This is a genomic window from uncultured Neglectibacter sp. (genome assembly GCA_937958185.1).
In the GTDB taxonomy this organism is placed as follows: domain Bacteria; phylum Bacillota; class Clostridia; order Oscillospirales; family Acutalibacteraceae; genus Acutalibacter.
The window spans coordinates 1-56,711 of record CALFFN010000028.1 but is presented as its reverse complement, the minus strand read 5'-3'; the positions used below and the strand labels follow the sequence as shown (position 1 = coordinate 56,711).

Below are 56,711 nucleotides of genomic sequence, written 5' to 3'. Positions count from 1 at the left end.
CAGCAGGGGACCCAGCAGGTACGTGCCGAAGAAATTGTGGCTGTGAATGCCCTCAAAGCTGCATTTGGGGTTCAGCCCCACGCCCTTTTTCACCGGGAACAGCCCGGGCAGGTCGCCCTCGGGGTACGCCAGCGTGAACTGGGACTTGAAGCCCATGACGGGCTTGTCCTGGAAGCTGCCCCAAAAGGTGCTGTTGTGCCGGTGCATCATGTCCCGCTTGGCGTAAAACGGGAAAAGCTTCAGGCAGTCGATGCGCCGCCCCTCGTCCGTTTCGATGTAGCTGCCCAGAATTTCCAGCGCGTTCCCGGTAAAGAAAAACACCGTGCCGTTTTCGATCAGCTCCCGGATCTTTTCTTTGTGGGGGAGAAATTTCGCAATGACCTTCTCCTGGGTGCGCTCGGTCATGGGTCCCAGATAGACAAGATCCATCGGCCGGGAGAGAAAAAGCGGCTCCGCGTCGAAGGGCGTTTCCACAAATTCCGCGTCGGGCAGGCACTTTTTCAGGTAGCGCATATTGCTCATGTCCCCAAACAGGTTGCAAAATTCGGGAAAAAGGATTTCAAGCTTCATGCTGTTTTTCCTCCTGTGACCGGGCGCCGGCGCCCAAAATTTCCTTGACCTGCTCCTTTACCCGGTTTGCCAGCCCGATGGTGTACACATCGTAGAGGATAAACACGGCGTCCATGTCGGTGACGTCCAGCAGGGAAGCCGCCTTTTCGTTGTCCCGGAGGTGGGCGATTTTTTCTTTCGGAATGTCCGCCAGCAGCAGCCGCAGCACCACGTCCCAGTGCCGCGCCCCGGCGGCGATGATCTGCACGATATTTTCGTCGTGTAAAAATTCAAAGTCTGTGTCGTAGAGCCACGCGGTGTTTTCCACGGAATGGGCGGCGTCGAAATAGTCATCCAAAAACAGAATGACCGCCTTTTTGCAGGCAGACCCCGTTTCCGTCCTGCCATAGTCCCGGATATTTTCAAAGGCGCGGGAGCAGGCGATGGGGTTCTGCCCCTTTGCCAGATGGAGAATGACCTTTTTGCCGTTTACCTCTTCCTCGCTGTACCGGGTGGCGCTGATGGAAAGCTTGTCCATGGAAGCGGATATCTGCTCCGGGCTCAGTCCAAATTCTGACAGCAGCGCAATGGCGGAAAGGGAATTGTACACGTTGATGGTGCTTTCGTTGGGCAGGGGGTAGGTGCGCTCCCCCGCGCCGGAAAGGACGGCCATCTTGTGGGCTTCCGTGTCCATGGAAGTCAGGCGGTACTGGGCTTCCGGCGAATGGAAGCCGCAGGCGGGGCAGTGAGCCCTGCCGATATGGTGGTAGCGGACAAAATCCCATTCCAGCTTCCTGCCGCACCGGGGACAGGTGGTGATGTCCCGCACGATGTTGTGGCACTCCGCATGGTCGGAGGGCAGGCGGTCGATACTGAAATAGACCCGGGGGTTTTCCGGCTTCAGCCCAGCGCACAGCAGGTCGTCGGCGTTCAGCACCAGCCGGGTGCTGTCGGGGATATACCCGTTCAAAATATCGGTAATGAATTCCATGTGGGCGTTCCGCTTGAAGGAATCCCGGAAAATGTTGGTGCAGAGCAAAAGGTCGGGCTTCAAGTAGGGCAGTATTTTCGGGGAACTGCGCTCGTCCAGCTCGAAGATGGCAAGGTCTTTTTTGGGCTTGCCGAAAAAGGTGGAGTTGGCAATGAGGGAGGACGCCACCCCGGTGTTCACGTTGGTGCCGGAGCGGTTGCACACAAAATCGTAGCCCTGATCCGCCAGCACGTCCTCCACCATGTTTGCCACAGTGGTTTTGCCGTTTGTCCCCGTGATGCCCACCACGGTTTTCGGGCGGGGCATTCGCCCCAGAAAATCGGGGCAGAGAATGATTGCCCAGGAGCCGGGCATGGACGTGCCCTTTCTGCCGATCAGCTTTAATACCAGCGCCGTTCCCTTGGCAAAGAACAGCGCGAAATAGAACCGCAGGTTTCGTTTCATGGGAGGATCCTTTCGGGAAATAGTTGTTAGTTTTGAGTAGGTAGTTGTTAGAGAAGGGCGTTTGAAGGACAATGAGGAATGAGCAATGAGCAATGAGAAATTAAGGAGAAGGGCAATAGGGCGTAAATTGGAATTTACCGTCTTTTCACTGCTCATTTCTCATTGCACCGAACGATAAGTCGGCGCTTTCCCAAAAATCCGGCGTCTGTCCCTTAGTATAACAATATATTGTCTGATTTTCAAGTCCGACCTCTTGACCTTTTAGCATTTTTGCACTACAATGAAGTTATCAATACATTTCAGTTTGGAGGAATTTTCTATGAAAACTTTGCCCGTTGCAGTACAGGTCTATTCCGTTCGTGACGACGCGGAGAAGGATTTCCGCGGCACGATGAAAAAAATCAAGGAGATCGGTTACGACGGCGTAGAGCTAGCCGGTCTGTACGGAAAAGAGCCCAGCGAGATCAAAGCTGCCATTGAGGAAGCCGGTCTTGTCGCCGTTTCCGCCCATGTCCCCTTCCAGGAGCTGGTAGCGGACATGGAGGGCACCATTCAGAAGTATGTGGAGATCGGCGTGAAGTTCATCGCGATCCCCTACCTGATGGAGGAAGACCGCCCCGGCACGCCCAAGTTCGAGGGCAATGTGAAGCTGTTCGAGGAGATCGCCAGGGCGTGCAAGGCGCACGGCATTCAGACCCTGTACCATAACCATGATTTTGAGTTTGCCAAAATGCCCGACGGCAGATACGCCCTGGATTACATCTATGACACCATTCCCGCCGACCTGCTCCAGACCGAGCTTGACACCTGCTGGGTCAACGTGGCGGGGGAGGACCCTGCCGCCTATGTCCGCAAGTATACGAACCGCGCCCCGGTGGTCCATTTGAAGGACTTCCACAAGGAGGGCAAGCCTGCCAATATGTACCAGCTCATCGGCACCGATGTGGAGGAGCAGGAGAGCCACGGCACCTTTGAGTTCCGTCCCGTGGGCTACGGCGATCAGAACTTCCCCAGCATTCTGGAGGCTTCCATTGACGCAAATGCCCAGTGGGTCGTGGTGGAGCAGGACCAGTCCATCGGGCGCACCCCCATGGAGGCGATCACCCTGAGCCGCCAGTACCTGAAGGAGCAGGGCTGGTAAGTTAGTCATTAGTTTTTAGTTGTTAGTTATTAGATAAGGTCATGAAAAGCAGGCTTTCTGAAAAGGAAGCCTGCTTTTTTAGGTTTACCCCCAAAAAGAGAAATTTAAGTGAAATAATCTTGACAATAAAATTGAAATATAGTAAAATAAATGTAGAAAAAGCGAGAACTGAAATTATTGCGATTATATATGACAAGTTTCAGAAAATCAATGGAAATCGAGGGGAGACCAATGCAGAGCGAAAACCTGAAAAGAAAATAGACGTGAATAATAATTACTATAGTTTTGAAAAGCTTAGGAGGTCTGAAATGAAACGAGTAATTTCTTTTTTCTGTGCAATTGTTCTGTTGCTGCAATGTACAGGTTTTTCCGTACTGGCAAAAGAAAGGGTCAAGCCATATATGCCGGAGGAGGACAATCTTTTAGGGACGGAAATGGAATCCCGTTCAGTAACAGAACCTGTCCTTTATTCCTATAATTTAACTTGGAACATCGAAAGCATCAACTATTATGTAGATAGCAGCGCCTCCGTTTTTACCACGCAAATTGCCAATGCAGCACACAATTGGGTTTATACAGGATATGGGTACAATCGGCTGTATCCCTTTACGGAAACGACCAATATAAAGCTGAGTGCTGCCGATTTTCATGGGTATAATAATTATCTTGACGGAAAAAATGGAGAAACAATTTTCTGGAACAGATATAGCTTTGGCGGTGCCCAATATGAAGTGAATCCAAACGAGTACGATTGGCTGTTTTGTGATGTGAACCTGAACAGATATTTTATGGACAATATGACAAGTGACAATAAAAAAGGCGTCATTGCTCATGAAATGGGTCATGTGTTTGGAATCGGGCACAACAACTTAAATTCCTACAGCATTATGTGTCAGGAAAATTGGGGCAGAGCGGTGAGCACGGTGCAGAAAGTGGATGCGGATGCTTTTATAAAAAAGCACCCCAATTGAATTTAAGAGAGGTGAATGAAGTATGAAAAAGAAAAATAAAGTTTTAATCGCGCTGGCATTGACGTTGACTCTTTGCATCACTGTGGCGGTATCGGCATGGTTTCTATTTCCGAAAGGAACCAACCACACCTTTACGATTGAAAATGATTATAACACGACTAAGCCGGAGGAACTTTATGAAAACGCTCCGATTGTGCTCATAGGCACTTATCTGGGAAATGAAAAAACGATTGCTTTGAAGGACAGGAGCGGACTTCCTTTGACGATCGGGAGAATGCAAATTGAAACGGTTCTGAAAGGAACCGTGGAGGAGGAAACGCTTCCCGTGGGTTTTTATGGCGGAACCATTTCTCTACAGGAACATGCGGCTGCCAGAGACCCGGAATCCTTAGAAAAGCAGGGGATTACGGACACTATTTTGAGAATGCGGGGGCGAAGGGACACGATCACACTGAAATTTGATACGGAGGTTGACGCTCGGGAGGGGCAAAGATATCTCCTGTTTACCGGGACAAGACCGGAAGATGAATATTACACCGTAATGGCGGACGCTTACGGAATGCGCCCGCTGGACGAGGAGAACCGCGCCCTGAACCCCGATTCCAAGCAGTACGAAAAGCTGGACTTCCTGCCGTAAAAAGCAAAAAAGCAGGCTTCCTTTTCAGGAAGCCTGCTTTTTTGTTTTTTCTAACAACTAATCTCTAACAACTAACGACTTATGCTCCTGTACCGCCTTGTACGCCGGGCGGATAATTTTGCCGCCGCCTACCAGCTCCTCAATGCGGTGGGCCGCCCAGCCGGAAATACGGGAAATGGCAAAAATGGGGGTGTACAGCTCCATGGGCAGGTCCAGCATGCTGTAGATGAAGCCGCTGTAAAAGTCCACGTTGGCGGAAACGCCCTTGTAGATTTTCCGCTCCTCAGTGATCAGCTTCACCGCCAGCCGCTCCACGTTGGAGTACAGCCGGAATTCATCGGTGCGCCCCTTTTCCTGGGACAGCCCCTCCACGAACCGCGCCATGATCTTTGCCCTGGGGTCGGAAATGGAATACACCGCGTGCCCCATGCCGTAAATGAGCCCCGCCCTGTCAAAGGCTTCCTTATGCAGCAGCTTTTTCAAATAGGCGGAAATTTCCTCGTCGTCGTTCCAGTCCCTGACCTGCGCCTTGATGTCCTCAAACATTTTCACCACCTTGATGTTGGCGCCGCCGTGCTTGGGACCCTTCAGCGAGCCCAGCGCCGCCGCGATGGCGGAGTAGGTGTCCGTGCCGGAGGAGGTGACCACATGGGTGGTAAAGGTGGAGTTGTTGCCGCCGCCGTGATCCGCGTGGAGAATGAGGGCGATGTCCAGCACCTTTGCCTCCAGCTCGGTGTATTTGCAGTCCGGGCGGAGAATGCGCAGAATGTTTTCCGCGGTGGACAGGGCGGGGTCGGGCTGGTGAATGAACAGGCTCTGCCCGTCGTGATAATGGCGGTACGCCTGATACCCGTAAACGGACAGGAGAGGGAACAGTGCAATGAGCTGAATGCACTGGCGCAGCACGTTGGGAATGGAAATATCTTCCGCGTCTTCGTCATAAGAATAAAGGGTGAGCACGCTGCGGGCAAGGGTGTTCATCATGTCCCCGCTGGGGGCCTTCATGATGATGTCCCGTACAAAGCTGGTGGGCAGCGTGCGGTAAAACGCCAGCAGTTCGCAAAATTCCCGAAGCTCCTCGGCGTTGGGCAGGTCGCCGAACAGCAGCAGGTACGCAATGCGCTCGTAGCCGAAATTGTCTCCCTTGGGCTGAATGCGCACCAGGTCCTCCACATTATAGCCCCGGTAGTACAGCTCGCCCTCGCAGGGAACGCTTTTGCCGTCCACCGTTTTGCTGGAAACGATCTCGGAAATATTGGTCAGCCCCGTCAGGACGCCCTTGCCGTTTAAGTCCCGCAGGCCGCGTTTGACGTCGTATTGGGTGTAAAGCTCGGGGGCGATCTGGCTGCTCTGTACGCACAGGTCGGCAAGCCTGCGCACCTCCGGCTTGATCTCGGAATAAATCGACATGAAAAAGCTCCTTTCTGCATGGAATCCTGTGTCTTTTAGGAAAGGTAAGAGATGAAAAAGAAAAAATATATTGTTACAGTATAAGAAATATTCAGGAGCACTGCAAGAGATAAATTGTGAATTTTTTGCGGCGGTCTCAAAATTTTGGAAAGGAACTCGGTTTGCATGAAAAAGCGTAGCTGGTATCGGGTAGTAAAAAACGGCGCGGCATGGCTCTGCCTGGCGGTATGCCTGTGCTGTGCGGGAGAGTCCCTGCGCAGCTGGGCGGCGGAGGACGGCACGGAAGCCCTGCTGTTCGCGGCGGGAATGAAAGCGGAAAGCGGCGGGGAAAAACAGCCGAAGCAGGAGGAAAAGCCGGGCATTTCCAGCTTGGAAAACAGCTTTTTGACTACGGGAGAGGAGCTTTCCCTTGCCGACGACGGCGTCGTCCCCTTTCTGGACGATGTGCTCCCCGGCGCCGCCGCCACGCCGGACCCGGAACGGGTCAGCGCCCCGGTGGAGGAGATCACGCTGGACGGCGGCACACAGATAGACAATTTTTTTGTCCGGGACAGCACGGAATCCGGCACAGACTTAAACGCAGAGCTGCAGGAGCGCCCTGCCGTACAGTTAAAGGGCGACGGCAGCGTGGAAATCCTCATTTACCACACCCACACCTCGGAAGCCTATTCCCGGCAGTACACGGGATTTTACTATACGGATATGGACACCCGCACCCAGAACCGGGACATGAGCGTGGTAGCGGCTGGGGAAGCGCTGAAGGCGGAGCTGGAAGCCCGGGGCTACGGCGTGGTGCACGACACCACCGTAAACGATACGCTGTTTAACGGCTCCTATTCCCGTTCCTGGGAGGTCATCCAAAACAATCTGGCGGAGTATCCCGGCATTCAGGTGACCATAGACCTGCACCGGGATTCCATGACCACCCAGGAGGGGCTGAAATATAAGCCCACCGCCGTGATAAACGGCAGGAAGGCGGCGCAGATCATGCTGCTTGCCGGGTGCAACGCAAACGGCGACTGGGACGATTTCCCCAACTGGCGGGATAACCTGCACCTGATCCTCCGGGTGCAGCAAAAGGCGGCGGAGCTGTACCCGGAGCTTGCCCGCCCGCTGGACTTTTCCACCAGCAAATACAACACCAACGCCACCACCGGCTCCATGCTGGTGGAGGTGGGTACGGAGGTGAACACCGTTTCCGAAGCCAAATATTCCGGCAAGCTGCTGGGGGAGGTCCTGGCGGAGACCTTTGACGGGTTGAAGGAATAAAAAAATTTTTTCTATGAAAATGAGAACGGCAGGAACGGCAAAACCGTCCCTGCCGTCAGTCTGTCGATAAAATCTCCAATTTACGAATACGGAGGGAAAGAGAGTTGTGAGAGAGAACCGTCAGGGTTCTCTTTCACTTTTTAATCATAACATATTGAAAAAATCAAAGATTTTTCCAATATGTTTGAGCGGGGCGAAATGTTTTTTCGGCACGCTCAAGGCAGGAACGGTAAAACCGTCCCTGCCTTTTTTTGCCGGAGTAAATTTCCGAAAAACCGGGCATTCTATCCATAGTATCTTACTTAGAAAAGGGGAATGCCGAATGGAACGGAAAAAAAGACAGCCGTTTTTACTTTCCTTGGGGCTTTCCCTGTTTTTGCTGTTGACCGCAGCGGGGATCGTGACGGTGGATTATCAGGGGCGAAGGCTGAGCTTCGGCGACAATGACATGCCATTTCAGAAAATAGAGGTCGGAAACGGCAAAACGGAGCTGCAGATCAAGCTCCTGGGGGTGGAAAAACGGGTCGATATCACAGAAATCGACAATTTTTTTGATTTTCTTCTGGATTTTAGTTGTATTCCCCATAGCTAGTTGTTATAATATACTCGGTATACCATATAAAGTGGGGAGGTGACTGCGTGAAGCTTCGGGACACACGCTTTTGGGCGGTGTTTATTGCCATAGCCTTTGTGCTGCTCTGGTGCATCAGCATCGGGGTGACCTATGCCGCGCCCACACAGGAGCCGCTGCCGGAGCCCATAGAGGCGGTTACCGCCCCGGGAGTGCACATGATCGGCGTGATGGGCTGGGGACTGGTGGGTCTTGGCTTTGCCGGCGTGGCGCTGGCGGTGCTGATAAACAGCAGCCGCCCTAAACGAAAAAGGCGCACCGTGCGGGCAGTCAGCTCTCCGCGCAGCCCCTACAAGGTCATGCACTCGGTCTACACCCCTGCCCCCACCCGCCGTTACCAGCGGAACATAGAGAGGCGCTACTGACAAAACAGGTTTGTGAAAAAAGCCGGAACCCAGCGTTCCGGCTGTTCTATTTTATGTTTTCTTTATTCCTTGGAAATTTTTTCTCTGCAGCCCTCTCTGAGCGACAGAAAAGGTTTCGACTTTTTCTTTCAAATAGCTGCTTTTTTGTCTTGCTTTGGGTGTTTTTCCTCTCATTTTTTCATTTTTTTAAGATTTTTTCAAAAAATTTTTTTGATTTTTTGCCGGATTTTCTGCGAAAATCCCCAGATATGGTAGAGCAGGCAGGCGCTGCCACTAATTTCAAATGAAATTTACATTTTAATTCTAAAAAGGAAAAATAACCTTTGTGAAATGGGGTAAAATCTACAAGGCAATAAAAGAATTATGTAAATTTCAAGGCGCGGTCCCGGTCGGGATCGACAGCTTTGCGTTCCGGGTCACAGTGCCCGTTGACGGAAGCGGGAGCTTCCCACATAGGGAGGAAAAACAAATGAAACGAAAATTTTGGCGGCGGCTCAGTTCTTTTTTCCTGGCGCTTTGTCTGCTGGTTGCCGTTCCCGGCAACGCCATCGCCCGTACTCTGGACGAGGTGGAGGCGGAGCAGACCAAGCTGGACGAAGAGGCAAAGGCGTTGGAGGATAAGCTGGAGGAGCTTCGCAATGACGAAGCCCAGAAGCGCGCTTATCAGGAAACGCTGCAGCAGAAGATCGACGTGGTGCAGGGGCAGGTGGATTCCGCCCGCAAGGACATTGACGAGCTGAACGCCCGTATCAGCGAGCTGACCCTGAAGCTGCAAAAATCCCAGCAGGAGATACAGGACACCATCGACCGTTTCAAGGAGCGGCTTGCGGCGCTGTACAAGGCGGGCAATGTCAGCACCCTGGAAATTTTATTGAATTCCAGCAGCTTCAGCGATTTTACCATGCGCAGCGAGCTGGTAAAGGTAATGTCCGCCCGCGACCAGAAGATGATGGATATTATCGAAGACTACATAGAGGAAACAGAGGGCGAACGCGAGGAATGTGAAGCGAGCAAGGCAAAGGTCGCCGAGCTGAAAAAGAAGCTGGACGCCCAGCAGAAAGAGCTGACCTCCCTGTATGAGGAAAACGCCGCGGCGCTTGCCGCGGTGCAGGACGCTGAAAACGCTGCGCAGGACCAGCTGGATAAGAACACGGCGGAGCGGGAAGCCAACGACAGGGAAATGGAAGAGCTGATCGCCAAGCAGAAGGAGCTGGAAGAACAGCGCCGCCAGGAGGCAGCTAACGGCGGCGGCGAATGGATGGGTTCCGATGTTTCTTATCCTACCGGCGGCGGTGGCGTAGAGGGCTTTAACCCCATTTGGCCCCTGCCGGGCGTTACCTATGTTTCCTGCTATTACGGCGGCTATGCCGGGCACCGGGGCATGGACATTGCCGGCGATTACGGCACGCCTGTGGTGGCGGCGGAATCCGGCACGGTCATTGCGGCGAACGATTACGATTCCTGGGGCGAATCCTGGGGGTATTACGTGCTGATCTACCACAACAGCACCTTTACCACCCGCTATGCCCATTTGAGCGGCTTGACCGTTTCCAAGGGGCAGTTTGTGGAGCAGGGCACTGTGGTGGGCTATGAGGGCGCTACCGGCAACGTGACTGGACCCCACCTGCATTTTGAGGTGTATGAAAACGGCTCCCGTGTAAACCCCATGAACTACCTGTGATTTGGTTTTTTAGAAAATAGGGAAGGCAGAGGAGATTCTCCTCTGCTTTTTTTCTGCCTGTTCCGTGTTACTTCTTCCTTTCCCCGCGTATCTAATGGATAGAGAAGGGGGTGGGAAGATGGATCACAGAGAGCAGCGGATCGGCAGAAGGAAACGGCTGCGCCGGAGACGGCGGATCATGGCGGCGCTGCTGGCGACGGCGATAGTGCTGCTGGCGCTGTCCGTCCTGGCTCTGCGGGCATTTGGAATGTTCCGAAAAGCTCCGCAGAGCGGAAAGGCAGGACGTCCTGCCTTTGTCTCTTCCTGTGGAAGAGACAAAAAACTCATTCTGGACGCGCCCTTCCTTGACCAGCGGGAAAAGTACCCTACCGGGTGCGAAAGCTGTACCGCCGTGATGGCGCTGCAATACTTTGACGTGGATATTACGGTGGAGGAATTTATCGACGGTTACCTTCCCATGGGCAACGCGCCCCATATTGGGGAAGACGGCGTTTTGGAGGGCTGCGACCCCCGAAAAGAATTTCCCGGCGACCCCCGCACGGAGGAGGGCTGGGGCTGCTATGCCCCGGTGATCCAGACAGCGCTGACTTCCTTTTTGAAGGACCGCCCCGAAACAGCCCTTGCGGTGGAAGCCCCGGGGCAGGACAGCCTGCGGGAGCTGTGCACGGAATATGTGAGCAAGGGGCTCCCGGTCCTGGTATGGGCGACTATCGACATGGCGCCGCCGGAGCAAAGCACCCTGTTTTTGATAGAGGGAACAGGAGAGGAGTTTCAGTGGGTCTACCCCATGCACTGCCTGCTTCTGGTGGGCTGGGATAGCGCGGGCTACTATTTTAACGACCCCTCTGCCGGGGAAAAGCAGTTCTATCCCAAAGAAGCGGCGGAATCTGCTTATGAAGCGCTGGGCAGGCAGGCGCTGGCGCTGGTGCCGCTGGACTAAACGATCATGCCATACGAAAAAAGCATCGGCTTCCGGCTCGTGCGACCGGGGACTGATGCTTTTTATTTCTATTTGGGGTTTTCCTGTACCCCGGAAGCTATTTCGGGGCGTTCCGATTCGGCAAAACCGAAAGAACATAGGAAATGGCATTATATTCACAGTGGGCGAGGATACAGCAGAACAGCGAGCCGGTGTACAGGTACAGAAGCCCCAGCGCCAGCCCGCAAAGAAACGCGGAAAGGGTCTGCACCATGTTGAAATGGAGCAGCGCGAACAGGGCGGCGGACAGCAGCAGCGCCCCTGCCGCGCCCATGGTGCTTTGCAGCCCGCACAGCACAAAGCCCCGCATCAGGGCTTCCTCCACAACGGGCGCCAGTACGCAAACATGGAGAAACGAGGGAATGGGAGACGACGCCAGCGTGTCCAGGGATTTCTGGTATCCGGCTTCGCTGCCGGGAAAACGCTTTTCAAAGAACGGGTCCAGCAGCCTGTCCAGCAGGGCATAAAAGAAGCCCCCGCAGCCCAGAGCAAGCAACAGGCTGCCGGCGGTGATGTTCCGAAAAACCTCCGCGGGCAGATGGGTCGCGCGGTACAGCAGAAAAAGATATCCGGCGGAAAGCGCCGCCATGACAAGGAGGTTCACCCACCTGGACAGCCTGCCTGGCAGCCTGCGCCACAACGCCACGTCCAGCCCGGTGTACAGCAGCATGACGCCGAAATAGGAAACCGTCCACAGCAATGCCGACAGGACGGAAATATGACCGGGCACAACGCTTCCCCCTTTCCGGCGGCTTCCATAAAGCAGAGGAGGGAAAATCAACGGTTCTCCGCGATTTGTGTTTTTTCCTCTTCCTGCCGCCGCAGCAGCTCCAGCTTGGCGTCCTGAAAATTTTTCGCGATCACCACGGCGGAAAGCAGCACCGCCCCCAGCCCAAAGGACCAGTGTGCGGTACGGAACGCGGAGAGAAGCGAAAAAGCGGAAAACAGCCCAAAGGTCACCACGGTCCGGCGCTCGTGGGGGCGAATGACCAGCGCCACGGAAAAGAAGATGTACAGCGCCGCCAGCAAAAATACAAGATAGCTTGTGGGCAGCAGCCCCAGCAGCGCCCCAAAGGTAGCGGCGATGGCTTTTCCCCCCTGCCCGTGGTACAGCGGGGCAAGGGCGTGTCCCAGCGCCGGGGCGCAGAGGACCAGCGCGAACCACAGCCGGGAGGGGTCAGTGAGCCGCATGGCAAAAAATACGGGCAAAAACCCCTTGCCCAAATCGCACAGCAGGCAGAGGATGCCCACGGGTACCCCGGCATATTTGAAAGCATTCACCGTGCCGGGATTGTGGTCGGCGCTTTTTTCCATCACGTTGACGCCCTTCAAAAGCTTCGGCAGGTGGTAGCTGAACAGGATACCGCCGCTGCAAAAGCCGATGAGGGCAAATAAAAAATACCGTGCTATTTCCTTGTAATAGATAAGATTTTCCATACAGAACCTTTCCTTTTTTCGACAGAACCGGCGCTATTCCCGCGCCTGCAGGAACGAGGCCAGCGCTCCTGCAGCGTCGCCGGGGATCGTTTCCCGCTGGCGGCGGCGCATTTCCTCCCGCAGCGTTTCGTCCGCCGCAAGCCGGACGGCGGCCTTTGCCGCGTCCTTTGGGTCTTCCGCAAACAGGGACAGCCGGCGGGCGGAGAAAAAGCGGGCGTTTTTCGTTTCACAGCCGGGAATGGGGCGGGTGTGCACCAGGGGGACGTTTTTCACGGCAGCCTCCGTGCTGGTCAGCCCGCCGGGCTTGGACAGCAGCACGTCGCAGGCGTCCATGTACAGGGGGACCTCCTTGGTAAAGGACACGGTGCGCACCCGGCGCTCCTGGGCGAAATCCGTGTCGATCTTTGCCTTCAGCGGCTCGTTGTTCCCGGTCAGGATCACGATGCGGGCGCCCACGGGGCACGCCAGAAGCAGGTCAAGCGTAAAGGAGGAAATGTCACCGAACCCCATGCTGCCCGTCATCACCAGAAACACGGGAACATCCTCCGGCAGGTCCAGCTTTTTCCGGGCTTCCCGCTGTTCCATGCGGGCAAGGTACCGCCCGGAGACCGGCAGCCCGGTGGGGATCAGCTTTTCCCTGGGAATGCCTTTCCCGGCAAATTCCGGGATCAGGTCTTCATGGGGAAGAAAGTATCCGTCCAGCTCAGTTTCCTCCCAAAAGGGGATACAGGTATAATCCGTGGCAATGCCGTAGCAGGGAACGCTCAGCTCCTCCCGCCGCTTGAGATAGGTCAGGGTCTCGGCGGGAAACAGGTGGGGCGTGACCAGGGCGGTAAAGCCGTGCTCCTCGATATAAGCCTTCAGGGGGGCGGCGTACCGGGTGTTTGCGTAGTAGACCGGGGACTTCCGTTTTGGGGAGCTGATCGCCCCGCCCAGCTTATAAAGCCCGCCGAACAGGGACGGCGCTTTTCTGGCGATCCCGATATATGCCCCGCTGATGGTGCGGGAGGCGTGCCCCCGGGCAAAGGAGAGGGCGTCCTTCATTTCGCAGGGGATCTCCCGGCGCTCCAACTCCTCCTTAACTGCCAGCCCGGCGGAATTGTGCCCCTGCCCGGTGTTGCAGGAGAGGATCAAAACCTTCATCTGTGGAATCCTTTCACCATGTTTTTTCTAAAGGGAACCTCCAAAAGGCCTGGGGCACGGAAACAAAAAAGCTTTGCCGCCGCGCGGAAAAGGTCTTTGGGGATTTTATGAAGTCCAGTTTAACACAAAAAGACCTGAAAAGGAAGCCTTTCCGGGGTTTTTTCGACAATTTGCCCCACTTATTCCAGATAGAAGCTGCAGCAGAGCTCGCCGTGGTTCAGGAACACTTCCCGGGTGCGGGCGTCGGCATAGATTTCCAGGGAAGAGACCTCCTGCTCCGGGCGCTCCAGAAGCACCCGGCGGCCGTTGGTGACAGTTACCTTGCCTGCCCGGCGCTCTACGCAGCCGTCCTGCGCAGTGAGAAAGGGCTTTGCCTCCGCCACGGGAGCCATGAAGAGCTTTCCGTCTTGGAGGGAAAGCTCTCTGGCGAGAGAAAGCGCCCCTGCCCGGACGGCGTTTTCCGGCACAGTGCGGTTCCAGTTGAACAGCCAGCCGATGACAAGACGGCGGTTCTTGTTGTCCAAAAAGGATTGGGCGGCGTAAAAATCCGTGCCCGTTTCCGGCTGCTGGAAGCTTTCCGGGGTAAAGCGCTCGCCGTCAAAATCGCCGACGACAAACTGCACGGAGCGGGTCTCGTCCATGCGGGAAAACAGCAGCACCCACTTGTCGCCCAGGGGGAACAGGTCAGGGCATTCCGGCACGGGACCGTACTCCCGGCTTTGGAAAATGGGGTTCATATACTGCCAGTGCAGCAAATCGTCGGAACGGAACAGCAGGACGCTGGCAAGCCCGTCCACTCCTGCCCCGCAGACCATGCGGTATTCTTTTCCGTAAGGGAAAATTTTTGGGTCCCGGAAGTCCCGGTTATTTAAGTCCAGCGGGCTGTGGGCGATCACCGGGTTTTCCGGCAGCTTCACAAAGCGGAGCCCGTCCTCGCTGACCGCCATGGACTGGGTCTGTCCCCACTCCTTGGAAACGGAGGTGTACATGAGATAGAGCGTTCCGTCCCGCTCCAGGGCAGAGCCGGAAAAGCACCCGCCGCCGTTTTCATAGGGCATATCGGGATACAGGGCGATGGGCAGCTCCTTCCAGTGGATCAGGTCATCGCTGACCGCGTGCCCCCAGTGCATGGGTCCCCATTTTGGGGCGTGGGGATAATGCTGGAAAAAGGCGTGGTACTGCCCTTTGAAAAAGCACAGCCCGTTGGGGTCGTTGATCCAGCCGGCTTCCGGCTCAAAATGTTTTGTCAGGCGGGGAATTTCTGCCATGTGCACCGCTCCTTTTTGGAAAAAATGGAATGACGAAAAAAATACTATTGCACAGTGCTTCTGTGCAATAGTATACGAAAATCCAGGTCGGAAGTCAATGAAAAGAGGAGATCACAGCCGCAGGGGAGCGCCGCCGAAAAACTCCGCTTCCCGTTCCTCATGGGTGACTATGATCACGGTTTTCCCCTTTGTGTGCGCCTGGAACAGCTCCATTACGCTGCGCTTTGTGTCGTCGTCCAGCCCTGTAAAGGGCTCGTCCGCCAGCAGCAGGTCATAGTCCGCGGTCAGCGCGCGGAGGATCGCCACCCGGCGCCGCATGCCGCCGGACAGCTCCCGCACCGGCTGGTGCAGGCTGTCCCCCAGGCCCGCGTCCCGCAGAAGCTGTTCCGCCTGGGAGCGGGACAGGGCAGGGGCGGTGAGCCGCAGGTTTGCCGGGGCGCTGATTGCGTCACACAGGCGGTTTTCCTGAAATACGGCGCTTTTCCTGGGCGGAACACCCAAAATTTCCCCGCTGTCCGGCGCTTCTAGCCCCAACAGGAGCCGAAGAAGGGTGGTTTTCCCGCAGCCGGACGCCCCCATGACGCAGGTGGTTTTTCCGGCGGGAAATGCGTAAGAAAAGTCCCGGAGCACCTGCTTTTCCCCATAGGCTTTCCAGATATTTTTCAGCTCGATCATAACAGCCTTCTCCCTATAGCCTTTCCAGCCGGGACATTCCCTTGCCCAGCAGGAACAAAAACAATCGCTCAAACAGCAGGCTGACAAGGACGATCACCAGCGTCCAGGCGAACAGATCCGGGGTTTCCAGATAGACCTTTGCCTCGTACAGCCGTTCCCCGATGGAGCCGTCCGGCAGCCCGATGACCTCCGCGGCAATGCCGGCTTTCCAGCACAGCCCCAGCCCGGCGGCGCAGGCGGAGCGGAAAAAGGGCAGGATCTGGGGCAGGTACAAATACCGCACCCTCCGGGAAAGAGGGACCTGGAACACATTTGCCATTTCGGTGAGTTTTTCGTCCATGCTTTCCGCGCCTGTCAGCACATTGGCGTAGACTACAGGCAGCACCATCAGAAAGGAGATCACCACGGAAAGGTTCCTTGACGGCACCCACAGCAGCACCAAAATGATAAAGGACGCCACCGGGATAGATTTTACCGCCCGCATGGGCGGGGCGGCAAGGGCGCGCACCAGAGAGAACCGGGCGGCAAGCGCCGCCAGCGCGGTGCCGAACACCGCCGCCAGCAGAAAGCCCAGCGTAATGCGGAGAAAGGAAAAGCCCACGGCGCTCCAGAAGCCCAGGGTGGGCAGCAGCTCAAAGAGCCGCAGGATCACCGTTACCGGGGACACCAGCAGGATACTCTGGTTCAGCCCCATGGCGGCAAGCTGCCAGAGGAGGAGCCAGAATGCCGCCGCCAGAATATGGGACAGCCTGCTGCGGTCAGGGGAGGTAGTAGAAGTCGTCACCGGGCATTGCGCCTCCGATCGCTTTGGGGTTCTGCTCAAACAGTATCTGGAGGTAAGCGGAAAGCTTTTCCCGCATTTCCTCCCCGGCAAGGAAAGTGATGTTGCACTGGGGCAGAGCCTGCTTTGCCACAGCCTCCGGCACGATGTCGTATTTCCCGACCAGCGCGGCGGCGCCGTCAATATCGGTGGTGACGTATTTCACGGAAGCTTCGTATTTTGAGAGGAAATCCGCCACCTGCTCCGGGTTCTCCTCGACATACTCCGCCCGCGCCACCACCACGCCGGTAATCAGGGTGGCGGCAGTGTTTGCGGTGGAGGAAAGGTTTTCCCATTCTTTGGTCAGGTCCAGCGCCACGCGGATATTTTCATTTTTCATCTGCGCCGTGGTGACAAAGGGCTGGGGCAGCATGGCAATGGCGTTTTCCTCCGCCGCCAGCGCCGCCACGCATTCGGAATGCTCCGATTTCCATTCGATGGTCACGTCGGTTTCCGGGTCAATGCCGTTTTGGGACAGCATATAGGTGAGGGCGTATTCCGGGGTGGAGCCTTTCCCGCTGGAATAGACGGTCTTTCCCCGCAGGTCCTCCACAGAATGCACCGTGTCCCCGCTTTCCACCAGATACAGCACGCCCAGGGTGTTCACCGCCAGCACCCTGATCTTTCCCTCCGTGTTGTTGTACAGCACGGAAGCAAGGTTGGCAGGCACGGCGGCAATGTCCAGCGTCCCCTGCACCAGCCGGGGGGTGAGCTCGTCGGCGGAAGCCGCGATCTCAAAGTGGAACTGCGGGGCGTCGCCGGCAGCTTCCTGTTCCATCAGCTGCACCATGCCCATGGCGGTGGGACCTTTCAAAGCGGCGACCTCGGCAGGCTCCGATGCGGCTTGGGACGCCTCGCTTTCCGGCATGGAAGACGCCGGGGCAGAGCTGGGAGCTTCAGAAGACGATGAAGCGGAGCCTGCGGGGGTGGAGCCGGGCGCGCTGTTCCCACAGGCGGACAGGGTCAGGCACAGCATCAGCACCAATGTAAGGGCGATCAGTTTTTTCATAAAAATCTCTCCTTTTAAGTTGTTCTTCGCCGTCATTGCAGCAGGCGGAAGAAATTTTTTCGATATTCCAGCAGCCCCTCCGCTTTCATGCGGGAAAGCTCCCGGGACAGGGCGGTGCGTTCCACATTCAGGTAGCCCGCCATGGCTTCCCTGTCCAGCGGAATGAAGAATTCCCGGCTGCCCCGCGCCTTTGCCATATGGCGCAGGTACACCAGGATCTTTTCCCGCACGCCCCGGCGGACAAGGCAGTCGATCCTGTCGTTCAGCGACAGGGATTTTTCCGCCATGCAGGCAAGCAGGTTTTCGGTCAGCCGCCGGTGCTCCGGGCAGTTTTTCCCGCAGGGGAAAATCAGCGCGTCGGCAGGGAAAAAGAGGACGGCAAGGGGCGTTTTCGCCTGCACGGACACCGGGCTTTTCCTCTCCCGGCTCCCGGCGACCAGAATGCCCACAAAGCTGCCGCTTTCCAGCGAGGTGAGCAGCAGCGGCGCACCCTGCCCGTCGGTTCTCAGGGATACCGCGTGCCCGGAAAGCACCAGCCCCACATCGTTTACGGTATCGCCCTCCCGCAGCAGGAATTCCCCCTGGGAAAATGCCGCCCGCCGGGCGGGAAGGCAATGGAGCATTTCTGTCAGCTTTTCCGGGGAAATGCCCGCAAATAAGCCGGAGCGTTCCACTATAAGCTTTTCCTCCGCCGTCAGGTCCACAGAGCCACCTCTTTTGCAAATTACGTTGCCGTGGCAACATTTCAGAGAGAGTATACCATATCCCTCAAAAAATTGCAAGAAGAAACTGACCCGGTAAAAACCGGGTCAGTTGAAACAGGGGAAGGTTTTTCCCTGAGCGGAACGATCGTTTTTCATGCTACGGGCGAGAGGGGCAGGCTTTCCTTTGGCAGTCACCGTTTTCAGGGCAAGCCCGCGCTTTCGGAAAAATTTTCCCACTCCGTTTTTACGGGGAACCCCGCCGCTGTGGAAAACTTTTCCAAAAAGTATTTTCGCTTTTCCCGATAGGCGGCAGTATCCTTGGGGTAATAAATGGTCAGCGGGTGTTTCCCGTCATTCGGGTCTACGATCATGGACTGGTCTGAGCGGATATCCACAAAAAAGAACGTGTCGTCCTGAAAATAGAAGGTGAGGTTCGCGTTCCACCCCAGGGAAGCTCCGGGGATAAAATAATCGTCGTAACGGAAGTCCTTGAGAAATGCCATAAATTCTTCTGTCAGCTTTTTGTCCACAAAAGCGCGGGTGACCGCAGCGTCTCCGTTAGGGCAATAATCGACCCGGACGGGAATGTCCTCGCGGATTTTCAGCCTGTCCCCGTTTATCAGCCGGTCGCCGAAGAAAATGCCGCAGAGGATCAGCGCCAGTGCCAGAGCCACAGAACAGCAAATCAACAGTTTCATTTTTCGTTTCATGTGTTCTCCTTTCAGGGTCAGTCGTTTTTCTCTCCGTAAACGATTTCGGCGAAACGTTCGATCCGTTCCCGGAATTTTTCGGAATTTTTTTCCATGTAGGTGGGCGAGTCGGTTGATTCTTTCAGGGAGTTGAAACACCGAACCCTGTCAGGAAAAATCCAGAAGTCTTCCTGATGGTGCCGGTAGGTAATTTTCATAGAGCATAATACGTCGTTGAATCGCGCCCCATCTTTTGCGGTGCCGATTTCCGCATATCGAAACTCCTTCAACAGTGAAAGAGCTTCCTTAATGATTTCCTGATCTTCTGGGTCGCTGTTGTCCAGAAAAAGACGTCTGTCCTCTAGCTCCATGTCCGAATAACCCGGCAGGTCAAGACTGATGTCAACCAAAACTTTCCGAACACTTTCCCGGGATAGCGGCAGCCGCTTGCCGTTGATGAGAATATCCAGCCCCCAGCCGCTGGCGGCAAGCACCGCAGCCAAAATAAGGGCAAGGAAAATGCGGGAGATATGGTTCTTCTTCATTTTATTGCCTTCCTTTCCGAAGTTAGCTGCCAAAGAGAGCTTCTTCAAGCCGTGCGGCTGCTTCCAGATACTTTTCAGTGTCCTGCGCAACATAGGCATGGTAGGTGATGATAGCTTCTGCGGTTGGTCGAATAAGGATGGCGTCAGGGTAGAAATAGAAAATTTCCTGATGATGTTGATAAGTAACAGTGATGTCAAACAGGGTATCGCCATAGGCCCGGTTCATCTCTTCCTCCAAAATACCGTACCGAAAGCTGTTCAAAAAAGAAAGTGTTTCCTCAATTTTGTTTTTATCTTCCGCAAGCTCCCAGCGAAATTTTTTGTGGGTAGGAGGAGGAAACCTGTATACCTCTATGGAGCGAACGCTTTCCCGGGACAGCGGCAGCCGCTTGCCGTTGATGAGGATATCGAGAGAAAAGCCACCGGCGGCAAGCACCGCAGCCAAAACGAGGGCAAGGAAAATGTGGAAGATACGGTTCTTTTTCATGGTTATTCCCTCTTATTTAAGCGAAACAGTAAAGCACTGACTGCCGGGTGAAACAGCGTCAATTTCAATATAACGACCTATTCTGTTTCTGCCATCGCCGACTTTTACAAACGCGCGATAGACCTTATCGTTACAAATTCGGGTATAGGCGTAGCCCACGAGAGCGTGGCTGCCATACGGGTGTTTGGAATCGTTTTTTAGAAGCCCGACCATTATCAATTTATCAGGAGAGCTAAATGCTTTTTTTACCTCTTGATAATTCAATTGATACATGTCCGTTGTCGTGGAAACAGTATTTATGTAATACTTGTAGAATGCATCTTGGAGAAATTTTGGAGCTTTTTCGGGGGGAACTCCACCAAAATTCTTAAAAAAATCACCTTCTGGGACATAATAGCCATAATTTGCGCTCATTACTTTACTATAAATGGAAGTATAACTATCTTGCAGAATGCTTTTGTCGTTATATTTTCTTCCATACATTCTTATCATATTTGTGATGGCAGTAGGGCAACAGTTCGGTTCGTTTTTGGCGAAATCTGACATAATCGCAAAGTTGAAATTGGCACTGTCGCTGTCAACAATATTGTACCAATGGTTTGCCCAGTTTACATTGTAGAATGTTCCGCCGTAAACTTTATTTGCATATATAAAAGGGTCAATGATATAACCACCGGGCCAATTTGGAGTATTGATACGCCGTTTGCCGTCATTTGAAGTGATTTCCGCAATGGCTTCGGCGGTTTCCGCATTGACGTATTTCTCGTCCCGGCGTTCTTCCAGAGTATTGACCAGCTCGTTCCGGGGCACCTCCTCGCCAATCGCGGATACAAGAGTATCGCTGCCGTTATCCGCCAGATAGTCCAGCGCGCCGAGATAGACGATTTTCCGGGTGCTTCTTTGCTTTTCCATTTCCGCGTAATAGGGTTCTTCCGTATCGGACCATTCCAAAATAGGGGAGGACACGTCGGCGTGGGCGGCAACCACCACATAGCCAATGGTAAATTCAATGCAGTATGCATTATAGGTTTCCCCGTCCTCCGCATACAGCGGAGTGGTAGATACCACTTCTGTGTCTTCATTCCAAGCGGTATATTCTTCCTTTTTCATGTCCTCCAAAAACAGGCGCCCTATTTCCGTGGCGACCTCTTCCGGCAGGAAATAAATGTCCTCCGCCATGGAATTTTTACCAACTTCACCGTGGTTTTCCTCTGCACTGACAGGCAAAGCAGTGGAAGAGAGCAACAGTACGGCGGACAGGACGAGCCCAACGATTCTTTTCAGCTTTCTTTTGAACATGATAGTTTCTCCTTTCCAGAAACTGGATTTGCCTATTATACAATCGAACAGGAAAAAACACTCACCGATTTTCAAAATTTTTTTGAAAAATTTTCCGGCGTCAGCTTCCCCAATGGGAAAAAACGGAGACGGGTCTGGTCAAAACCGAAAAAATATAGTATACTGAATGCCGGAGACGGGGTCCCGGAAGATTTGGTTCCGATAGCCCCTGTCTAACAACTAATAACTAACAACTAACATCTGGAAAGGGGCGCGCCATGAGCAGGGACGCATTTACCGGGGGAGTAGAGCCCGGTGGGCTTTGGACGCAGAACGATATCCGCATTTTGCTGTGCTATATCCTCGCCAGCGTGGACGCACCGCTGTCCGGGGAGAGCATTTCCCAGATCATACAGGGCAAGGCGCTGGCAAATTATTTCGAGGTTGGCGACGCGCTGGCGGCGCTGCTGCGGCAGGGGAACATCGCGCAGGACGAAAACGGGCTGTACACCGTGACCGCTTCCGGCAGGGAAATTGCCGGGAGCCTTGACGCGACGCTGCCCCTTTCCGTGCGGGACAAGGCGCTGGAAGCCGCCATGCGGCTGATGGCGGAGGCAAAGGCTCGCCGGGAGAACCGGGTGGAGATCGCGGAGACGGAGAAAGGGTACCAGATCACCTGCCACATTTCCGGCGGCGAGATGGAACTGATGAGCGTTTCCCTCTATGCGCCGGACTGGAACGGGGCAAAGCTCATCGAGCGGAATTTTTATCAAAACCCGGAGGCGGTCTACCGGCTGCTGCTTTCCTCCCTCACCGGGGACGAGACTTATGCCCGCGCCTATTTTGCAGAACGGGAATAAGCTTAAGACCTCTGCTTGCGCAGGGGGAAATCTTTTGAAGAAACAAGCGCCGCGCAAGCGGCGTTTTTATGTGCTGGAAAGCATATCAGGAAATGAAAAACTTTTCTTTCCGAAAAGGCTTGTTCTCCTCTCACCGCTGTGCTAGAATGTTGCCGTACTCATTTTGGATTCGGAGGTCGCTTTATGCCTGTCTTTTTTGACGAAACGAAAAAAATCTTCAAGCTGGACACCAAAAGCTCCACCTATGCCTTTCTGGTGTATGACGAGGGCTTTTTGGTCCACCTGTACTATGGGGCAAAGCTGCCCGACAACAATTTGAAACACCTGATGTACCGCGGCTGGTTCGATTCCCTCAGCCCCTATGCGGACAAGGTGGACGACCCCCTGTTTTCCGCGGATATCAACCCCATGGAGTACCCGGGGAACGGCGCGGGGGACTTCCGCATTTCCGCCTGTACCGTTCGGGGCGGGGACGGCAACACCGTGACCGACCTGCGGTACGTTTCCCACAAGATCACGAAAGGAAAGCCCCCGTTGCCCGGTCTGCCCGCAACCTTCGCGAAAGAGGACGAAGCGGAAACGCTGGAAGTGGAAACGGTGGACGCGGTGACGGGCGTCAAGGTGTTCCTGCTGTACACCGTGTTTGAGGATTACGGCGTCATGACCCGCAGCGTCCGGGTGGAAAACAGTGGCGACAAGGCTGTGGAGCTGGAGCAGGTCTACAGCGCCTGCCTGGAGCTGCCTACCATGGATATGGACATGATCCATGTGTACGGCAAATGGGCAAAGGAAAACACGACCGAGCGCCAGCCCCTGCACCACGGGATACAGTCCATTCACTCCAAGCGCGGCATGACGGGACCCAACCACAATCCCTTTGCGGCTCTGGTGGACAGGACCGCCACCGAGGAAACGGGAGACGCTTACGGCTTGAATCTCATCTACAGCGGCAATTTTGCCATAGACATCGAGGTGGACACCCGGGGCTGCCCCCGCGTGCTGGCGGGCATCAACCCCGAGGACTTCCGCTGGCGGCTGGAGCCGGGAGAGACCTTCACCACGCCGGAAGCGGTGCTGGTCTATTCCGAAAACGGCGTCGGCGGCATGAGCCGCACCTTCCACCACTTCTATCTGGACCATTTGATGCGCAGCGAGTGGACAAAAAAGAAGCGCCCCCTGCTTATCAACAGCTGGGAAGCGGCGTATTTCGATTTTGACGGCGACAAGCTGGTGGAGTTTGCCAGGGAAGCCAAAGAGCTGGGCATTGATATGCTGGTGATGGACGACGGCTGGTTCGGCAACCGCTTTGACGACCACCGGGCGCTGGGCGACTGGCAGGTCAACGAAGAAAAGCTGGGCGGCACGCTGGGGCAGCTGGTGGACAGGGTAAACGCTCTGGGTGTGAAGTTCGGCATTTGGTACGAGCCGGAGATGATAAACCCGGATAGCGACCTGTACCGTGCCCACCCGGATTGGGCGGTCTGTGCCCCCGGCAGGGGAAAATCCATTTCCCGGCACCAGTGTGTGCTGGACATGACCCGTGCGGACGTGAGGGACTACATCTTCCAGCAGATGGCAGACGTGATCTCCAAGGCAAACATCGCCTATATCAAGTGGGACTGCAACCGCAATATCACTGAAGCCGCCAGCCTGCAGCTCCCGCCGGAGCGGCAGGGGGAATTCTTCCACCGCTATGTGCTGGGCGTGTACGACCTGATGGACCGGGTCACCACCGCCTTCCCCCACATTCTGCTGGAAAACTGTTCCTCCGGCGGCGGCAGGTTTGACGCCGGCATGATGTACTATTCCCCTCAGATCTGGGCAAGCGACAACACCGACGCCATCGAGCGGCTGACTATTCAGTTCGGCGCGTCCCTGTGCTATCCCATCGCCGCCATTGGCGCCCACGTGTCCGCCAATCCGAGGACGGATATCGTCACCCGGGGCAACGTCGCCATGTGCGGCACCTTTGGCTATGAGCTGGACCCCCGGAAGCTGACGGCGGAGGAAAAGGAGATCGTCAAGCGGCAGGTGCAGGACTATCACAAGTATTACGAGCTCATCCGTTTTGGCGATTTTTACAGGATCACCGCCCCCACGGAAAACGCCTTTGTCTGCGACTGGGAGTTTGTCAGCCAGGATAAGAACGAGGTGCTGTTCACCCGGGTGGTCATGCGCCAGCCGGAGAACCTGTACCAGCGCCAGTGCCTGCGGGGGCTGGACCCCGACAAGCTCTATACCGATGAGGAGACCGGCGAAACCTATTCCGGCGCGCTGCTCATGCACGGCGGCTTGAATCTCAGCGCTGTTTCCGGGCGCTGGCTCCGGGACGGCGAAAGCCTGACGAAGCATTTTGTAGTGAAGTGAGAGAAAAAACAGCCGCTTCCGCGGGAATTTGAGGTTGACAGCCCGAAATTTCCCTGTTATAATAGATAAGCTGTTCTCCCAGGCGTGAGAACAGCCCCATGACTCATTAGCTCAGTTGGCAGAGCACTTGACTTTTAATCAAGGTGTCCGGGGTTCGAATCCCCGATGGGTCACCACGTCGCGGCGAATCCTTGTGGTTCGCCGCATTTTTTGCGCAAAATTCGGCTTCACCGTTCGGATTGCCGCTCCTTTCCGAAAAAAGTCTCGCTTGCTACGCCTGTTCGCTTGTAAACGCGCTCACGACGGCTCCACTGCGCTACCAACTTTTTTCGGGTAAGGGCATTTTTTGTCCAAGGGGATTCGGACCCGTGAGGGGCGCTGATCTCCGGTGGAGATCGTTTAGCGCCGACCGAGCCGACAGGCGAGAAGAGCGTGCGCCAGTGGCGCACAAGCTGCGAACCGACCGAGCCGACAGGCGAGAAGAGCGCGTCCCGGTGGAACGCAAGCTTAATTATTGGCTGAATTTTTGCCCGGTTTCTATCCTTTCACTCCGCAAAAAGCCCCTGCTTCTGGAAAAGAAACAGGGGGCTTTTTTCTGGTTAAAGCGCTTCAAGCCAGCGGGGTTTCAAAAAATTCTTCTAAAAATACAGCGGCAGCCTATCAACGAAAAGTCACTCGGCATAGACCTTTGCCAGCCCGCCTTCGCTGGTTTCCCGGTATTTGCTGAACAAATCCCTGCCGGTTTCATACATGGTTTTTATCACCATATCAAAGCTGATCTTCCGGGTGTAGGTCAGGAAATTTGCCAGGCTCAGGGCATTGATCGCCCGCATGGCGGCGACGGCGTTGCGCTCAATGCAGGGGATCTGCACCAGACCGCCGATGGGGTCGCAGGTCAAGCCCAGATGGTGCTCCATCGCCACCTCCGCGGCGTATTCGATTTGATCCAGCTCCATGCCGAACAGCTCCGCCAGCCCGGCGGACGCCATGGAGCAGGCGCTGCCGATCTCCGCCTGGCAGCCGCATTCCGCGCCGGAAATGGAAGCGTTCGTCTTGATGATATTGCCGACGATCCCGGCGGCAGCCAGCGCGTGGATCATTTCCGTGTCGGAAAAGCCGTGGCGCTCCTGCTCGTAGAGGAGCACCGCAGGAAGCACCCCGCAGGCGCCGCAGGTGGGGGCGGTGACGATGGTGCCGCCGCCGGCGTTTTCCTCGCTGACCGCAAAGGCATAGGCGCAGACCACCCGGTTCTCCCGGGTTTCGGCGCTTTCGTCGATATGGCGCTGGCGGAACAGATATTTTGCTTTCCGCTGGACGTTCAGCCCGCCCCGGAGAACGCCCTCGGTGTCAAGCCCGCGGGAAACGGCGCTTTTCATATGCTCCCATACATCGGCAAGATAGTCCCACAGCTCCGCGCCCTCGTTTTCCTCGGCAAATTCCCAAAGCCGCTTTCCCGTCCGCTGGCAGTAGTCCTTGATTTCCGCAAATGTGCTCAGCTGATATACGTCTTGCGCCGCCACGGCGGTCTGCCCTTCGATCTCTATTTTGCCGCCGCCCACGCTGTATACCCGCCACTTGCCAATGCCTGTGCCGTTCTGGAAGGCTTCCAGCTCCATGGTGTTGGGGTGCTTCAGGTCGGTGGCGTCCGTGTTGAAGATCACCCCGGCGTACAGGGGGGCAAAGGCGTCCTTGATGGCAACGTCTGTCAAATGCCCCCGCCCGGTCTTCGCCAGGGAGCCGAACAGCGTTGCCTGAAAGCTGTCCGCCTGGGGGAACGCTTTCTGAAACAGCGCCGCCGCGTGGGACGGTCCCATGGTGTGGGAGCTGGACGGTCCCCTGCCGATTCGATAAAGCTCTTTTAAGGATTCCATAAACCCCGTTCCTCTCTTTGAACGGCTTTCGGGAGACCCGGAAGCCCGTTTTTCCTTCTGCATGTATTGTGGCACATTTCGGGGAAAAAAACAACCTTTTCCTGAGGTTTGCGTGCGGGCAGCGAACCGCGGGAGAATTAGCGGGCAGTTCTCAAAAAATTGACATTCGCTGCCGAATTAGATATACTGCCATTGTGAAACCCAGCCACCACGATCGTAAGATACGGTGGAGGTTAAAAAGACGGTTGCCTGACCCCCGCGAGAGCGGAAAGGAAGGCGTGTATAGAGCCCTCGCGGGAGAAATTCCAAGGAGGTGATATACATAACACTTCAAGAAGTTTTCTGGATCGTGTCTATCGGTTGGATCCTTATTCAGGTGCTGGACAAGTTCCGTAACAAAAAGAAGTGAGCCGTCTGCCGCAAACAGATGGCTCACCGATGGTTTGAGGGGTAAACCCTCAACTTAGTGTGATATATGTACTGTGGCAACCGTTTGGGTTTCCGCCACGGGGAGGTGCTTGTTACCAGCAGGCATCTCCTTGTGTTTTTATTATAGCCCCTTTTAGGGGCGTTGTCAAATGATTTTATTAGGATAAAGCTCCCCCTTTTCCTTGTCAAGGGGGAGTTTTATCGTTTCCTGTCGGATTTCAGGGAGGTTTAGAAGTCTTCCAAAAATCTAATCTGCCGTTTTTCTGTTAGAAAGCTTTCCGTTTCTGGTTGCATGTATTGTGGCACATTTCGGGAAAAACAACCTTTGCGTTGGGAATGGGGGTTGCAAAAGAAAGGAGACTTTTCTTATCCGTTCTGTTCCAGATGCTCCCGCACCCGCGGTCTGTCGGGACACAGCCCGGCAACCGGCGCGAAAAAGGTCTCCATGGGAACATCGTAAAGCTGGCAGAGCGAATACAGGATGAACACGCTGGGCACCGAGCACCCCGTTTCGTAGCAGGAAATAGGTGGAGCGCGAGATGTGCAGGAAGTCCGCCACCGTCTCCTGCTTCATACCCACATTGAGCCGCAGCGTCCGCAGGGAATCGAGAAGCAGCGCTTGGAGCTCTTTTTGGCTGAGAGTTTGCTGGAAAAATTGCTTTTGCATAGCGAACACTCCAAATATTTCAATACGAGTGTATATCTCATATTGTGTTTGATGAATGGAAAAATAACCTGTACGATACCAATAGGATAAAGCCTGATAGGGTACAGGAAGGGTGAAATGGCTGATGATGAATTTGCGGACCTTGCGAAACGAGAAAGGTTTTACGATAGAGAAAATGGCAGAGTTCCTCGGCTTGAACCCCTCCACCTACGGTCAGTATGAAAACGGCGTTCGAGAGCCGAATTTTTCTACCTTGAAAGACCTTTCCGACAAGCTGAACGTGACGGTGGATTACCTGATCGGTCATACCAATCTGCGGGAGCCGCTTCCGGCAATAGATGACGAGCTGTATTTTGAAATCAAGCGGATCAAAAACACCAAAGTGAAGAAAGCTGTTTTGACTTTGCTGAAAGAAATGGAAGAAACCGATGCGCCCGCTTCTGTGGTGAAGCCCTATTAAGCTTCCAAGCTAAACGGTGTCTGCCGCTTTTCCGGGCTTTGGCGTCGTTTCACCACGTTGACGATAAACCTCACATAAAATATAAAGCTCCCCTTTTTGCTTGTCAAGGGGGAGTTTTTGTCGTTTCCTGTCGGATTTGGGGGAAATTTGTAAGTTTTCAGAAAATCTGCCGCTTTTTTGTGAGGAAGCTTTCCGCTTCTGAAAGAAGCGCGCCCGGAAGCCGTCCACTATAGGAGCACTAATTCCGTGACAAAGACGGTTGCGCAGCAGAGCACCGCCACGGGAAGCAGCCCGGCTCCTTTCCACGCGGCAAACAGACCCACCGCCAGGCTCAAAATGCCCGCGACAGGGCTTTGGGTGGCGTTGATAATGGCGGGAACGGTCATCACCGCCAGGGTCACATAGGGCACATAATAGAGAAAGGATTGCAAAAACACGCTGCGAATGGGCTTGCGGATCAGGGTCATGGGCAGGGCGCGAATGACATAGCTCACCCCTGCCATCACCAGAATGTAGGCGTAAATTTTCATTTTTATGGTCACTTTCCTTTTTTGTCCTGTGGAATATCCCGTGTGTTATGGCTTGGAGGGCGAAGCGTCCTCCATGGTGTTCTCCTGCGGGTGGGGGAACAGCAGCGCCGCCCCGGAAGCGATGACGACGGTCAGCAGAATGGTGCGGGTCCCCTCGGAAAGCAGGGAGACCCACGGCAGCACGCTGCACCCGTAGCTTGCGGCAAAGCAAATGAGGATCAGCCCGGCAATGACCCGGCTTTTGCGGGCAGGGGGAACGATCACCGCCAGGAACATTCCGAACAGCGCCACGCTCAGCGCGCTGACGACCCGCTGGGGCATGACGTCCCCGGCAAAGCACCCCAGCGCCGTGCCCGCCGCCCAGCTGGGGGAAGCGACCGTGATCGCCCCGTACATGTACCACGGGCTCAAATATCCCGGGCGGGCAATGGTGATGGCGAACAGCTCGTCCGTAATGAAGAAGGACATGAAAAAGCGGTGAATGGGGTTCCCCTGGGGGTCCATGCGCTGGCTCATGGCGGTGGACATCAGCAGATAGCGGGCATTGGCAATGCAGATCATCAGCGCCATTTCCACTAGCGCGGCATGGGCGGCGATCACCGTGAACCCGGCATATTCCCCGGCGGAGGCATTGCACAAAAGGCTGGTCAAAAAGCTTTGAAAGGGGGAAAGCCCCGCATTTTTTGCCGCAATGCCCAGTGCAAAGGAAACGGCGAAATACCCCGCCCCGATGGGGATACCGCTTTTCAGCCCCTGCCGGAAAGCGGCGGCATTTTTCTCTTTTTCGTTCATAGGCGCACACCTCAAAATAACATCGTGTGACATTATACACCTAAATTTTTCAAACGTAAAGGCACAGAAAAGGGACGTTTGACAGAAAAGGCCAAACGTCCCTTTGAGCTTTGAAACAGCAGGCGCGAATCTATCCCAGCAGCGGCAGATTGTCCCAATCGCCCACCAGCGGGCTGTTCAGCACCCGGAGCCTGCGGCTTGTTTCCCACAGGTTTTTCAGCGCGGCAAAGTTTTTGTCAGGCTCCAGCAGCAGCTTCGCCAGCCCGTCCAGTTCTTGAAAGTCCGCTTCTGTCAGCGCATCGAATTTCCCGTCCGCATAGCAGGGCTGGAACTCGTAGGAAATCTCGTCGTTCATCAGGGCGTGGAAATCATAGAACAGGTAGCGGATCACAGCCTTTAAGGAGCAGGTGCCCAGCCCGTCGGCGTAAAGATAGCGGCTGCCGTCTTCTTTTCCGTTGCGGATACTGAGCCACGCGGCGGCTGCCCAGTCAAAGGCGCTTTCCGCCATGTCGTACTGGTCGATCCCCATGGCGGCTTCGTCATAGAACCCGTCGGCGTCAATGGTGACCCAGCGGTCCTCTTTGTCGCTCCAAAGCTGGTTGATCCAGTGGTCCATGCTGGCGCCGGGACGGAAATAGGGGGCAAAGCCCGCCCGGCTGCGGCAGGGAACGCCCTTTGCCTTGTAAATGGCGCTGACCAGAACGGAAACATACCGGCAGGTGAGGATCAGCTTGTGCTCCACCGCCCTGTCCGGCACAAAGCCCCGGCTGTCCAGCCGGAACAGCTCCGCCGTCATGGCAGGGGCGGTGAGGAAGATATCGTCCTCGCAGCGGTGGCGGTACCACGGGTAACGGTTCATGTCGCCGTATCGCAGGTCGGCGTTTGCGCCCCCATTGCCCTCCCGCAGGGTGACCCGGTGGACGATCTGGTGGGAGATCAGGTTCCCCAGCGCCCGCGGGTCGTCGGGCAGGCTTTGAAAGTATTCCCCATAAGCTCCGGCACAGGTGTAGGAACCTGTGCTCAAATAGTGGTCTCGCAGGGCTTGTTCCAACATAGTTTCTCCGTCCTTTCCTTGTGATGGGAACAGTTTATCATACCCGCAAAAATTTTTCCTGTCAATTTCCCCTCTGTTTTGTCCGCAGCCGGCGAAAGGACCGGGCTTTCTCCACGTTGCGCCATGGCAAAAAACGCTTGCTACTTCCAGGGGTTCATAGTACAATGGGGGCAGGACCGCATTATGAGAGGAGCTTTCCTATGAACCCGTTGACCCCGCGCTTTCCCCATCTGCTGCATGGAGGGGACTATAACCCCGACCAGTGGCTTGACCGCCCGGATATTCTGGAAAAAGATATCGAGCTGATGAAAAAAGCCCATATCAATTGCGTTTCCGTGGGTATTTTCGCTTGGGCAAAACTGGAGCCCAAAGAGGGAGAATACCACTTCGACTGGCTGGAAAAAATCATTGACAATTTGTACCAAAACGGAATTTATACCGTGCTGGCGACCCCCTCCGGGGCGAAGCCCGTTTGGATGAGCGAAAAGTACCCGGAGATCCGCCGGGTGTCCCGGGAGCTCAAGCGGGACGAGACAGGCGGGCGGCACAACCACTGCTACACCTCGCCGGTCTACCGGGAAAAGGTAAAGGCGCTGGACACGGCGCTGGCAAAGCGCTTTGCCCCCCACCCCGGCGTGATCCTGTGGCACCTGTCCAATGAATACGGCGGCAGCTGCTACTGCCCGCTGTGCCAGGCGGCGTTCCGGGAATGGCTGAAGAAAAAGTACGGCACGCTGGACAACCTGAACCACCAGTGGTGGACGGATTTCTGGAGCCACACCTACACCGACTGGGAGCAGATACACGCCCCCGTCCCCAATGGGGAAACGGGCACCCACGGGCTGAACCTGGACTGGAAACGGTTCACCACCGATCAGGTTATCGAATTTATGAAGCTGGAGCGGGACGCGGTAAAGGCGGCGGACGCCAGCCTGCCCGTCACCACCAATTTCATGTATTATTTTGACGATTATAATTATGGGAAATTCCGGGACGAGCTGGACGTGATCTCCTGGGACAGCTACCCCTGGTGGAAAGCCGGGGACAACAGCGAGGTGGCAGCGCAGGTGGCGCTGTGGCACGATTTCATGCGCTCCCTGAAGTGCCAGCCCTTCCTGCTGATGGAGTCCACCCCCAGCATGACCAACTGGACGCCGGTCTCCCGGCTGAAGCGCCCGGGAATGCACCTTGCCGCCAGTATGCAGGCGGTGGCGCACGGCTCCAATTCCGTGCAGTATTTCCAGTTCCGCAAAAGCCGGGGCTCTACGGAAAAATTCCACGGCGCGGTGGTGGACCACTACGGCGGGTCCGACACCAGAGTGTTCCGCGATGTGACGGAAGTGGGCGAGCGGCTGGAACAGCTCGACAGCGTTTCCCGCAGCACGGTAAAGGCGCAGGTGGCGCTGGTGTACGACACGGAAAACGGCTGGGCGCTCAAAGGCGCGGCAGGTCCCAGAAACTGCGGCATTCACTATGTGGAAACCGTGCAGCAGCAGTATAAGGCGCTGTGGGAACAGGGCATTGCCGTGGACGTCGTTGACGAGGAAGCCGACCTTTCCGGCTACAGGCTGGTCATCGCCCCCATGCTCTACCTGCTGCGGGAGGGCTTTGAAGAAAAGCTGAAGACCTTCACCGAAAACGGCGGCACGCTGGTGGGGACGTACCTGACCGGGCTTGTCAATGAAAACGACCTCTGCTATCTGGGCGGCTGGCCCGGCGGCGGGCTGATGGACGTGTTCGGCGTGTGGAACGAATCCACCGACGGCTTGTGGGACGGGGAGAAAAACACCCTGCTTTCCGGCGGGAAGGCGTATGGCGTTTCCGAGCTTTGCGCCCTGATCCATGCAAAGGGCGCCGAGGTACTGGGCGTTTACGGGGAGGATTTCTACAGGGGCGAGCCTGCCCTGACAGTAAATTCCTTTGGAAAAGGCAGGGCGTATTATATCGCCGCCCGGACGGACGAAGCATTCTGCCACGATTTTTACCACCGGCTGGCGGAAGAGCTGCAGCTGAAAAAAGCGCTGGACGCAGACCCGCCCCAGGGCGTGGAAGCCTGCCTGAGAGAGGACGGGGAGCTTTCCTATCTGTTCCTGCAAAATTTCTCCGGCGGGGAAAGGACCGTTTCCCTGCCTGCGGGATTTTCCACTGTTCCCGATGGAGAGGAAAAAGCCCGGATGACCCTGCCCGGCTACGGCTCTGTGGTATTGCGGGGACACACAAAATAAGGTGTGTTCTGCCCAAAAAAATTGTAGGGGCTGTGCAAAATAAAAATTCTCGGGAATTTTTCGCCGTTTCTTGTAGAATTGTTCGCCGGATTGTGTTAAAATCCTGAATAGAAGCGGTTCGTGACAATCAAATATCTGTGGATGGAGAAAGGACGGTCAAAAAACATGGAACAAGCGGCGCAGTTTTCTTTCAGCCCTGCCAATCGCATCGCCCCTCTGGGGATCGTTTCCCTGGAGGGCGCGGAAGAGCTTTCTACCAAGATCGAAGCCCATTTGCTCAGATGGGCAAAGGAAGCCGGGCTGGAAATCGACACCTTCCGCATCAAATCCAGCTGCCCCAGATTTTCTTCCGGCGACGGCAAGGGGATCATCACCGACACCGTGCGGGGCTATGACCTGTTTTTCATTGTAGACGTTGGCAACTACAGCTGCGTGTACAACTATTTCGGCAAAGAGAACCACATGTCCCCCGACGACCATTTTCAGGACCTGAAGCGCCTGATCCAGGCCGCCAGCGGCAAAGCGCACCGCATCAACGTGATCATGCCCCTGCTGTACGGCGGCAGGCAGCACCGCAGAAGCTACCGGGAATCTCTGGACTGTGCCGTGGCAATGCAGGAGCTGCGCGCCATGGGCGTAGAAAACGTTGTGACCTTTGACGCCCACGACCCCCGGGTGCAGAACGCCGTGCCCCTGATGGGCTTTGACAATCTGATGCCCAGCTACCAGGTGCTGAAAACCATGTTCCGCAATTTCCCCGATCTGTCCACAGACAGAAATGATTTTATGATTGTCAGCCCCGACGAGGGTGCTTTGAGCCGGAACATGTATTACGCCTCCGTGCTGGGCGTGGAAATGGGAATGTTCTACAAGCGCCGGGATTATTCCCGGGTGGTGGACGGGCGCAACCCCATCGTTGCCCATGAATATCTGGGCTCCGACGTGGAGGGCAAGGACGTGTTCATCGCCGACGATATCATTTCCTCCGGCGAATCCATGCTGGACATTGCCTACAACCTGAAGGAGCGGAAGGCAAAGCGCATTTTTGCCTATGCTACTTACGCGATTTTTACCAACGGGCTTGCCACCTTTGACAAGGCGTACCGGGAGGGCGTGGTCGACGGCGTGTTCGGCTCCAACCTGACCTACCGTACGGAAGAATTGAAGAACCGTCCCTGGTTCTACGAGGTGGACGTGTCCAAGTATATTGCGTATTTTATTTCCGCCTTGAACCATGATATTTCTGTCAGCTCCCTGATCGACCCCCACCAGAAGATCGACGCCCTGCTGGAGCGCCGCAGGGAGGAGCGCAGCAAGTATAAAGGACAGCAGCTCAGCTTTGAGAAATAATCACATTGTCGGGGCTGCAGCATAAAATATAGCAGAGAAGCAAATGCATTGAAGGAAAGAAGTACCCCCAGGCACCGGGCAGCAGAGAGAAAAGGGCGAGCAGTGAGCAGCGCTGCCGGCTGGAACCCTTTTCGGCAGCGGCGGGGGAGAAATGCATTCCGGAGCAGGCAGGGGGAAATCCCTGCCCGGCGGGAGCCGTTACCGTCCTGTTGAGAACCAAGCGAAGTGGAACCGCGGCCAAAATCGCCTTCGCAGACGGAGCGTTTCGTCTGCGGGGGCTTTTTATTTACTCTTTAGAGATAAATTGGAGTTTAGCACACATGAAATGAGCAATGAGAAATGAGCAACGAGCAATTATTCACTCCTGATAGGAAAACCGCAGGCTATCTGCCTTTTATCAGGGGCAGGCGGGGGGGCGCTGGTCTCCGGTGGAGACCGTTCAGCGCTGACCGAGCCAAAGGCGAGACCGAAGCCCCCCCGCTGAAGAAAGAAAAAATCGCACACGGCAGCATGATCGAAAAGGCAGGGACCTAAATGTGCGAAAGCAGAGGCTTTGGAAAACGGTTTTCCGATAACCGCTAAACTATTATCGCCCTTGTTCTTATCCAGCATCCAGCATCCAGTATCCAGAATCTAAAAAATCTAATATCTCACGGCTCGAATTCGGAAGGAGTGATCCTATTGTTTCAGAAATTGCGGGAAGACCTGGACGCCGTCATGGAGCGCGATCCTGCCGCCCGATCCCGGTTAGAGGTGTACTTCCTTTATTCCGGCTTTAAGGCTGTGCGGGCGCACCGCCGGGCAAACTGGTTCTACCGGCACAATATGAAATTTCTTGCCCGGTTCATTTCCCAGCGTTCCCGGAAGAAAACGGGCATTGAAATACACCCTGCCGCGAAGATCGGCAAGGGGCTGTTTATCGACCACGGCATGGGGGTGGTCATCGGCGAGACCACGGAGATCGGCGACAACTGCACCCTGTACCAGAACGTGACCCTGGGCGGCACAGGCAAGGACCATGGAAAGCGGCACCCCACCCTGGGCAATAACGTGCTCATCGGCGCTGGGGCAAAGGTGCTGGGACCTTTCACTGTGGGCGACAACGCCCGGGTGGCAGCCGGCGCCGTGGTGCTGGACGCCGTGCCGCCGGACGCCACCGCCGTGGGCGTGCCTGCCAGAGTGGTGAAGATCGGCGGGAAAAAGGTGGAATGCGCCAGCACCCAGCTGGATCAGATCCACGTGGCGGACCCTGTTTCCATGGAGCTTTGCAATCTGCGGGGTCAGCTGGAACGAATGCAGGAGCAGTTAAATCAGCTGGAAACCAGACAGGACAATTCAGAAGCCGAAACAAAATAACGGAGGGAAAATTATGGAACTTACCAATACGCTGACCATGAAAAAGGAAGCCTTTACGCCCCACGAGCCGGGCAGGGTGAAAATGTACACCTGCGGACCCACGGTCTATTCCTTTGCCCATATCGGCAACCTGCGCTCCTACCTGATGGAGGACGTGCTGGAAAAAGCCCTGCGGTACGAGGGGTATCAGGTGGACCGGGTCATGAATATTACCGACGTGGGGCACCTGTCCAGCGACGGGGACACCGGCGAGGACAAAATGCTCAGCGGAGCCCGGCGGGAGCACAAAACCGTGCTGGAGATCGCCAAATTCTATACGGACGCGTTCAAGGCGGACTGCGAAAAACTGAATATCCGCTGGCCGGATACCGTGGTGCCTGCCACCAGCCGGGTGGACGATTTTATCGAGATGGTCTCCGTCCTGCTGGAAAAGGGCTACGCCTATCAGGCGGGAGGAAATGTGTACTTTGACACCTCCAGGCTTCAGAATTACTATGTGTTCGGCAACCAGAACGGCGAGGATCTGGCGGTAGGCGTGCGGGACAGCGTGGACGCCGACGAGAACAAGCGGAACAAAACCGATTTTGTGCTGTGGTTCACCAAGTCCAAATTCGAGGATCAGGAGCTGAAATGGGAAAGCCCCTGGGGATACGGCTATCCCGGCTGGCACATCGAATGCTCCGCCATCAGCGTAAAGGAGCTGGGGGAGTATCTGGACATTCACTGCGGCGGCATTGACAACGCCTTTCCCCACCATACCAACGAGATCGCCCAAAGCGAAGCCTATCTGGGGCACCCCTGGTGCAAATACTGGTTCCATGTGCTGCACCTGAACGATACCAGCGGGAAGATCAGCAAATCCAAGGGAGCCAAGCTGACGGTCTCCCTGCTGGAAGAAAAAGGGTACGACCCCCTTGCCTACCGCTTTTTCTGCCTGCAGTCCCATTATCGCAAGCCCCTGACCTTCTCCTTTGAAAGCCTGGATAACGCCGCTCAGGCGTACCAGAAGCTCATCAGCCGGATCGCGGCGCTTTCCCCGGAGGGAGAGCCGGACCGGGAAGCGGCAAAGCCCTTCCAGGAGAAATTTTCCCAGGCGCTGGGCAACGATCTGAACACCTCTCTGGGGATCACCGTGCTGTACGATATGCTGAAAGCGAATATTTCCGACGCCACCAAACGCTATCTGGCAGAGGATTTCGACAGGGTGCTGTCCCTAAATCTGCTGGAAGCGGCAAAGAGGCAGGGAAAGCCCGCCGACGACGGGCTTTCCAAGACCCAGCGGGAAGAGATCGAAGACCTGATCCAGAAGCGTGCGGAAGCCCGGAAGAACAAGGACTGGGCAGCCGCCGACGCAATCCGCGACGAGCTTGCCGCCCGCCATGTGGTGATGAAGGATACGCCGGACGGCGTGGAGTGGCATATCAGTTGTTAGTCATTAGGAGTTAGTTGTTAGTTATTGGGAATGAGTGATTGGAAAAGCGCCGTCAAAAGACGGCGCTTTTTATGTTGGGGTGTTTTTTGATTTTGCTTCAAAGTCCAGCAAGGTCTGTATGGTTTTCTTCCCCCGTTCGTCCAAAGCGATGTACTGCTTCAAAAAACGGTAGTCGGCGGGGGTAAATTCTGCGGGCAGTTTTCGTACCTTGGAGCGCCCAAACAGATAATCCAGGCTCACGTCGAAATAATCTGCTAAAATCAACAGGCTTTCATAGTTCAGCTGGCGTTTCCCGGTTTCATACAGGCTGTAGGCGGAGCTGGTGATATTCAGCAGGTCAGCCATTTCCTGCTGGGTCTTTCCCATCTGAAGGCGCAGTTCCCGAAGCCTTTCCCGCATTTTTTCACCCCCTGGGTTTTCTAAGGGTAGTATACCGTGCAAAGGCAAAAAATTCATGAAATCAAACTAAATGTCGATATAATTTTACATTTTTTCGAAAAATCGCTTGACTTATCAACAAAACGTTACTATACTTAGCTATAGATTGACATTTTGTCAGAAGATGGGATTATGGAAAAAAAGAAATTATACTGTGTCAAATTTGTTGTGGATACTGTCCACACAGAAACAGAAATACAGGCATACAGCCGCACAGATGTAAAAAATCTACTGGGAAAGTTGTACTGCAATTGCCGAATTTCACAACTGGAAATTAAAGAAATTAAGAAAGGAAGGTAACAGTGATGCGCAAGACAAACGGTGGTCTTATGGAACGCATAAAGGATTTAAGGGGTTTAATATTGGTGGGAATCGGGATAGTAGTATTTCTTATTGGAATGAATTGCGGTATTGCACCGCTTACGGTTGTTGGCGTTGTATCGTTTTTCATCGGTATGACAATTTTGGAGCAGGAGAAAGCTGCCAGGTATGCAGCAGCAAGCTCGGAAGAGCGAGCGGAAATGGATAGACAGGAATCAGAAAGAAGAAAAGAAGAAGCGGAGCGTCAGAGAGTGTATGAAGAAGAACAGATTAGACAGCAAGCACGAGAAGATTGGCATAATACCCACTACTTTTGAGAGCTTTTTAAATCTCCGTTGACAACCCCCAAAAAAGGGAATAGAATAAAGAAAATTGACAGAAAAGGGGAGTTTTCATGAATATCAGTGGAGAAAGAGAATATGAGCTGCTGAAGAAAATCGGCTTTACCCGGGTCGCCGGGTCTGCGGAGGAGCTGAAAGCGGCGGAAATTCTGAAGGCGGAATGCGAAGCCATCGGCGTGCCCGCTGTGATCGAGCCGTTCCAGATCGAAGACGCGGACATCGAGACCGCGACCTTTGAAATTCTGGAGCCGTTCCATCAGGAATATCAGGTGACGGGCTACAAATGCGCCCAGAACACCCCGGAGGGCGGGCTGACCGCCGATTTCCTGTACATTGAAAACGGGCTGGACGCAAACCTCCTGGACGCCGCCGGGAAGATCGTTCTGGTCAACGGCTACCTGCGGGTGCCGCTGTTCCGCAAGCTGATGAAAGCCGGCGTGGCGGGCATCGTCACCATGGAGGGCGAGCTGCGGGACAAGGTGGAGGAGACCGACCTTTCCACCCGCGCCCTGCGGAAGACCCTGCGCTCCTTCGGCAATGTGCCCATGGTGAACCTGCGGGTCACGGACGCCATGGACATGGTGCGCAGAGGGGCAACAAAAGCTAGGCTCACCTTGAAAAACACCGTGGTGGAGCGCACCTCCCACAATGTGATCGCCACCCTGACAGGCACGGAGCACCCGGAGGAAATTATTTCCTTTGGCTCCCACTACGATTCCGTACCCTTCTCCACCGGCGTGTACGACAACGGCGCCGGGTCGGTCATCAACATGGAAATGCTGCGGTACTTCAAGGAGAATCCCCCTAGCCGCACGGTGAAGTTCATGTGGTACGGCTCGGAGGAGATCGGTCTGGAGGGCAGCAAGGCGTTTGTCCGCGACCACAAGGACGAGCTGGACAAGCACATTCTGATGATCAACATCGACGTGGGCGGCCCCGTGCTGGGCGTGGAAGAACTGGGCGTTACCGCGGAAGAAAGCCTGATGCACTATGCCGACTACCTGATGAAGATCGCCGGGCTTCCCGTGCAGGTGAAGCAGACCATTTATTCCAGCGACTCCATTCCCTTTGCGGACAACGGCATTCCGGCGGTGAATTTCGGGCGGGCAGGCGCCCACGGCGCCGCCTATATCCACAACCGCTTTGACACTCTGGATTTCCTCCGCCCCGAAGCGCTGGCGCAGACCTCTGCCGGCGTGCTGGAATTCAGCAGGGCGGTCATCAACGCCAAGGCGTTCCCCGTGGAGAAAAAGCTGCCCCAGAACATCATCGACGATGTGGACAAGTACCTCTACAAAAAGGAACTGGCAGAGGCGGAAGAAGAAGCCAAAAAAGCCTGACCCAAGGGGGATGCCTTTTCTGGAAAATCCCTGCATATTCCCTCCGTCTGCGGCGGGAGGAATATGTGCTGTTAGCTTAGAAGAAAGAATGGACACGCTTTGACCTGAGAAAAAGCTTGACTTTTTCCGTTTCGGCGCATATAATGACCGTAGTTTGTAAGAAAGCCTGGTGAAAAGATGAAACTGTAAGCTGTGAAAAACAGAATGGGAGCCTTTCAGGCAAAACCGCCTGAGGTCTTTTCTGCTGTCGATTTCCGGCTTACCGCGCTTTTCTCCTCTCCCTGTTGCAGAGGGTCTTTCTGTGCGTATAAGGTCCGTTTTCGGCAGCGCTGCCGGAAACGGACTTTTTGTTTGCAGAGGAGGTATGCGTATGCTGCAACTGGAGCATTTGAACTTATCCATGAAAAAAGACCTGCGGGACCTGCTGCGGGATCTCACCTTTACCCTGAACCCCGGGGACAAGGCTGCCGTTATCGGCGAGGAGGGCAACGGGAAATCCACCCTCCTAAAGCTTATTTACGACGAAACGCTGGTGGAGGGATATGCGGAATGGAGCGGGACTATCCGAAAAAGCGGACTGATCCTTGCCTACCTGCCCCAGGAACTGACCCCGGAGGAAAAGGAAAAAACCGCCTATGAATTTTGCTGTCAGGAGTCCGCTTTTCTGGACAGCTCTCCCAAGGAGCTGGCGGACGCCGCGGCGGCGCTGGGCTTTCCCCAGGAATTATTCTATTCCGACCGCAGGCTCGCCACTTTCTCCGGCGGCGAAAAGGTAAAGCTGCAAATGGCGCTGCTCACCCTGCGCCGCCCGGACTGCTACCTGCTGGACGAACCCTCCAACGATCTGGACATCGACACGCTGGAATGGCTGGAAAGCTTTATCCGGGACTGCCCCCAGCCAATTTTGTATATTTCCCATGACGAAACGCTACTGGAAAACACCGCCAACGTCATCGTCCACATGGAGCAGCTGCGCCGGAAGACCCTGCCCCGGTGGACGGTGGCAAAAATGGGCTACCGCAGATATGTGGACGAACGGCTGCAAAAATTTGCCCATCAGGAGCAGGTCGCCCGGAAAGAGCGGGAGGAGGACAGAAAGCAGACGGAACGCTGGCGGCAGATCTACCAGCGGGTGGACCATGAGCTGAATACCATCTCCCGGGGCAATCCCAGCGGCGGGCGGCTGCTGAAAAAGAAGATGAAGTCCGTCAAGTCCATGGAGCACCGCTTAGAGCGGGAACGGCAGGACATGACGGAGCTTCCCGACACGGAGGACGCCATTCTGGTGGGCTTTTCCGAGGACATTTCCTTTCCGGCAGGGAAACCTGTGCTGGACCTTTCGCTGGAACGGCTCTGTGCGCCGGGCGGGGAAGGAAGGGCGCTGTCCCAAAACCTGCGGCTGTCCGTCCGCGGGGCGGAACACCTGTGCATTATCGGGAAAAACGGCGCGGGCAAAACCACCCTGCTGCGGAAAATAGCCCAGGAGCTGCTGCCCCGAAAGGACCTGCGCGCCGCCTATATGCCCCAGGATTATGCCGAGACCATCGACCAGACCCGGACCCCGGTGGAGTTTCTGGCGAAATCGGCGGAAAAAGCGGAGCTGACCAAGGTAAAGACTTATCTTGGCAGCATGAAATATACGGCGGAGGAATGCGGTCACAGTATCGCGGAGCTTTCCGGCGGGCAAAAGGCAAAGCTGTTTTTCCTGAAAATGATCTTGGACGGCAGCAATGTGCTGATATTGGACGAACCCACCCGGAACTTCAGCCCCCTGTCAGGTCCGGTGATCCGACAGATCCTGCGGGAATTTGGCGGCTGTATTCTCAGCGTGTCCCACGACAGGAAATATATCGAGGAAGTCTGCGATGTGCTGTACGAGCTGGATTCCTCCGGCTTGCAGCGCCGGGAGAAGGCTTGAGGAGCCGGGCGGGAGAAAATTAAAACATTTGTTCGCAAAATTTGCCAAAACCCATTGCTTTTCCCGAAAACTTCCGATATAATAGGGAAAGAAGACGGGGCATGCGATCGACCCTTTCGGAAAACAGGAGGATACTGGAATGGCAGAAAAGAATAAAGCGCCGGTCAGCACCAAGGCGGACGGCGGCAAGCCTGAAGATAAGGCAAAAGCGCTGGAAACGGCGCTGGCACAAATCAAAAAGCAGTTCGGCGAGGGCGCGGTCATGCGGCTGGGGCAGGATTCTGCCCTGAATGTGGAAAGCATTCCCACAGGGTCGCTGTCCCTGGACATGGCGCTGGGCATCGGCGGGCTCCCCAGAGGGCGCATCATCGAAGTGTACGGGCCGGAATCCTCCGGCAAAACCACCCTGGCGCTGCACTGCATTGCCGAGGGTCAGAAAATGGGCGGCAACGCCGCATTTATCGACGTGGAGCACGCCCTTGACCCGGTGTATGCCGGAAACCTGGGCGTGGACGTGGAAAGCCTGCTGGTGTCCCAGCCGGATACCGGCGAACAGGCGTTGGAGATCACGGAAGCGCTGGTGCGCTCCAATGCCATCGACGTGATCGTGGTGGACTCCGTGGCGGCGCTGGTGCCCCGGGCGGAGATCGAGGGCGACATGGGCGACACCCATGTAGGCTTGCAGGCAAGATTGATGAGCCAGGCGCTGAGAAAGCTGGCGGGCGCCATCTCCAAGTCCAACTGCGTGGCGATCTTCATCAACCAGCTCCGGGAAAAGGTGGGCGTTGTCTACGGTAACCCGGAAGTCACCCCCGGCGGGCGGGCGCTGAAGTTCTATTCCTCCGTCCGTTTGGAAGTGCGCAAGGGCGAGGTGCTGAAAAACGGCACGGATATGATTGGCGCGCGCACCAAGGTAAAAGTGGTCAAAAACAAAATTGCCCCGCCGTTCCGCACGGCGGAGTTTGATGTGATGTACGGCACCGGCATTTCCCGGACAGGCGAGCTGCTGGATATCGCCGCCAGCCTGGATATCATTCAGAAGAGCGGCTCCTGGTTCTCCTACAATGGAGAGCGCATCGGGCAGGGACGGGACAACTCCAAGGAGTTCCTGGCGACCCACCCGGACGTTGCCGCCGAAGTGGAAAAGCTGGTGCGGGAGAATGTGGATAAGCTGTATGAAAAGCCCGGGAAGTCCGGCGGCGCCAAGGCGGCAGCCACCCCGGTAGAGCTGCCGGAAGCAGCCCCCGCCGAAAAGGAAGCCCCCGCGCCGGTGAGCAAGGCGGCAGCCAAGCAGAGCATTGACATCACGGTGGACGACGACTGATGGAGCTGACAGCGGCAGAGCCCCGGCGGAAAAGCCTGACCCAGCTCTATCTGGACGGGGAAGCCGCCGTAAAAATAGACACGGAAATTTTTGTCCGTTCCGGCTTGAAGCCTGGGGACCAGTTGACCGATGAGGAGCTGCACCAGCTTCTGCAGGCGTCCGACGCCCGCCGGGCAAAGGAAAAGGCGCTGTACCTGCTGGAGCACCGCAGCCACTCCAAAAAAGAGCTGACGGACAAGATCGCCCGGACAGCAGCCTCCCGGGAAGCCGCCCAGGCCGCCGCCGACCGCATGGAGGAGCTGGGGCTGTTAAACGATGAAGCCTACGCCAGAGATTTGGCGAAAGAGCTGTTTACCCGGCGGCGGTTCGGCAAGGGGCGGGTCCGGCAGGAGCTGCGGCTCAAGGGAATCAGTAGCGAACTGATCGACGAGCTGCTCCTGGAATATGACGATGAAGACATGGCTCTGGAAAATATCCAGGCTGTGCTGGACAGGAAGTACGCCGGCTGGGAGGAGGACGAAAAGGTCCGCCGCCGCGCCTTTGCTGCCCTCCAGCGCCTTGGCTATTCTTACGAGCTGATCCGCCGGGTATTCTCGGACGGGAAAAACGGCTCCCGGTTTGAAGAGCCGTAGCTTTGCTTTGCAAAGCCGTATTTTTTCCAGTCTCTCAGGTATGCCGCTAAAGCGCTGGAATTTTTACAAAATTTGCTGAAATAGAGAAAGCCGCCTGTTTGGGTATCCCCCGGAACAGGCGGCTTTTTTGTTTTTCAATCACGCGGAGTTTTCCCCGGGGAAATCGCCGCGATTTTTTATACAGATTGCAGGGAAAGTACGCCATCGACGATCACGCAGTAATCCCCGGCTTTCAGGGCGCTGACCAGTTCTTTCCCGGTAGCTGCCCGGTGCTTCAGGGCGACGCCCGCTTTGCCGATGGAGCCGCCGCCCGCCCGGTGTTCGTCGCCGCCGGAGGTGGTCAGCAAGCCGTGCCGCCTGGCGTAAACAGCGGCTTCGTCATTTTCCGCCGGCTTGTTGTAGAAATTGTAGATTTCTACCGCGTCCAGATATTCCGGCTGGGGCTGCACGGTCATGTCGATGTAGCTCCTGTCCCGAAATGGGTGCGCCATGGACAGGAAGCCGCCCGCCTCATGCACCAGCCGGGCGTATTCGGAAAGGGGAAGCTTGTCAATGTCCGGGTGGGCGAGCAAAAAAGGCAGGTCGATCCCATAGGTGAGCACCTCCTTGCCGGAGCCGTAATAGTGCTCCAGCCCGAACAGCACGTCGAAATCCTTGCCCGCCGCCCATGCTTTGGCGGCTTCATAAGCGCCGTAATATTCCCGCATTTTTTCTTCCCAGGGAAGGGAACGGTCCACCGCCGTGTTGCCCCGGAGAAAGTGGTCGGTGACCACTATGCCGGCGTAGCCCGCGTTGTAGTATGCCCTTGCCATTTCTTCCGGCCCGCTGACGGCGCAGGCGCTGCACCGGGAATTGTGGCAGTGCATTTCATAGCGATAAGGATACGCTTCCTCCAGCCCGTTTGAATGCTTCATGCTATGCTTACCCCTTTTTTCGGTTTCTAAAAATTGTGCCGCGAAAGCCCCTGAATCAACTTTCCTGACCGCTCTGCTTTTCCGCCACAATATTATTTGCCCAAATGCCCGAATGTATCATTGCCGCGCCGATGATGACCTTGATAAAGTCCGCGCACTGGACGCAGAAGAACACGCCCACCACGGAAAGGCTGGTGAAGGTGCAGGTCAGGTAGGCGATGGGCAGGCACACCACCCAGGTGAACACACAGTCGAACAGGAAGGTGATGAAGGTCCTGCCGCCGGAGCGAATGGTGAAATAACACCCGTTGATATAGGACATCAGCGGCATGAAGCAGCCAATGACCATCAAAAGCCTGGTGGCGGTTTCCCGCACGACAGGCTCGGTGTTGTAGATCTGGGGGATCACAGGGGCTGTGGCAATGACGATAATGCCCACCGCCAAATTGACGGCGACCGTCAGGAAAAGCATTTTCCGAACGGAATCCTTTGCGCCCTCAATGTCGTTTGCCCCCAGCATCTGCCCGGACATGATGCCGATGGCGTTGCCGGAAGCCATGACCAGAATGGAAAACAGGTTGTAGATGGTGGCTTCAATGTTGCAGGCGGCCACGGCGGTAAGCCCTCTGGTGGCGTAGCAGACCTGGATCGCAGCCATGCCCATGGACCACAGCAGCTCGTTTAAGAGCAGGGGCGTGCCGGTAACGGCAATACGCTTCACAAGGGGCAGGGGCACCCGGAAGCTGCGGAAAGCCCCCTCCAGAAAGGGGTATTTTTTCTTGTGCCGATAAGTCCTGGCAATGAGGTAGACCGCTTCCAGGTACCGGGCGATCACCGTTGCCAGGGCGGCGCCCACCACGCCCAATTTGGGGAAGCCGAAGCTGCCGAAGATCAGCAGATAGTTGAGCACCAGGTTCACCAGAATGGCAATGACGCTGGCGATCATGGGGGAAACGGTCTCGCCGGAATCCCGCAGGACGCTGGAAAAGCACTGCACCGCCACAAAGGGCAGCAGCCCCCACAGCATGACGTTCATGTATTCCTTGGCATAGTTCAGCGTGGCGGCGATATCCGCGGCGCTGGAAGCCCCCTCGTTCAGATACAGCCCAAACAGCTGCTCGCCGAACAGCAGGAACACGCCGATCCCCAGCACCAGCACTCCGAAAGCAAAGAGGATACGGAAGCGGAAGGAATCCCGCAGACCCTTGTGGTCTCCCTTTCCGAAAAACTGCGCGCCGAAAATGGAAGCGCCGGAAAGCCCGCCGAAAATGGTCAGGTTAAAGATGAATACGATCTGGTTGACAATGGCAACGCCGGACATGGGCGCTGTGCCCAGCCGCCCCACCATCACGTTGTCCAGCAGGTTCACGAACTGGGTAATGCCCTGCTGGGCGATCATGGGCAGGATCAACTGCATGACCCGGGCGTAAAAGGCTTTGTCTCCTATGTATTTTTTACGAGGCTGTGACATGAAAAACAGGTTCCTCCTCCAGGCTTCGGGCGCTGTAAAAGCCCGAAACAGTAAATATGCGCAATAGGCTTTTCAGGAATTTTTGAAAAAATCGCCGGACAGCGGCTCTTCCAGGGGCGTAAGATCCCGGATAAGCTCTTCAAAATCGGAAATGCAGCGGTCCGCTAAGGCGGCGATCCCCGCAGGGGTCTCCTCCTCCACGCCGCCGTCCATGGAAATGCCGTCCGCTACGGCAACAGTGGTGAACCCGGCGTCCCTTGCCGTGCGCAGGGCGTACGCGGAATCCTCAAAAACAACGCATTCCTCCGGCAGCGCGCCAAATTCCGACCCGCAGCGGAGAAAAATATCGGGAAATTTTTTGCCTTTCCCCACCTTGGTGCAGGTGGTGAAAAAATCAATATAGGGTGAAATGCCCGCCCGGTCAAACGCCGCCCAGATGCCTTTCTCCTCTGAAGCGGTGGCAATGGCAATTTTGATCCCGTTTTCCCGCAGCAGCCGGACAAACTCCACCGCGTGGGGCTTGGGCGGCACCCGGTCGCGATAGCCCCGGTAAGCCCAGTCCGCCAGCTCCGCCACTACCTGTTCCGTGCTGCCGGGCACCCCCAGGGAGCGGTACAGGTCGGCGCACTGTTCGATGCTCAGCCGGTTCAGTTCCCGGTGCAGCCCCGCCGGGGCGATCACCCCTTTGGACGCCGCATATTCATAGGTGATCTCCTGCCACATGGGCATGGAGTCCAGCAGCGTACCGTCTACATCAAAAATGGCGCAAAGAATGCGAGACAAGCTTTTCCCCCCTCTGTCCGTAGACCGTGCAAACAAAACTAAGTATATCATGGAAAACGGGGGATTTCAACGGCAACGGCAGGTGTTTCACAAAAGCGGCGCATAGAGCATAATAAAGACCCCGCCGCATATTCTGCGGCGGGGAAAGCTCCTGTTTCAAAAATTCACTCAGGAAAGGTTGGAGGAATTGCTGCTGTTCGACGCGGAGGGATCCAGATTGGAGGGGTCGCTGTCTACCCGGCTGGCGTCGTCGTCTCTGGAAAACAGGTCGCTGTTTTCCCCGGAAACGGTATCGTCCCGGCTGGAGGTATGGGAGCCGGTGGAATTGTTGCCCGAAGAATCGTTTCGGTCAGACTCCATCCTGCTTCCGGCACTGCTCAGGTTTTCCCCGGCGTTGGAAATGGCGCTTCCTACCTTGGAGGCAGCGTTGCTTACGGTACTGCCTGCCCCGTTGCCGCTGCAGCCTGTCAGCAGGAGAGCCAGCGCGGCGCACAGCAGAAGCGGGAGAATTTTACTTTTATACATTTGAAAAAAGCTCCTTTCTTTGTGGGACATTTTTGGCTTTCGCTGTCCTTTAGCCTGTCCTGCTTTGCGGGGAAAATACCAGAAAATCATGATTTGAAAAAATTTTTTCAAAATGATAAAATATTCGTAAGAAAGCTGTAAGGTTGTGAGAGTATGCTGATAGCTACCGTGACATTGAACCCCGCGCTGGACTGTTACCTGACCCCGGAGCAGCTGGAGCTGGGCGCCATCAACCATTATGGGGACTGCCTGTTTTACCCCGGCGGCAAGGGCGTGAATATTTCTCTGCTGCTGTCCTCCCTGGGGCTGGAAACGGTCGCCATGGGGATCGGGGCGGGCTTTTCCGGCAAGGAGCTTGTCCGATTGGCAGAACAGGCGGGCTGCAAAACGGATTTCCTTCTCCTGCCTGAGGGCAATACCCGCTTCAATGTAAAAATACGCACCCCGGACGGAGTGGAAACAGACCTGAACGGTGCGGGCACGGCGGTGCCGCCGGAAGCGGTGGAGCGGCTGATGGAAAAGCTGGATATCCTGCAGCCCGGCGACGCCTTGGTGCTGGCGGGCAGCCTGCCGGCTTCCCTGCCGAAAAACACCTACGGAAGGCTGCTGCAAAAAGCGGCGGGAAAAGAACTGCTCACCGTGGTGGACACCACCGGGGAAGCGCTTCGGGCGGTCCTGCCATATAAGCCCTTCCTGATAAAGCCAAATCTGGAAGAGCTGGGCGGGCTGTTCGGCGTCACGCTCACCGACACGGCTGCCGCGGCGGAATGCGCCGCCGAGCTGCAAAAGCTGGGGGCGCGGAACGTGGCGGTCTCCATGGGGAGCAAGGGGGCGCTGCTGCTGTGCGAGGACGGCAGGCGGCTGTTCTGCCGGGCGGCGAGAGGGGAAGCCGTTTCCACCGTTGGGGCAGGGGATTCCATGGTGGCAGGCTTTTTGTACGGCTGGCAGCTCCACGGCACGCTGGAGGGCGCTTTGCGCTGGGGCGTGTGCGCCGGATCCGCCACGGCGTTTACACAGGGGCTCGCCTCCGGCGATGAGGTCCGGCGGCTGTACCCTCAGGCGGGAAACGTCCACCCCATTTGAAGGCATGGTGAAAAACCAGCTGTTACCGGGAGATTTCAGTTGACACTGGGACTGTTTCCACGTACAATAGTAAGGGTATATGATTTTTGCCGCCGGCGTTGATATTTTGAGGGAAAGCCATGCTTTTTGAGCCTTCGGGAAAAGGAAGCTTCAGCAGGCTGGACCCGCAAAGCATTTCGCCCTGCAAAGAGAGGAAAATGGTCATCACAATGAAACATACTGGTACAAACCCCTTGGAGGAAGAGTTCCGTTCTTCCCAAATATATAAAACGCTGCAGGAGACCGGCATTCCCGTGGCGGATAAGATCGCCCAGGGGCTGGGGAAAGCCGCCGACGGCATCAACAGCGCGCTGGAGGGGATATCCCCTTCGGTAAAGCGGGCAACAAACCGGGTTCAGCAGGCAGCCCAGCAGCCCGTGCCTCCCGGCGCCCGGCAGAACCCGGGATATGCCCGCCCTGCCGGGCAGCCTGCGCAGACAGGCGGGGCGCAGCCCAACGGGCAGTATTCCTATTCTTACCGCTACAATGGCGGCACACAGCCCAACGGGCAGACAAACTCCCAGCCCAACCGCCAGCCTGTGCGGAACACCCACCCCGGGCAAAAGCCGGCAGGGGTCAATCCCGCCCCCGCGCCTCAAATGCCCCAGATGAAGCTGGTGCGTAAGGGAAGCCCGGCAAAATTCTACATCACCGGGGCGGCGGCGCTCTTTTATGCTGCCAATTTCCCTCTCTATGAGGTTTCCCATTTTATCGTGTTCGCGCTGGTGCTGGTCGGGGTGTTCCTGCTGTCCGGCAGGCTGTTCCGGGGCAAGAAGGAATTTGTTCCCATCGAGCCGGAAAAGCCCAAGGTCAAGGAGGAGCCGAAAAAAGAGGAAAAGCCCTCTCAAACGGGGAACCCCGAGGTGGATAAGATCATCGACGAGGGCAACCGCTATTTGAAGAAGCTCCGCGCCGCCAACGACGCCATTCCCGAGGAGACCCTCTCAGAGGATATCGCCCGTATGGAAAAGGCTTCTGCCGATATTTTCCGCTTCGTTGCCGACCACCCGGAGAAAGCCCCCCAGATACGGAAATTCATGAATTACTACCTGCCCACCACGCTGAAGCTCCTGAACAGCTACCAGCGGCTTTCCGCCCAGTCGGTGCGGGGGGAGAACATCACCTCTACCATGTTCAATATCGCGGGCATGATGCACACGGTAGCCGCCGCTTTTGAAAAGCAGCTGGACGCGCTCTTTACCGATGAAGCGATGGACGTTTCCGCCGATATTTCCGTGTTTGAAACGCTCTTGAAGCAGGAGGGCTTTGTGGACGAAAAAGAAAAAAGGAAGTCCGGCGGCGAGAAGTAGGAGGCTCTGCCGGACTGATCGCAGGAACCGCTTTGCGGCACAGGTTTTCCAAAAGGGAACCGCCGAGCTGGATACAGAAGAAGTAAGGAAAAACCACACTGGAAAGGATGCTGTCCCATGGATAACGGAATCAAATTGACACTGGAAGCCGAAGAGCCCCAAGCCCCTACCCTGACCCTCGACCCCGAAGCCCAGGCGCAGGAGACCCCCGCCGCCGAGCCCGTGGTGCTGGACGAATCCAGCCTGACCCCGGAGGAGCAGAAGGCGGTGAACGAGTTCGCGGAGAAGATCGACCTGACCAACAGCACGCTGGTGCTGCAATACGGCTCCGCCGCCCAGAAGAAGATCGCGTCCTTCTCCGACACGGCGCTGGACAAGGTGCGCACCAAGGACCTGGGCGAGATCGGCGAGGAGATTTCCAGTCTGGTGGTAGAGCTCAAGGGCTTTGACATTGATGAGGAAGAGAAGAAGGGCATTTTTGGCTGGTTCAAAAATACCGGCAATAAGATCACGGCGATGAAGGCAAAGTATGATTCCGCCGAGGTCAATGTGGATAAGATCGCCGCGGCGCTGGAAAGCCATCAGGTGCAGCTGATGAAAGACGTGGTCATGCTGGATAAGCTCTACGAAATGAACCTGAATTACCACAAGGAGCTGTCCATGTACATCATCGCCGGCAAAAAGAAGCTCCAGCAGGAGCGGGCGACCAGGCTGGTGGAAATGCAGAATAAGGCGAAACAGAGCGGCTTGGCGGAGGACGCCCAGGCGGCGAACGATTTTGCCCAGCTTTGCGATAATTTTGAAAAGAAGCTTCACGACCTGGAGCTGACCCGCATGGTCAGCGTGCAGATGTCCCCCCAGATCCGTCTGGTACAGAACAACGACAAGCTGATGACGGAAAAGATACAGTCCACGCTGGTGAACACCATTCCCCTGTGGAAGAGCCAGATGGTGCTGGCGCTGGGCGTGGCGCACTCCGCACAGGCTGTAAAAGCCCAGCGTGAGGTTTCCGACATGACAAACGAGCTGCTGCGCAAGAACGCGGAGAAGCTGAAGATGAGCACCATCGAAACCGCCAGGGAATCCGAGCGCGGCGTGGTGGATATGGAGACCCTGCGCATCACCAACCAGTCCCTGATCCAGACACTGGACGAGGTGGTGAAGATACAGGACGAGGGCAGGGCAAAGCGCCGTGCCGCCGAGCAGGAGATCGGCAAGCTGGAAGGCGAGCTGAAGCAGAAGCTGCTGGATATTCACCAGTAAAGTTGTTAGCTTTTAGTTGTTAGACCGGCGAGCCGCCGGGGGCAAAACGGGGAGAAAGCCTGTGTTGTTTTTTGGTTTTCCACCCGACCGGTGGTGAGTGGTAAATTGTTGAACCGCTGCCTCAAAAGCCTCCCCTGACAGGCGGGACGGTGTCGCAACGTTAGCTGTGACGGAGGGTCAGTCGTTAGAAAAAGGCAGGGCGTGTAAGTGCGGGAACGTGGTGTTTCCCGCACTGCATTGTCTAGCTGTAAGTTTCGCCGTCAGATAGGGCTGGGCGCCGTATCTGCGCGGCACGACCCATGGAAAGGGCTTTTATGAAGAAGAAAAATGTAATTGGAGCCATTGTGATGGCTGGGCTGCTGGTCGTTTCCGTACCGCTGGGGGTGAACCGTTCCTTTGACCGCCTGCGGGAGGACGCCATGGACAGCTATTATTATGACGGCACAGGCTATGCCATTTACCAGGGCATCGATATGCGGGAGGACGCCGCCAACAATCTGTTGACGGTCGCCAGGCGCTATGTGGAAAAGAACCCTGGGCTGGACCCCTACATCGGCGATTTGGAGTACCGGGTCAAATATCTGGAAAACCTCTATGATTTCCAGGGCTTCGAGCAGGAGGTAGAGGCAAACCGCCTGCTGGGAGAAGCGGCGCAGGCGCTGTACGAGCAGCTGGAAACGGTGGAGCTTTCCGAAAAGGACGAAAAATATCCCCGGCAGCTGATTGCGGAGATTGAATCTGAGCAGGACAAGATAGAGCGCAGCAGCTACAATGACAGCGCCAGGGAATTTAACGAAAAGCTGGCGCAGTCCCCCACCAAGCCCCTGACAAAGCTGATGGGGATTTCCCCTATGGGCGTGTTTGGCGGAGAGAAATAGGCAGCTTCCATTTTGCGATAGAGGGAAGAATGCTATGAAACGAAAAACGAAGAGCGTTTTGTGTGCTCTGGCGATGGCAGTGGTGATCCTGCTTTCCATTTTTCTGGGTGGGGTCCGTTCCTTGAAGCGTCAGAGAACGGATATTTTAGACAATCATTATTTTCATGACGAAAGTGGGTTCGCCGTTACGCAGGGATTGAACAGGGAACTCAAAAATGTCCGGGATATGGTCGCTCTTGCGCAGAACTATGCAACATACGTGCCGTGGATTCAGAATTATATCGATTCTCTGGACTATCAGGCGGATTTTTGTGAAAATTCCTGCAGGTCCGGCACGCCGGAGGAAGCGGCGGCCTATCACCAGCTGTGCCTTGCGGCAGAGACGCTTTATGGGCAGTTATGGCAGATCGAGCTGAAAGAAACAGACCTCAGCTATCCTCAATGGCAGGAGGAATGGGAAACAGACCAGGCATTTTTCGGCTCCTATCTTGAACTGATAAATTCCACGCAGAGCAATCTGAAACGCAGCAGCTACAACGAGAACGCCAGGCAATTTAACGAGCTGCTGGATCGCTTTCCCGGAAGCGTGCTGAAAAGGCTTTTCCGAATCGAAAAACTGGGTGTTTTCAGTCAGGCGGAGGAAACGGGAGACGGGTATCGGAACGCCGACGGGAAGTACCAAAATATGCAGGCGTATGTGGAGTCTCCGTATAGCCGCGCGGCAGAGAAAGGCTTGAATGAGGAACTGGCGGAAAGCCAGGTACAGTTGAAAATATTGGCAGAGGGAAATATTTTGATCTACGCCTATACCCATGAAACGCTGAAGGCTGATGAAATGAGCGTTCGCGAGCTGGATGAGATCATTGCGAGCGATGAAAATGTGGACACGGAAAAAAATTTCATCGGCTTTGCCGAATTCCTTGCTTTCTCTGTGGAGGGGGCGGACGGGGTCGTGCGCATTCAGGAGCTTGACAAAGACGGAGAGGAAATTTTTTCCAAAGATTTTAAGGCGCAGGAATAAAAACGTATTTCCTGAAAGGAGTACTTTATGAAACGGGGGATTGCCGCAGCAGGTCTGCTTTTTGTGCTTCTGGCATCGGTTCTGCCTATCCCCGCGCTGGCAGCGGTACCGAATCGACCTGAAAATCAGTATGTGCTGGACAAAGCTGGCGTTCTTTCCTTCTCGGACACAGAGCGGGAGATTATTTCTGAAAATCAAAAACTGTTCCGAGAAACCGGGGCAGAGATCGTTGTTGTTGCCGTAGATTTTATGGACGGAAAGGCAGCGGACGATTACGCGTATGATCTGTTTAACGATTGGGGCATTGGCTCGAAAGAACGCAACAACGGTCTGCTGCTGGTGTTTGCGGTAGGGCAGAACAAGTGCTACGCCTTACCGGGGTCCGGGATCGATGGGTATTTTACCGGCGCAAAGCTGGAAGCCATGCTGGAAGATTATTTTTACGATGACTATGACGCGGGGAGATACGATTCCGCCGTACAAAAATTTTTCAGGGCTACATTAGCTGAATTAAAGAATTACTCCTACAATGACAAATACAACCAGGGCTTTGTATGGGACGAAACCGATGTGGGAAAAGGCAGAGCAGCTTCTAACATTTCGGTAGGGCAAATCGTTTATCAAATTATTTTGGCAGGCGGTGCGCTGGCTATTCTAGTTATAATCTTGCGGGCAATTTGGAAAGCTGCCGACAGGGATTGGGAAACCATAAAACAATGGGTGAAAACAGCAGTAAAGTGGACATTCAAAATACTCTTTCTAGTGCTTGGAATACGATTTTTTGCACAGGCAAGCGCTGTTAGTGAAGACGGTCCTTTTCTGACAATTCTCAGTATTCTACTGCTGCTTTTTTGCATTTGGGCTGCGCGCCTTGGGCGGGGCTCTCGGGGACAGGGTGATTCTATCACGGGTTCTGCAAGCCACCCCGTTTCCCACTCCAATATAGCAAGTATTCCTCACCATGAGGACAGTGAAACTTCCTCGTCTACCAGTTTTGAGAGCAGCTCGTATCACTCTAGCAGCTCTTCTAGCTCTTCTTCCTACCGTTCTAGCAGTTCTTTTTCTCACAGCGGTGGAAGCACTTCGCATGGCGGAGGAAGCTCCGGCGGATTTCACCGTGGTGGAAGCGCTTCGCGGAGCAGTGGCTTTTCTTCCGGCGGTCGTTCCCGGGGCGGCGGAGCGGGGCGGAGATAAGGCAGTGCCCCAAAGAGAGAACCTGACTATAAGCGGCTGAAAGAGCGCTTTGTAATTAAGAAAAAGGAGCTATGCTGATGAAAAGAAAGTATTTGGTTCGGCTTTTCGCGAAATGCCTTATTTTTGCGGTGATCGCCGTCTCCCTTTCTGTTCCCGCGCTGGCGGCGGTGCCAGACCGCCCCTCGAACCTGTATGTGCTGGACGAGGCGAATGTGATCTCCGCTGAGACGGAGCGGGAGATCATTCGGAAAAACGAAGACCTGTTTGACCGCACCGGGGCGGAGATCGTCATTGTTGCCGTGGATTTTCTGGGCGGCGAAGCCATCGACGATTATGTGTACGACCTGTTCAACGACTGGGGGATCGGCTCCTCCGAGCGGAACAACGGCATTCTGCTGGTGCTGGCGATCGGCGAGGACAATTACTACGCCCAGGCAGGGCAGGGCATCGACACCTATTTTGACAGCCAGATGCAGGGCTTGCTGGACGACTATTTGGAGCCGGATTTCGCCGTGGGCAATTATGACGCCGGGGTGAAAAAGTTCTTTGACGCGGTCCTTGCCGAGCTGAATCGGTATGATTATAACGACCAATACGAGGAAACCGCTGACGGGGAGCATTATGAATACAGCTCCGGCATGGGAAGCATGGCGTTTTCCTTTTTCTGGAAGGTGTTCCGCTTTATCCTCATTGTGTTTGTGGTGATTCTTGTGATCGCGCTGATTTCCCGCGGCTCTCACCGCGGCGGCGGAGGAGGAACCGGCGGAGGCGGCGGTGGATTCTGGCGCGGCATGATGCTTGGCAGCATGATGTCCAACCGCCGGAGGCGGCGGTCCTGGTACGCACCTCCGCCCCCACCCCCGCCCCCCGGCGGAGGTTTTGGCGGACCTGGTCCCTTTGCGCCGGGAAGACCTCCCAGACGTCCCTCCGGCGGGTTCGGCGGATTTGGCGGCTTTGGGGGAGGTTCTTCTCATCGTGGCGGCTTTTCCCATGGCGGCGGGCACTCCTCCGGCGGATTCTCCCGCGGGGGCGGCTCCCGCGGCGGCGGCGCAGGACGAAGATAAGGCAGTGTTTGTCTACCTCTCATTGCTTTTGCAGCCTTTTTGATTCAGAAAGGCGATCACGGGATTTATGCCTTTCTGTCAGGAGGTCACATGAAAAAATTCTTTTTATTCGATTTGGACGGCACGGTGACGGACACCGGCGAGGGGATCATGAAAAGCGCCCAGTTTGCGCTGGACTGCTTTGGCTTTCCCAATGAGCCGGAGGAAAAGCTCCGGCGGTTTGTGGGTCCGCCGCTGGACTACTCCTTCCGGGAGTTTTACGGCTTGTCGGAACGGCAGGCGTGGGAAGCGGTGGAAAAATACCGGGAGCGCTACCGGGAAAAGGGCGTGTTTGAAAGCCCACTGTATCCCGGCATGAAAGAGCTGCTGCAGCGCCTTTCCCAGAGGGCGGAGGTGTGCCTTGCCACGTCGAAGCCTCTGCAGTTTGCCAGGCAGATCATAGAGCTGCGGGGCGTGGCGGAGCTTTTTACCGTGACCGTGGGCGCCAATATGGACGGCACCATGACCGACAAGGCGCAGGTGATTGGCGAGGTGCTCCGGCAGCTGGGAGACCCGCCAAAGTTGGAAGCGGTGATGATCGGCGACCGCCGGCAGGATATTCTGGGGGCAAAGGCTCAGGGCGTGGACAGTATCGGCGTTTCCTACGGCTATGCCGAAGCCGGCGAGCTGGAAGCGGCGGGGGCGACACATATCGTCCCCACGGTAGAAGCGCTGGAGGAGCTTTGCCGCAAATTGACGGAAGAATAAAAGAACCGGGCGGGAAAATCCCTGCCCGGTTTTTTTAAGGCTCTTGAGAGCCGTTGTCAGTCCTGCCAGCCCTTGCACACATCGACCCAGGACGCGAAGCCGGAATACCGCTCCAATTCCTCAATGGTCAATTCGATGGCGCTGTTGCTGCTGCCGCAGGCTGGGAAAACCGTTTGGAAGCGCTTCAGGGAGCAGTCCAGATAGACGGTCACGCCCGGGTTGACCGCAAAGGGGCACACGCCGCCCACCCCGTGACCGACCAGCGCTTCCAGCTCGTCCGGGGTGAGCATTTTTGCCTTTGTGCCGAATTGGGCTTTATATTTTGCGTTGTCGATTTTGGTATCGCCGGCGGCGACGATGAGGATCGTGCCCTCCCCTGCCAGGAAAGAAAGGGTCTTTGCGATCCGGCAGGGCTCGCAGCTCAGCGCCTGTGCCGCCAGCTCCACGGTGGCGCTGGACACGTCAAATTCCCGGATACGGTCTGCCATGCCGAATTGGGAAAAATAGTCTCTTACTTTTTCGATCGCCATACTGTCCCCCTAAGCTTGCTGCCACAGCAGCATATTGTTTTCAATCGCGCAGGTCAGCCTGCCCGTGTTTTTCAGCCACGTCAGGTAGGAGCGCAGGGTGCTGCCCAGAAGGGCGTGCTGCTGAAAGGTCATGGTCAGGGAAAAATCCCGGAACACCTGGGTCAGCAGCGCTTCCGAGGTGATGGGCGTCTTGCAGAGGGAAACCACGCGGTCGCCGATTTCCAGAACCTTTTCCCGGTTCAGGCGGACCAGCTCGCCGCAATCTGCCGTCGGCTCAGCGTGAGAGGGGATAAAGAGGGCGGCGGAAAGCCGCTCCGCTTCGTCCAGGGTGTGAAGAAATTTTTCCACATCGTAAAGGTAGGAAATGCCGTACTTTTCCAGCGTGGCAGGGCTGCTGACGCAGTCCGCCAGGAACACCACGTTGTCCGGCGTGCGGAAGCCCACCATGGAAAAGGAATGCCCCGGCAGGGGAAGGATCTCGATTTCTTTCGGGAAAGCGCCGTCGGAAAAATCCGTGACTTCGCTGTCCTGCGCCAATAAGAATTTGTGCCGCAGCTCCGCCGGGGGGAGCCCGCCGTAGAGCAGGGAGGGCTCTAAAATCGGGTGGCGGATAAAATCAGCTTCTAGGCCGCCGGAAAAAATCTTGCACCCGGTCTGCTCCTGCAAATAGCGGTTGCCGCCGATATGGTCGGCGTGGGAATGGGTGTTCAAAATGCCCAGCAGCGTCCAGCTGTTCTGCTCCAGAATGCGCTTGACTTTCTTTCCGGCGTCCTTGTCGCTGCCGCTGTCGATGAGGTACACGCCGTTATTTTCCATAAGCACCACGCCGATCTTGGCAGGGCAGTCGATGTAATAGGTCCGCCGGGCAACGGGAATCAGTTCATACATTTGCAGAGGTCCTTTCAGAGTTTAGCGGTTAATTGTTGGTTATGTAAGGAAGCGCACACTGTCCTGCGGTCGGCGCAGGAAGCTGCGTTTTTCCCAGAGAGCAGACACGATTAAAAATAAGCTGTCGAATAGCTGCAAAGATGCGGTCGGCGTAGAAAGCCTCGCTTTTCT

General features: G+C 55.7%; 55 protein-coding genes and 1 tRNA gene (1 of these 56 running past the window's edge). 29 read left to right on the top strand and 27 right to left on the bottom strand.

Annotated elements, in window-relative coordinates; genetic code table 11:
• Together AB8996_RS09415 and AB8996_RS09410 are read right to left on the bottom strand one after the other, a co-directional pair.
• On the bottom strand, nt 1-570 hold the 5' portion of the coding sequence (locus AB8996_RS09415) for a hypothetical protein (protein ID WP_369298722.1). 129 nt of this gene lie to the left of the window's left edge; 570 of the gene's 699 nt are visible here — the first part of the coding sequence; it begins with the start codon at nt 568-570; the stop codon falls past the left edge of the window.
• Nucleotides 560-1,984 carry a MurT ligase domain-containing protein gene (locus AB8996_RS09410; protein ID WP_369298721.1) on the bottom strand — a complete coding sequence of 475 codons (1,425 nt, stop codon included), beginning with the start codon at nt 1,982-1,984 and terminating at the stop codon, nt 560-562. The genes AB8996_RS09415 and AB8996_RS09410 overlap by 11 nt, the downstream gene beginning before the upstream one ends.
• A 319-nt stretch (nt 1,985-2,303) precedes the next feature.
• On the opposite strand from AB8996_RS09410, the gene AB8996_RS09405 reads away from it, so the two are divergent.
• From AB8996_RS09405 to AB8996_RS09395, 3 genes are all read left to right on the top strand, one after another.
• A complete protein-coding gene (locus AB8996_RS09405; RefSeq protein WP_369298720.1) occupies nt 2,304-3,125 on the top strand; it encodes a sugar phosphate isomerase/epimerase family protein in 822 nt (273 codons plus the stop codon).
• A gap of 131 nt (nt 3,126-3,256) precedes the next feature.
• Nucleotides 3,257-4,096: a hypothetical protein gene (locus AB8996_RS09400; RefSeq protein WP_369298719.1), complete on the top strand. Its 840-nt coding sequence runs from the start codon at nt 3,257-3,259 to the stop codon at nt 4,094-4,096.
• A 22-nt stretch (nt 4,097-4,118) separates the two neighbouring features.
• On the top strand, nt 4,119-4,733 hold the full coding sequence (locus AB8996_RS09395) for a hypothetical protein (RefSeq protein ID WP_369298718.1): 615 nt from the start codon (nt 4,119-4,121) through the stop codon (nt 4,731-4,733).
• Between the two features lie 57 nt (nt 4,734-4,790).
• Here AB8996_RS09395 and AB8996_RS09390 read toward each other — a convergent pair whose 3' ends face one another.
• Nucleotides 4,791-6,143, bottom strand: a complete 1,353-nt coding sequence (locus AB8996_RS09390; protein WP_369298717.1) for a citrate/2-methylcitrate synthase — start codon at nt 6,141-6,143, stop codon at nt 4,791-4,793.
• Nucleotides 6,144-6,308: 165 nt separating this feature from the next.
• On the opposite strand from AB8996_RS09390, the gene spoIIP reads away from it, so the two are divergent.
• The 5 genes from spoIIP to AB8996_RS09365 all read left to right on the top strand — a co-directional run bounded on the left by spoIIP (nt 6,309) and on the right by AB8996_RS09365 (nt 11,029).
• The gene (gene spoIIP, locus AB8996_RS09385) at nt 6,309-7,412 is read left to right on the top strand and encodes a stage II sporulation protein P (RefSeq protein ID WP_369298716.1); all 1,104 of its coding nucleotides are present in this window, start codon (nt 6,309-6,311) and stop codon (nt 7,410-7,412) included.
• Between the two features lie 322 nt (nt 7,413-7,734).
• Nucleotides 7,735-8,004, top strand: a complete 270-nt coding sequence (locus AB8996_RS09380) for a hypothetical protein (RefSeq protein WP_369298715.1) — start codon at nt 7,735-7,737, stop codon at nt 8,002-8,004.
• Between the two features lie 47 nt (nt 8,005-8,051).
• On the top strand, nt 8,052-8,408 hold the full coding sequence (locus AB8996_RS09375) for a hypothetical protein (RefSeq protein ID WP_369298714.1): 357 nt from the start codon (nt 8,052-8,054) through the stop codon (nt 8,406-8,408).
• A 469-nt stretch (nt 8,409-8,877) separates the two neighbouring features.
• Complete coding sequence (locus AB8996_RS09370; protein WP_369298713.1) at nt 8,878-10,089, top strand: murein hydrolase activator EnvC; 1,212 nt, start codon at nt 8,878-8,880, stop codon at nt 10,087-10,089.
• A gap of 118 nt (nt 10,090-10,207) precedes the next feature.
• Nucleotides 10,208-11,029: a C39 family peptidase gene (locus AB8996_RS09365; protein WP_369298712.1), complete on the top strand. Its 822-nt coding sequence runs from the start codon at nt 10,208-10,210 to the stop codon at nt 11,027-11,029.
• 97 nt (nt 11,030-11,126) lie between these two features.
• Here AB8996_RS09365 and AB8996_RS09360 read toward each other — a convergent pair whose 3' ends face one another.
• From AB8996_RS09360 to AB8996_RS09305, 12 genes are all read right to left on the bottom strand, one after another.
• Nucleotides 11,127-11,798, bottom strand: coding sequence for a CPBP family glutamic-type intramembrane protease (locus AB8996_RS09360; RefSeq protein ID WP_369298711.1), 672 nt, complete (start codon nt 11,796-11,798; stop codon nt 11,127-11,129).
• A gap of 47 nt (nt 11,799-11,845) precedes the next feature.
• Complete coding sequence (locus AB8996_RS09355; protein WP_369298710.1) at nt 11,846-12,505, bottom strand: glycerol-3-phosphate acyltransferase; 660 nt, start codon at nt 12,503-12,505, stop codon at nt 11,846-11,848.
• Nucleotides 12,506-12,538: 33 nt separating this feature from the next.
• Nucleotides 12,539-13,648, bottom strand: a complete 1,110-nt coding sequence (locus AB8996_RS09350; protein ID WP_369298709.1) for a glycosyltransferase — start codon at nt 13,646-13,648, stop codon at nt 12,539-12,541.
• 179 nt (nt 13,649-13,827) lie between these two features.
• Nucleotides 13,828-14,916 (bottom strand): glycoside hydrolase family 32 protein, encoded by a 1,089-nt coding sequence (locus AB8996_RS09345; RefSeq protein WP_369298708.1) that lies wholly within the window; start codon nt 14,914-14,916, stop codon nt 13,828-13,830.
• Nucleotides 14,917-15,027: 111 nt separating this feature from the next.
• Nucleotides 15,028-15,591 carry an ATP-binding cassette domain-containing protein gene (locus AB8996_RS09340; protein ID WP_369298707.1) on the bottom strand — a complete coding sequence of 188 codons (564 nt, stop codon included), beginning with the start codon at nt 15,589-15,591 and terminating at the stop codon, nt 15,028-15,030.
• A gap of 13 nt (nt 15,592-15,604) precedes the next feature.
• Complete coding sequence (locus AB8996_RS09335; RefSeq protein WP_369298806.1) at nt 15,605-16,285, bottom strand: ABC transporter permease; 681 nt, start codon at nt 16,283-16,285, stop codon at nt 15,605-15,607.
• A 64-nt stretch (nt 16,286-16,349) separates the two neighbouring features.
• Complete coding sequence (locus AB8996_RS09330) at nt 16,350-17,420, bottom strand: MqnA/MqnD/SBP family protein (protein ID WP_369298706.1); 1,071 nt, start codon at nt 17,418-17,420, stop codon at nt 16,350-16,352.
• A 32-nt stretch (nt 17,421-17,452) separates the two neighbouring features.
• On the bottom strand, nt 17,453-18,124 hold the full coding sequence (locus AB8996_RS09325; RefSeq protein ID WP_369298705.1) for a Crp/Fnr family transcriptional regulator: 672 nt from the start codon (nt 18,122-18,124) through the stop codon (nt 17,453-17,455).
• 200 nt (nt 18,125-18,324) lie between these two features.
• Nucleotides 18,325-18,822, bottom strand: a complete 498-nt coding sequence (locus AB8996_RS09320) for a hypothetical protein (protein ID WP_369298704.1) — start codon at nt 18,820-18,822, stop codon at nt 18,325-18,327.
• A gap of 29 nt (nt 18,823-18,851) precedes the next feature.
• Nucleotides 18,852-19,391, bottom strand: a complete 540-nt coding sequence (locus AB8996_RS09315) for a hypothetical protein (RefSeq protein WP_369298703.1) — start codon at nt 19,389-19,391, stop codon at nt 18,852-18,854.
• Entirely contained in the window at nt 19,381-19,845 is a 465-nt protein-coding gene (locus AB8996_RS09310) for a hypothetical protein (RefSeq protein ID WP_369298702.1), read from the bottom strand. Before AB8996_RS09310 ends, AB8996_RS09315 begins: the two co-directional genes overlap by 11 nt.
• Before the next feature lie 12 nt (nt 19,846-19,857).
• Nucleotides 19,858-21,144: a hypothetical protein gene (locus AB8996_RS09305; RefSeq protein WP_369298701.1), complete on the bottom strand. Its 1,287-nt coding sequence runs from the start codon at nt 21,142-21,144 to the stop codon at nt 19,858-19,860.
• A 257-nt stretch (nt 21,145-21,401) separates the two neighbouring features.
• On the opposite strand from AB8996_RS09305, the gene AB8996_RS09300 reads away from it, so the two are divergent.
• The 3 genes from AB8996_RS09300 (at nt 21,402) to AB8996_RS09290 (ending at nt 24,526) form a co-directional block, all read left to right on the top strand.
• Nucleotides 21,402-21,983 (top strand): DUF4364 family protein, encoded by a 582-nt coding sequence (locus AB8996_RS09300; protein ID WP_369298700.1) that lies wholly within the window; start codon nt 21,402-21,404, stop codon nt 21,981-21,983.
• 183 nt (nt 21,984-22,166) lie between these two features.
• Nucleotides 22,167-24,350, top strand: coding sequence for an alpha-galactosidase (locus tag AB8996_RS09295; protein WP_369298699.1), 2,184 nt, complete (start codon nt 22,167-22,169; stop codon nt 24,348-24,350).
• 100 nt (nt 24,351-24,450) lie between these two features.
• Nucleotides 24,451-24,526: transfer RNA gene (locus AB8996_RS09290), tRNA-Lys, on the top strand.
• A gap of 495 nt (nt 24,527-25,021) precedes the next feature.
• On the opposite strand, the gene AB8996_RS09285 is transcribed toward AB8996_RS09290, so the two are convergent.
• Together AB8996_RS09285 and AB8996_RS09280 are read right to left on the bottom strand one after the other, a co-directional pair.
• On the bottom strand, nt 25,022-26,221 hold the full coding sequence (locus AB8996_RS09285) for an L-serine ammonia-lyase (protein WP_369298698.1): 1,200 nt from the start codon (nt 26,219-26,221) through the stop codon (nt 25,022-25,024).
• A 795-nt stretch (nt 26,222-27,016) separates the two neighbouring features.
• Complete coding sequence (locus AB8996_RS09280) at nt 27,017-27,139, bottom strand: hypothetical protein (protein ID WP_369298697.1); 123 nt, start codon at nt 27,137-27,139, stop codon at nt 27,017-27,019.
• 302 nt (nt 27,140-27,441) lie between these two features.
• Between AB8996_RS09280 and AB8996_RS09275 the strand changes: the two genes are divergently transcribed.
• The gene (locus tag AB8996_RS09275; RefSeq protein ID WP_369298696.1) at nt 27,442-27,777 is read left to right on the top strand and encodes a helix-turn-helix domain-containing protein; all 336 of its coding nucleotides are present in this window, start codon (nt 27,442-27,444) and stop codon (nt 27,775-27,777) included.
• A gap of 227 nt (nt 27,778-28,004) precedes the next feature.
• Here the strand turns inward: AB8996_RS09275 and AB8996_RS09270 are convergent, their stop codons facing one another.
• From AB8996_RS09270 to AB8996_RS09260, 3 genes are all read right to left on the bottom strand, one after another.
• Nucleotides 28,005-28,313: an AzlD domain-containing protein gene (locus AB8996_RS09270; RefSeq protein ID WP_369298805.1), complete on the bottom strand. Its 309-nt coding sequence runs from the start codon at nt 28,311-28,313 to the stop codon at nt 28,005-28,007.
• Nucleotides 28,314-28,352: 39 nt separating this feature from the next.
• Nucleotides 28,353-29,099 (bottom strand): AzlC family ABC transporter permease, encoded by a 747-nt coding sequence (locus tag AB8996_RS09265; RefSeq protein ID WP_369298695.1) that lies wholly within the window; start codon nt 29,097-29,099, stop codon nt 28,353-28,355.
• A gap of 130 nt (nt 29,100-29,229) precedes the next feature.
• Nucleotides 29,230-30,153, bottom strand: a complete 924-nt coding sequence (locus AB8996_RS09260) for a hypothetical protein (protein ID WP_369298694.1) — start codon at nt 30,151-30,153, stop codon at nt 29,230-29,232.
• A gap of 200 nt (nt 30,154-30,353) precedes the next feature.
• On the opposite strand from AB8996_RS09260, the gene AB8996_RS09255 reads away from it, so the two are divergent.
• The 4 genes from AB8996_RS09255 to cysS all read left to right on the top strand — a co-directional run bounded on the left by AB8996_RS09255 (nt 30,354) and on the right by cysS (nt 36,516).
• A complete protein-coding gene (locus AB8996_RS09255; RefSeq protein WP_369298693.1) occupies nt 30,354-32,378 on the top strand; it encodes a beta-galactosidase in 2,025 nt (674 codons plus the stop codon).
• A 165-nt stretch (nt 32,379-32,543) separates the two neighbouring features.
• The gene (locus AB8996_RS09250) at nt 32,544-33,728 is read left to right on the top strand and encodes a ribose-phosphate pyrophosphokinase (RefSeq protein ID WP_369298692.1); all 1,185 of its coding nucleotides are present in this window, start codon (nt 32,544-32,546) and stop codon (nt 33,726-33,728) included.
• Between the two features lie 681 nt (nt 33,729-34,409).
• Nucleotides 34,410-35,084 (top strand): serine O-acetyltransferase EpsC, encoded by a 675-nt coding sequence (gene epsC / locus AB8996_RS09245; RefSeq protein ID WP_369298691.1) that lies wholly within the window; start codon nt 34,410-34,412, stop codon nt 35,082-35,084.
• A 13-nt stretch (nt 35,085-35,097) separates the two neighbouring features.
• Entirely contained in the window at nt 35,098-36,516 is a 1,419-nt protein-coding gene (gene cysS, locus AB8996_RS09240; protein WP_369298690.1) for a cysteine--tRNA ligase, read from the top strand.
• Nucleotides 36,517-36,585: 69 nt separating this feature from the next.
• Here the strand turns inward: cysS and AB8996_RS09235 are convergent, their stop codons facing one another.
• Nucleotides 36,586-36,915 carry a helix-turn-helix domain-containing protein gene (locus AB8996_RS09235; protein WP_369298689.1) on the bottom strand — a complete coding sequence of 110 codons (330 nt, stop codon included), beginning with the start codon at nt 36,913-36,915 and terminating at the stop codon, nt 36,586-36,588.
• A 344-nt stretch (nt 36,916-37,259) separates the two neighbouring features.
• Between AB8996_RS09235 and AB8996_RS09230 the strand changes: the two genes are divergently transcribed.
• From AB8996_RS09230 to AB8996_RS09210, 5 genes are all read left to right on the top strand, one after another.
• Entirely contained in the window at nt 37,260-37,592 is a 333-nt protein-coding gene (locus AB8996_RS09230) for a hypothetical protein (protein WP_369298688.1), read from the top strand.
• 77 nt (nt 37,593-37,669) lie between these two features.
• Nucleotides 37,670-38,956 carry a M20/M25/M40 family metallo-hydrolase gene (locus AB8996_RS09225; RefSeq protein WP_369298687.1) on the top strand — a complete coding sequence of 429 codons (1,287 nt, stop codon included), beginning with the start codon at nt 37,670-37,672 and terminating at the stop codon, nt 38,954-38,956.
• A gap of 370 nt (nt 38,957-39,326) precedes the next feature.
• A complete protein-coding gene (locus AB8996_RS09220; RefSeq protein ID WP_369298686.1) occupies nt 39,327-40,874 on the top strand; it encodes an ATP-binding cassette domain-containing protein in 1,548 nt (515 codons plus the stop codon).
• Between the two features lie 139 nt (nt 40,875-41,013).
• A complete protein-coding gene (recA, locus tag AB8996_RS09215; protein ID WP_369298685.1) occupies nt 41,014-42,198 on the top strand; it encodes a recombinase RecA in 1,185 nt (394 codons plus the stop codon).
• Nucleotides 42,198-42,830, top strand: coding sequence for a regulatory protein RecX (locus AB8996_RS09210; RefSeq protein ID WP_369298684.1), 633 nt, complete (start codon nt 42,198-42,200; stop codon nt 42,828-42,830). The genes recA and AB8996_RS09210 overlap by 1 nt, the downstream gene beginning before the upstream one ends.
• A 176-nt stretch (nt 42,831-43,006) precedes the next feature.
• On the opposite strand, the gene AB8996_RS09205 is transcribed toward AB8996_RS09210, so the two are convergent.
• The 4 genes from AB8996_RS09205 to AB8996_RS09190 form a co-directional block, all read right to left on the bottom strand.
• Nucleotides 43,007-43,744: a PHP-associated domain-containing protein gene (locus AB8996_RS09205; RefSeq protein WP_369298683.1), complete on the bottom strand. Its 738-nt coding sequence runs from the start codon at nt 43,742-43,744 to the stop codon at nt 43,007-43,009.
• A gap of 55 nt (nt 43,745-43,799) precedes the next feature.
• Nucleotides 43,800-45,215 (bottom strand): MATE family efflux transporter, encoded by a 1,416-nt coding sequence (locus AB8996_RS09200; protein ID WP_369298682.1) that lies wholly within the window; start codon nt 45,213-45,215, stop codon nt 43,800-43,802.
• A 72-nt stretch (nt 45,216-45,287) separates the two neighbouring features.
• Complete coding sequence (locus AB8996_RS09195) at nt 45,288-45,998, bottom strand: HAD family hydrolase (RefSeq protein ID WP_369298681.1); 711 nt, start codon at nt 45,996-45,998, stop codon at nt 45,288-45,290.
• 168 nt (nt 45,999-46,166) lie between these two features.
• The gene (locus AB8996_RS09190) at nt 46,167-46,523 is read right to left on the bottom strand and encodes a hypothetical protein (protein ID WP_369298680.1); all 357 of its coding nucleotides are present in this window, start codon (nt 46,521-46,523) and stop codon (nt 46,167-46,169) included.
• 153 nt (nt 46,524-46,676) lie between these two features.
• Here AB8996_RS09190 and pfkB point away from each other — a divergent pair, with 153 nt between their 5' ends.
• The 8 genes from pfkB (at nt 46,677) to AB8996_RS09150 (ending at nt 55,122) form a co-directional block, all read left to right on the top strand.
• Entirely contained in the window at nt 46,677-47,606 is a 930-nt protein-coding gene (pfkB, locus tag AB8996_RS09185; RefSeq protein WP_369298679.1) for a 1-phosphofructokinase, read from the top strand.
• Between the two features lie 209 nt (nt 47,607-47,815).
• The gene (locus tag AB8996_RS09180) at nt 47,816-48,955 is read left to right on the top strand and encodes a 5-bromo-4-chloroindolyl phosphate hydrolysis family protein (protein ID WP_369298678.1); all 1,140 of its coding nucleotides are present in this window, start codon (nt 47,816-47,818) and stop codon (nt 48,953-48,955) included.
• 117 nt (nt 48,956-49,072) lie between these two features.
• The gene (locus AB8996_RS09175; RefSeq protein WP_369298677.1) at nt 49,073-50,218 is read left to right on the top strand and encodes a toxic anion resistance protein; all 1,146 of its coding nucleotides are present in this window, start codon (nt 49,073-49,075) and stop codon (nt 50,216-50,218) included.
• Nucleotides 50,219-50,532: 314 nt separating this feature from the next.
• The gene (locus AB8996_RS09170; protein WP_369298676.1) at nt 50,533-51,096 is read left to right on the top strand and encodes a hypothetical protein; all 564 of its coding nucleotides are present in this window, start codon (nt 50,533-50,535) and stop codon (nt 51,094-51,096) included.
• Nucleotides 51,097-51,130: 34 nt separating this feature from the next.
• A complete protein-coding gene (locus tag AB8996_RS09165) occupies nt 51,131-52,117 on the top strand; it encodes a DUF4854 domain-containing protein (protein ID WP_369298675.1) in 987 nt (328 codons plus the stop codon).
• Nucleotides 52,118-52,144: 27 nt separating this feature from the next.
• The gene (locus tag AB8996_RS09160; protein ID WP_369298674.1) at nt 52,145-53,311 is read left to right on the top strand and encodes a YgcG family protein; all 1,167 of its coding nucleotides are present in this window, start codon (nt 52,145-52,147) and stop codon (nt 53,309-53,311) included.
• 77 nt (nt 53,312-53,388) lie between these two features.
• Nucleotides 53,389-54,375: a YgcG family protein gene (locus tag AB8996_RS09155; protein ID WP_369298673.1), complete on the top strand. Its 987-nt coding sequence runs from the start codon at nt 53,389-53,391 to the stop codon at nt 54,373-54,375.
• A gap of 90 nt (nt 54,376-54,465) precedes the next feature.
• On the top strand, nt 54,466-55,122 hold the full coding sequence (locus AB8996_RS09150) for an HAD hydrolase-like protein (RefSeq protein WP_369298672.1): 657 nt from the start codon (nt 54,466-54,468) through the stop codon (nt 55,120-55,122).
• Between the two features lie 56 nt (nt 55,123-55,178).
• Here the strand turns inward: AB8996_RS09150 and AB8996_RS09145 are convergent, their stop codons facing one another.
• Together AB8996_RS09145 and AB8996_RS09140 are read right to left on the bottom strand one after the other, a co-directional pair.
• Complete coding sequence (locus AB8996_RS09145) at nt 55,179-55,652, bottom strand: YbaK/EbsC family protein (protein WP_369298671.1); 474 nt, start codon at nt 55,650-55,652, stop codon at nt 55,179-55,181.
• Between the two features lie 9 nt (nt 55,653-55,661).
• The gene (locus AB8996_RS09140; protein WP_369298670.1) at nt 55,662-56,540 is read right to left on the bottom strand and encodes an MBL fold metallo-hydrolase; all 879 of its coding nucleotides are present in this window, start codon (nt 56,538-56,540) and stop codon (nt 55,662-55,664) included.
• Nucleotides 56,541-56,711: the final 171 nt, after the last annotated feature.

Bases quoted from the DNA above. Each gene is read 5' to 3' on its own strand.
- AB8996_RS09230 (WP_369298688.1), top strand. From the start codon at position 37,260: ATGCGCAAGACAAACGGTGGTCTTATGGAACGCATAAAGGATTTAAGG.
- AB8996_RS09320 (WP_369298704.1), bottom strand. From the start codon at position 18,822: ATGAAACTGTTGATTTGCTGTTCTGTGGCTCTGGCACTGGCGCTGATC.
- recA (WP_369298685.1), top strand. From the start codon at position 41,014: ATGGCAGAAAAGAATAAAGCGCCGGTCAGCACCAAGGCGGACGGCGGC.
- AB8996_RS09165 (WP_369298675.1), top strand. From the start codon at position 51,131: ATGAAACGAAAAACGAAGAGCGTTTTGTGTGCTCTGGCGATGGCAGTG.
- cysS (WP_369298690.1), top strand. From the start codon at position 35,098: ATGGAACTTACCAATACGCTGACCATGAAAAAGGAAGCCTTTACGCCC.
- AB8996_RS09275 (WP_369298696.1), top strand. From the start codon at position 27,442: ATGATGAATTTGCGGACCTTGCGAAACGAGAAAGGTTTTACGATAGAG.
- AB8996_RS09405 (WP_369298720.1), top strand. From the start codon at position 2,304: ATGAAAACTTTGCCCGTTGCAGTACAGGTCTATTCCGTTCGTGACGAC.
- AB8996_RS09150 (WP_369298672.1), top strand. From the start codon at position 54,466: ATGAAAAAATTCTTTTTATTCGATTTGGACGGCACGGTGACGGACACC.
- AB8996_RS09295 (WP_369298699.1), top strand. From the start codon at position 22,167: ATGCCTGTCTTTTTTGACGAAACGAAAAAAATCTTCAAGCTGGACACC.
- AB8996_RS09140 (WP_369298670.1), bottom strand. From the start codon at position 56,540: ATGTATGAACTGATTCCCGTTGCCCGGCGGACCTATTACATCGACTGC.
- AB8996_RS09210 (WP_369298684.1), top strand. From the start codon at position 42,198: ATGGAGCTGACAGCGGCAGAGCCCCGGCGGAAAAGCCTGACCCAGCTC.
- AB8996_RS09335 (WP_369298806.1), bottom strand. From the start codon at position 16,285: ATGGGGCTGAACCAGAGTATCCTGCTGGTGTCCCCGGTAACGGTGATC.
- AB8996_RS09330 (WP_369298706.1), bottom strand. From the start codon at position 17,420: ATGAAAAAACTGATCGCCCTTACATTGGTGCTGATGCTGTGCCTGACC.
- AB8996_RS09340 (WP_369298707.1), bottom strand. From the start codon at position 15,591: ATGATCGAGCTGAAAAATATCTGGAAAGCCTATGGGGAAAAGCAGGTG.
- AB8996_RS09200 (WP_369298682.1), bottom strand. From the start codon at position 45,215: ATGTCACAGCCTCGTAAAAAATACATAGGAGACAAAGCCTTTTACGCC.
- AB8996_RS09310 (WP_369298702.1), bottom strand. From the start codon at position 19,845: ATGAAAAAGAACCGTATCTTCCACATTTTCCTTGCCCTCGTTTTGGCT.
- AB8996_RS09395 (WP_369298718.1), top strand. From the start codon at position 4,119: ATGAAAAAGAAAAATAAAGTTTTAATCGCGCTGGCATTGACGTTGACT.
- AB8996_RS09235 (WP_369298689.1), bottom strand. From the start codon at position 36,915: ATGCGGGAAAGGCTTCGGGAACTGCGCCTTCAGATGGGAAAGACCCAG.
- AB8996_RS09255 (WP_369298693.1), top strand. From the start codon at position 30,354: ATGAACCCGTTGACCCCGCGCTTTCCCCATCTGCTGCATGGAGGGGAC.
- AB8996_RS09265 (WP_369298695.1), bottom strand. From the start codon at position 29,099: ATGAACGAAAAAGAGAAAAATGCCGCCGCTTTCCGGCAGGGGCTGAAA.
- AB8996_RS09285 (WP_369298698.1), bottom strand. From the start codon at position 26,221: ATGGAATCCTTAAAAGAGCTTTATCGAATCGGCAGGGGACCGTCCAGC.
- AB8996_RS09370 (WP_369298713.1), top strand. From the start codon at position 8,878: ATGAAACGAAAATTTTGGCGGCGGCTCAGTTCTTTTTTCCTGGCGCTT.
- AB8996_RS09160 (WP_369298674.1), top strand. From the start codon at position 52,145: ATGAAACGGGGGATTGCCGCAGCAGGTCTGCTTTTTGTGCTTCTGGCA.
- AB8996_RS09300 (WP_369298700.1), top strand. From the start codon at position 21,402: ATGAGCAGGGACGCATTTACCGGGGGAGTAGAGCCCGGTGGGCTTTGG.
- AB8996_RS09365 (WP_369298712.1), top strand. From the start codon at position 10,208: ATGGATCACAGAGAGCAGCGGATCGGCAGAAGGAAACGGCTGCGCCGG.
- spoIIP (WP_369298716.1), top strand. From the start codon at position 6,309: ATGAAAAAGCGTAGCTGGTATCGGGTAGTAAAAAACGGCGCGGCATGG.
- AB8996_RS09225 (WP_369298687.1), top strand. From the start codon at position 37,670: ATGAATATCAGTGGAGAAAGAGAATATGAGCTGCTGAAGAAAATCGGC.
- AB8996_RS09410 (WP_369298721.1), bottom strand. From the start codon at position 1,984: ATGAAACGAAACCTGCGGTTCTATTTCGCGCTGTTCTTTGCCAAGGGA.
- AB8996_RS09190 (WP_369298680.1), bottom strand. From the start codon at position 46,523: ATGTATAAAAGTAAAATTCTCCCGCTTCTGCTGTGCGCCGCGCTGGCT.
- AB8996_RS09355 (WP_369298710.1), bottom strand. From the start codon at position 12,505: ATGGAAAATCTTATCTATTACAAGGAAATAGCACGGTATTTTTTATTT.
- pfkB (WP_369298679.1), top strand. From the start codon at position 46,677: ATGCTGATAGCTACCGTGACATTGAACCCCGCGCTGGACTGTTACCTG.
- AB8996_RS09390 (WP_369298717.1), bottom strand. From the start codon at position 6,143: ATGTCGATTTATTCCGAGATCAAGCCGGAGGTGCGCAGGCTTGCCGAC.
- AB8996_RS09305 (WP_369298701.1), bottom strand. From the start codon at position 21,144: ATGTTCAAAAGAAAGCTGAAAAGAATCGTTGGGCTCGTCCTGTCCGCC.
- AB8996_RS09260 (WP_369298694.1), bottom strand. From the start codon at position 30,153: ATGTTGGAACAAGCCCTGCGAGACCACTATTTGAGCACAGGTTCCTAC.
- AB8996_RS09145 (WP_369298671.1), bottom strand. From the start codon at position 55,652: ATGGCGATCGAAAAAGTAAGAGACTATTTTTCCCAATTCGGCATGGCA.
- AB8996_RS09345 (WP_369298708.1), bottom strand. From the start codon at position 14,916: ATGGCAGAAATTCCCCGCCTGACAAAACATTTTGAGCCGGAAGCCGGC.
- AB8996_RS09170 (WP_369298676.1), top strand. From the start codon at position 50,533: ATGAAGAAGAAAAATGTAATTGGAGCCATTGTGATGGCTGGGCTGCTG.
- AB8996_RS09180 (WP_369298678.1), top strand. From the start codon at position 47,816: ATGAAACATACTGGTACAAACCCCTTGGAGGAAGAGTTCCGTTCTTCC.
- AB8996_RS09155 (WP_369298673.1), top strand. From the start codon at position 53,389: ATGAAAAGAAAGTATTTGGTTCGGCTTTTCGCGAAATGCCTTATTTTT.
- AB8996_RS09250 (WP_369298692.1), top strand. From the start codon at position 32,544: ATGGAACAAGCGGCGCAGTTTTCTTTCAGCCCTGCCAATCGCATCGCC.
- AB8996_RS09205 (WP_369298683.1), bottom strand. From the start codon at position 43,744: ATGAAGCATTCAAACGGGCTGGAGGAAGCGTATCCTTATCGCTATGAA.
- AB8996_RS09175 (WP_369298677.1), top strand. From the start codon at position 49,073: ATGGATAACGGAATCAAATTGACACTGGAAGCCGAAGAGCCCCAAGCC.
- AB8996_RS09380 (WP_369298715.1), top strand. From the start codon at position 7,735: ATGGAACGGAAAAAAAGACAGCCGTTTTTACTTTCCTTGGGGCTTTCC.
- AB8996_RS09220 (WP_369298686.1), top strand. From the start codon at position 39,327: ATGCTGCAACTGGAGCATTTGAACTTATCCATGAAAAAAGACCTGCGG.
- AB8996_RS09350 (WP_369298709.1), bottom strand. From the start codon at position 13,648: ATGAAGGTTTTGATCCTCTCCTGCAACACCGGGCAGGGGCACAATTCC.